This is a genomic window from Salinibacterium xinjiangense (genome assembly GCF_014645015.1).
GTDB classification, from domain to species: domain Bacteria; phylum Actinomycetota; class Actinomycetes; order Actinomycetales; family Microbacteriaceae; genus Rhodoglobus; species Rhodoglobus xinjiangensis.
In genome coordinates, this window is sequence record NZ_BMLC01000001.1 from 878,256 (window position 1) to 935,926 (window position 57,671).

The following is a 57,671-nucleotide window of genomic DNA, read 5'->3' on the forward strand; positions in this document are numbered from 1 at the left end:
GAGGAGTCCCGTGCCGTGGGCGGCCACGTCTCCCTCGCGCCAGCAGACACCCCGATCAGTGAGCTGATCGTGGAAGACCTGACATTCCCGGGCTTCGCGGGCGACCCGGTGCGCGGCTGGGTGACCCGCCCGCGCACTCCTGGTGCGCTGCCGACCGTCGTGGAGTTTCTCGGGTACGGCGGCGGCCGCGGCCTGGCTCACGAGCACCTCGCCTGGGCGGCGAGCGGATTCGTGCACATCCTCATGGACACCCGCGGGCAGGGCAGCGCGTGGGGTTCTGGCGGCGAGACCGCCGATCCGCACGGTTCCGGCGGTGCATTCCCGGGCGTCATGACTCGCGGCATCCTGGATCCAGCCGACTACTACTATCGCCGCCTGTTCACAGATGGGGTGCGGGCAGTGGATGCCGCCCGCGACCTGCCGTTCGTCGACGAATCGCGTATCGCGGTCACCGGTGGCAGCCAGGGCGGCGGGATCTCGCTCGCCGTGGCCGGGCTGCGCGACGACCTGTGGGGCGTGATGCCTGACGTCCCGTTTCTCAGTGACTTCCGCCGCGCGATAGCGGTGACCCCGAGCGCGCCATTCACCGAGATCACCCAGTACCTCGCTGTGCACCGCAACCGTGTCGGGCAGGTGCTCGACACGCTGTCCTACTTCGACGGGGTGAATTTTGCGCGCCGGGCAACGGCGCCCGCCCTGTTCTCGGTGGCACTGATGGACACGATCGTGATGCCGTCGACGGTGTTCGCGGCGTTCAATCACTACGCTGGTGTCGACCGCGAGATCGAGGTCTATCCCTACAACAACCACGAGGGCGGCCAGGGTCACCAGTGGCTGCGCCAGGCGCGCTGGCTCGCAGCGCGCTGACCCCTCGTCACTCATCACTGCCGTCGGCCGGCTAGCGACGGTCGTCATGGCTCCACCCGGTGAGGCGCACCCTCGCGCCCACAGGCCCTTCCACATAGGGGCCGAACGTCATGCCGACGAACCCTCCAGCCGTCTCTGTGCTCAGCGCACTGAGCGACACCCGGCCGAGCGTGACGGGCTCGCCCTTCCCGCTCGCGACATTCACGGTGATCTCGCCATCGGCCACCACCGCGGACAGGGTGAATGGGCCCGACGGAAGGGTCGCGGATCCGACCACGGTGTCGACCCCGTCGCGGCTGGCCAGCGAGACCCGCACCCCATCCGAGGTCGCGACGGCGGCCGCGCGCACCTGAGTCGAGTCGCTCTGTCTCAGCAACAGCCCGGCCGTGGCATCCTGCCCGTCCACGAGCTCGAGGGTGACAGCCACGGTGCTCTCGGTACTCGTGAGTCGTCTCAGCAGCGCCGCTGACACCGCACCTGAGCTCACCGATTCGCCCGTCGAGCGCAATTCGAGCGCCAGGTCCGTCTGCTCCGCGAACGTCGGAAAACCACGCACGCTGAGAAAGTCGGAGAGTTCGGGAACCCCGTCCGAGGCCCACCGTCCCGGCTGCTCCACCGGACTATCGAGTCGCCCCAGTCCAGGATTGATCACGGGCCAGCCTTCTTCCCATTCCACTGCCGCGAGATGGGTCTCACGCCCGAGGATGTGGTGGCCGTCAATCGGCCGGATGCCCAGCATCGCCATCCACCAGTCGTCGCCGTCGCCGTGCACCAGGTCGCCATGCCCGACGGCCTGAACATCGACGCCGTGGCCAAGGTGACGGTGGGTGAGCACCGGATTGCGCGGGCACGGCAGGAACGGACCGGTGAGGGAACGCGACCGGGCAACCATGACCGAATGCTCGAACGCCGTGCCGCCCTCGGCGGTCACCAGGTAGAACCAGCCGTCGCGTTCGTAGCGATGCGGGGCCTCAGCCCAGACCGCGCGGGCCATAGTGCGCGTCCAGATGACGGACTCCTCGCCCACCAGCATGCCGCGCTCCAGGTCGAGTTCGCGCATCCACACCTCTGTCTCTCCCTCAAAACCCTGCGGAACCACCTCGCGGCAGCCGATCCACCACGCCCGCCCCTCATGGAAGAACAGCGAAGGATCGATTCCCGGCGCATCCGGGAGCATCACCGGCGACGACCAGGGGCCGGCGATATCGGTCGCGGTCACGTAGAAGTTGCCGGTCACCTCGCCGGCATCCATGAGCGTGCACGCGATGTAGAACTTTCCGTCGTGATGACGGATGGTCGGGGCGAAGAGGCCGCGCGAATCCGGCACCGCACTGAAGTCGAACTGGCCCGGGTCATGGATGGCATGACCGACCAGCCGCCAGGTCACAAGGTCATCGCTGGCGTGGATCGGCAACCCCGGGAGGTATTCGAAGGTGGAGTTCACCAGGTAGTAGGTGCCGTCGACCCGGCAGATGCTCGGGTCAGGGTAGAGACCGGCCAGGATGGGGTTGGCGGGGCGCAACGAAACTCCTCAGGTCGAAAAGACAGGGTTTGCCAGACAGGCGCAGCTCAGACGCTGGATGCGACGTGCTCGACGCTCGCGGTCGCCAGCCGTTGATCTGCGGTAGTGAGCACGTACTCGGCGCCGCTGAAACGGAGCATCGCCTCGGTCTCCCTGGCCGCACACGACGGACCCACCCACAGCTCCACATCCCCCGGTTCGATGACACGCACACCCGAGGCTGCCGTCATCGCGAACCTGGCCGGCGGCACGACGAAGGTCATGCGCACACGCTCCCCCGGCGCCAGCGTCAGCCTCTGGTAGGCGAGCAGCTGGGCCACTGGCCGGGTCACGGAGGCGAAGAGATCGTGACCGTAGAGCTGCACGACATCCGTCGACGTACGATCGCCGGAGTTCGTCACCTCGACCGTCACCTCGACCGTATCGCCCGGCGCCACATCGCCACTCACGGTGAGATTCTCGTGCGTGAATGTGCTGTACCCGAGACCATGACCGAAGGCGAAGACGGGCGTGGTGTCCACACTGGTCACCTCGGATGGGCCGCCGAGAATCGGATGCAGATAGGTGTAGGGCTGGGCGCCGGCCGAGCGTGGCATCGACACCGGCAGCCTGCCTGACGGGGCCACACGACCGGAAATAATCGCCGCGAGTGCAGTGGCACCCTCCTCCCCTGGGAAGAACGATTGGATCACTGCCGCGGGAGCGCCGACGCCGATGGCCCAGTCGAGCACGTATGGCCGCCCGGTGAGCACCACCACGACCACCCTCGCTCCGGTAGCCACAACGGCGTCGACGAGTTCGCGCTGCACGCCCGGCAACTCCAGCGATTCGACGTCGTTGCCTTCACCGACGGTTCCGCGACCAAACAACCCGGCCCTGTCACCGACGACCACGACGGCCGTGCCCGCTGCGCGTGCCGCCTCGGCGGCTGCCGCGATGCCGGAGCGGTCGTCGCCCTCGACCTCGCACCCACGCGCGTACTCGAGTGCGGCATTCGGGAACTCCACACGCATAGCCTCGAGAATCGTGGGGATCTCGAAGCCCAGCTCGGTGCCGGGATGGTGGGCGAGAACATGGTTGGCGAAGGAATAGCAGCCCATGAGCGCATCGGTGGAGTCGGCATTCGGTCCGATCACGGCGATGGTTCCCGCCGCCGTCGCCGACAGCGGGAGCAGCCCGTCGTTGGTCAGCAGCACGGTGGATTCCTCGGCCAGCTGCCGAGCGACGGCCCGGTGTTCAGCGCTGTCGAGGTCGACAGCGCTGGGCGGCGACTCGAAGGTCTCATCGAGCAGGCCCAGCTCCTCCTTCTGCGACAGGACGCGCAGAACGGCACGATCCACGTCGACGAGGTCGGTCAACCCGTTCGCGATGCAGTCGGCGAGCTCGAGGAACGCGTCGCCGGTGGGGAGTTCGACGTCGATGCCTGCCGTGAGCGCGAGGCCTGCCGCTGCGGCACGGTCGACGGCGACAGCGTGCATGCTGTGCAGGAACACGACGGCGAAGTAGTCGGAGACGACGACGCCATCGAACCCCCAACGGGTCCGAAGGATGTCGGTCAGGTATCGAGGGGTGCCGCCGACGGGCTCGCCATCGATCTCGGCGTACGAGTTCATGACTGACCTGGCGCCGCCGTCACGGATCGCCATCTCGAACGGGGGCAGCAGAACGTCCTCCAGCTCACGCGGCCCCGCGTGCACCGGTGCGTGGTTGCGACCGGACTGCGAAGCCGAGTAGCCGACGAAGTGCTTGAGCGTGGCGTGCACGCCGGCCGACTGGAGGCCGCGAACATAGGAGGTGCCGATGGTTCCGACGAGGTAGGGGTCTTCGGCGATGCACTCATCCACTCGTCCCCAGCGTGCATCCCGAATCACATCGAGCACCGGCGCGAGGCCCTGGTGAATGCCCAGCGACCGCATCGACTCGCCGATCAGCCCGGCCATGCGCTCCACGAGTTCGGGGTCGAACGCTGCACCCCAGGCCAGCGGGGTCGGGAAGGTCGCCGCCTTCCATGCGGCCAGGCCGGTAAGGCATTCCTCGTGCACGATGGCAGGGATGCCCAGCCGCGAGTTCTCACGGAGCCTGCGCTGCTCTGCCCACAGCCAGCCCGCCCGCTCCACCGGGTCGACCGGTCTCGTGCCGTAGACCCGCGTGAGGTGCCCCATCCCATTGACGCTCGCGGCTTCGTAGCTGTTCGACGAGACCATCTCGCCCGCCATCGGGGCGACGACCTCATCACCCTGGTCGACCCAGTAGCCGACGAGTTGGGAGATTTTCTCCGCCAGAGTCATCTGGCTGTGAAGGTCACGTACCCGCTGTGAGACCGGGGGGAGTTCTGTTGCGATCACGAGTTCATCTCTCTATCTGAATTGCTGGCGACATGCGGCGACGCACCGGAGCCGAGCGGGCTCAGGTGGCGGTGGATCAGCCCTTGACGGCACCCGTGAGGCCGCCGACGATCTTGCGCTCGAAGAGGCTGAAGAACACGAGTGCCGGAATCATCGACAGCGACGTGAACGCCAGCACCCTCGCCGTATCGACCGAGTACTGCGACGCGAAGGATTGCACTCCGAGCGGGAGCGTGTAGATGGCTTCGTCGCTCAGGATGAACAGGGGTAGCAGGTAGCTGTTCCAACTGGCGATGAACGCGAGGATACCCACCGTGATCACCCCGGCCTTGGAGAGCGGGATGACCATGCGCCAGAAGAAGCCGATCCTGGAGCATCCATCGATGGATGCCGCCTCCTGCAGTTCGTTCGGAATCGCCTGCAGGAACGGCACCATGATGATGATCGTCACCGGCAGGGCGAACGCGATCTGCGGAATGATGACACCCCCGAGGGTGTTCATCAGCCCGAGGTTGCGCACGAGGATGTAGAGCGGGGTGATCGCGACTGTCATGGGGAACATGAGCCCGGCCGCGAAGACCGCATACATCGCACCGCGACCGCGGAAGTTGTACCGCGCCAGCGCGAAGCTCGCCATTAGGCCAAACACCACCACGAAGAAGGTCGTCACCGTCGCCGAGATCGCGGAGTTCCCGACCTGGCGCCAGAACACATTGCTCGCCAGTACGTCGATGTAGTTGCCGAACTGCCATGAGATGGGGAACCCGGATGGGTCGAGCGTGATCTCCGAGTTGGTGCGGAATCCGCCGAGGATGATGTACCCGACCGGGGTGAGGGTGAGCGCAATGAGAATCAGCGCCAGGAAGTAGATCGCGGGCCCGCCGAGCGACCGCTTGGTGTGGCGATCGGGCTTGACCAGGCCGGTCGAGGCTCTGGGTGTCAGTGTAGACATCAGGACTTTCCTCCCGTGATTGCTCCCGCTGTGTCCCGCCGCAGCAGGAACCGCTGGTAGAACAGGGCTACCGTCAGCGAGATGAGGAACATGACGACGGCCACAGCATTGCCATAGCCGTAACTTCCGGCGTTTCGGCCGTTCGCGACCATGTACGTCGCCATGGTCGACGTTCCCGCGATCGACGACACGTACTGGCCCCAGATGATGTACACGAGGTCGAACAACTGCAGCGATCCGATGATCGACAGGAACGCCCAGATCCGCACCGTCGGGCCGAGCAGCGGCAGCACGATCAGGCGCTGCACCTGCCAGAACGATGCACCGTCGATGGATGCCGCCTCCGACAGCTCCTCGGGAATCCCCTGCAGCCCCGCGAGGAACAGGATCACCGCGAAACCGACGTACTTCCAGGTGATGATCATGAGCAGCGACCAGATGGCGACGTCAGGATTGGACAGCCAGTCCTGCTGCAGTGACGCCAGCCCGAGCTTGTCGAGCAGGCCGTTGGCGGCGCCTCCGGACTGCAACATGAGACTCCAGCCGAGACCGACGACGACCTCGGAGATCACGTACGGCACGAAGATGAGCACCCGGATGACGGACTGGCCGCGCATCTTGCGGTTGAGCAGCAGCGCCAGTCCAATCGCGACGGGGCCCTGGATGACCAGCGACAGGATCGCGATCATCGCATTGTGCCTGAGCGCGTCGAGGAACGGGCCATCCTGGAGGATGGTCACGTAATTCTGAATGCCGACGAAGTCGGTGGCCGGGCCGTATCCCGCCCAGCTGAAGAAACCGTAGTACGCGGCAAGCACCACCGGGAAGATGACGAAGGCGACGAACACGATGAGTGCAGGCCCGGTGAGTGCCGCGATCTCGAGACGCATACGCCAGCCGACGCCTCGCGGTCGCCGCCGGCGAGGTGGAGCCGACACTGCCGTGTCAGCCCCACCCGCCGCGAGATCCACGGGCGGGTTCGGCGCTGTGCGCCGGTTCTCGCTTATGGATGTCATGTGTGAAATCCTCGCTATGACTTCTTGGCTGCGTCGTTCACTGCCGTGACAATGCCTTCGGCATCACCCTGGCCCGCAAGCAGGTTCACCACTGCGACGTTGAGCGCGTTTCCCACGTTCTGTCCGAACAGCGTGTCGAGCCAGACCGTGACATACGGAGCCTTGTTGTACGCGTCCAACAGCAGCACCAGGCCGGGGTCGGTCACAGCGCCCTGGGCGTCCTGGCTGGCAGGAATGGTCTGGAATGCTGCGGCGTACCCTTCCTGGTACTCCTTCTGGGAGATGAAGTTCAGGAAGTCCGGGCATGCGCTCGGGGCATCCACGAAGCAGGAGTAACCGTCGACCCCGCCCATCATCGCGCCTGCCTCACCCTCGCCGCCGGAGGTCTCCGGGAACGGGAACCAGCCGAGGTCGGGGAGAGGCTTCAGGTCAGGGGTGAGCGATGCAATCACTCCAGGGTTCCAGGCGCCCATGAGCTCCATCGATGCCTGGCGGTTCGCCAGCAGTCCGGCGGATGACCCGGCACCCTGCTGGGCGGAGGTGGTGAGGAACCCGTTATTGAACGGCTCGCTGTCGGAGAAGCTCTGCAGGTCTTCACCCGCCTTCAGGAAGCATGGGTCGTCAAACGTGCGGCTTGCGGATGCTTCGTTGAGCACATCCTGCGAGCAGGCGCGCAGGGCGAAGTTGTAATACCAGTGGGCTGCCGGCCACGCGTCCTTGGCACCGAGGGCGATCGGCTCGATTCCTGCCGTCCTCAGCTTCTCGTTTGCCGCCTCGAGCTCGGGGATGGTGGTCGGTGTATCGGTGATGCCGGCCTGGTCGAAGAGATCGGTGCTGTAGAAGATCCCCTCGGGAAGAACCGCAGTGGGCACTCCGTAGTTCTTTCCGTCGACCGCGAGCGCTGACAGCACGGCGTCGCCGAGTGCGGTCCTGGTGGCATCGGTGATCTTGTCGGTGAGATCCATGACCTGGCCGGCCGTCACCACGTCACCGAGCTTTCCGCCACCTCGCGCCATGAAGATGTCGGGTGCGTCACCCGAGTTGAGTGCGGTCTGCAGTTTGCCGTCCATCTCTTCGTTCTGGATGGCCTGCACCTTGATCGTGACGCCGGGGTTCTCGGCCTCGAATGCGGCGGCAGTGTCGTCCCAGTACTGCTTGCCATCACCGGTTGTCGAATTGTGCCAGAACGTCATCGCGACGGTGCCGTCATCGGGTGCTGCCGCGCCGCCGCTGCATCCGCTGAGGGCCAGCCCGCTGGCGACAAGCATCGCCGACGCCGTGCGCAGTTTCTTGGTGTTCATGGTGTTCCACCTTCTCTTCGTTGAGTCTCGTCTCGGCATCGAGACGGAGTGGGATGCACCGCCAGGGCGGGCATCGATGCGCTGTGCTCCTGACGCGGGGTGCGGCAGATGCCCCGATCGGGGACCGGATTTTGCCAGTGTTCCATCCGATCAAAAAGGTGTCAAACGTTTTCGAAAACGCTTTCGAAGCGATACGCTCGCCCCATTATGAACCGTCGACCCACCATCCACGATGTGGCCAGCGCGGCCGGCGTCTCGGTGGCCACGGTCTCGAAAGCCGTCAATGGGCGTTACGGTGTCGCCGAAGAAACTGTCGCCAGAGTGATGCTCGTCGTCAAGGAACTCGGCTACGCATCGAGCATCGTGGCCAGCAGTATGCGATCCCGTCGCACGGGCGTGATCGGGGTGCTCGTGGCAGACTTCGAGCCATTCAGTGCCGAGATCCTGAAGGGCGTCGGGGCTGAGCTTCGGGGCTCGGCCTGGGACCTTCTCGCCTACGCCGGCTCGCGCCAGGCCGAGGTCACGGGGTGGGAACGTCGCTCGCTCCAACGCCTGAGCGGAACCCTTATCGACGGGGCGATCATGGTCACCCCCACGGTCGTGAGTGCCTCGACCGAGATTCCCCTGGTGGCAATCGATCCCCACACCGGGCGGGCAGACCTGCCGACGGTCGAAGCAGACAGCTTCGGTGGGGCCCGCCAGGCCACACGGCACCTGATCGAACTCGGGCACACCCGCATCGGGTTCATCGGTGGACGCCCCGACCTGAGATCGGCAGCATTGCGTGATGCGGGATACCGTCGTGCTCTCTCGGACGCGGGCCTTCCCTTCGATCCGCGCCTCGTGCGGGAAGGCAATTACGAGCAGCAGTCCTCTCGCGAACCGGCGCAGTCCCTGCTGCGGAGTTCCCCGCGACCGACGGCGGTGTTTGCGGCGAACGACCTCTCCGGAATCGCGATTCTCGAGGCGGCCTCCGAACTCGGTCTCGACGTGCCGGGCGACCTCTCGGTCATCGGGTTCGACGACATTCCCGAGGCCGCGCGGGCGACTCCGCCGCTCACCACCATCCACCAGCCCATGCAGAGCCTCGGTGCGACGGCCGCACGGCTGGTGGTGGCACTCCTGGCGGGCGAGACTCCGGATTCCACCCACATTCTCATGCCGACCCGGCTGGTACTGCGGGCCACCACCGCATCACCTCGACGCTGATCGGACGGATTGACCGGAGCCGGTCTGCGCGATAGGTTGTGTCAAGCAACATTTTCGGTCCACTGCAAAGGAGCACCCGTGCCCATTCCCTCCCGCGACGACAAGTTCTCTTTCGGCCTCTGGACGATCGGATACAACGGAGCAGACCCATTCGGCGGGCCCACCCGCGCTCCCCTCGATGTCGTGCACGCCGTCGAGAAGCTCGCGGAACTCGGCGCATACGGCCTCACCTTCCACGATGACGACCTCTATGCGTTCGGGTCGACCGACGCCGAGCGCGACACGCAGATCGGCCGCCTCAAGCAGGCCCTCTCCGACACCGGCCTCATTGTGCCGATGGTCACCACCAACCTGTTCAGTGCCCCGGTCTTCAAAGACGGTGGATTCACCTCCAACGATCGCGGAGTGCGCCGCTACGCGATGCGCAAGGCCATGCGCCAGCTCGAACTCGGTGTGGAGCTGGGTGCGAAGACCTTCGTCATGTGGGGTGGACGCGAAGGCGCAGAATACGACGCAGCCAAAGACATCCGCAGCGCTCTCGAGCGTTACCGCGAAGCCCTCAATGTGTTCGGCGACTACGTGACCGATAAGGGATACGACATCCGGTTCGCCATCGAACCCAAACCGAACGAGCCCCGTGGTGACATCCTGCTGCCGACTGTCGGCCACGCCATGGCGTTCATCGAGACACTCGAGCGGCCCGAACTATTCGGGCTGAACCCGGAAGTCGGCCACGAGCAAATGGCCGGGCTCAATTTCGCTGCCGGAATCGCGCAGACCCTCTACCAGGGCAAGCTTTTCCACATCGACCTCAACGGCCAGCGCGGCATCAAGTACGACCAGGACCTGGTGTTCGGTCACGGCGACCTGCACAACGCGTTCGCCCTCGTCGACCTGCTGGAGAACGGTGGCCCGAACGGTGGGCCCTCCTACGACGGGCCGCGCCATTTCGACTACAAGCCGAGCCGCACCGAAGACGAGACCGGCGTCTGGGATTCCGCAGCGGCGAACATGAACACCTACCTGCTGCTGAAGGAGCGCGCGGCCGCGTTCCGCGCCGACCCCGAGGTTCAGGAGGCACTCTCCGCGGCACGCGTGCCTGAACTTGCTGTGCCGACCCTCTCCGTCGGCGAGAGTTACGACGATCTGCTGGCCGACCGCGCATCCTTCGAAGACTTCGACACCGATTCCTACTTCAACGGCAAGGGCTTCGGATTCGTGCGGCTGCAACAGCTGGCAACCGAGCACCTGATGGGTGCTCGCTGACCATGACACTCGTGGCGGGAGTCGACTCGTCCACGCAGAGCTGCAAGGTCGTGATCGTGGATGCCGCCACCGGCGTCACGGTGCGAACCGGCCGCGCGGCTCACCCAGCCGGGACCGAAGTCGATCCTGAGGCATGGTGGACCGCGCTGCAGCACGCGATCGCTGACGCTGGCGGTCTCGCCGACGTCGCCGCGATCTCCGTTGGCGGGCAGCAGCACGGCATGGTCGTACTGGATCACGGTGGTCGGGTCATCCGCCCTGCCCTGCTGTGGAACGACACCCGCTCAGCTCAGGCCGCCCGTGACCTGGCTGCCGAGGTACCGGACATCGTCGCTCGCACGGGCTCGATACCGGTCGCCAGTTTCACGAGCACGAAGCTGCGCTGGCTGCGAGACGCCGAGCCCGAGAACGCTGCCGCCGTCGCGGCGGTGGCCCTCCCCCACGACTGGCTCACCTGGCGCCTCAGGGGCTTCGGCCCGCAGAATCCGCGGCTCGATGCGCTGACGACCGATCGCTCGGATGCCAGCGGCACCGGCTATTTCGACCCCGTCTCGGGTGAGTACGATCGCGAGCTGCTCGAGCTCGCCATTGGAAATTCAGGAACCGTCGTACCGCGCGTGGTCGCACCTGGCGAGTCGGCCGGAGTGATCGCCGCATCTCCTGAATTTCCGACACCGGAGGGTGGGATCGTGGTCGGCGCGGGGGCCGGCGACAACGCCGGCGCGGCTCTCGGACTGGGTGCGCGGGATGGCGACGTGGTGGTGTCGATCGGCACGAGCGGCACGGTCTTCGCCGTCACCGCGACGCCCAGCCACGACGAGACCGGTACGGTCGCAGGCTTCGCCGATGCCAGTGGGCTGTTCCTGCCGCTCGTCGCGACGCTCAACGCCGCCCGGGTGCTCGACTCCATTGCAGCACTCCTCGGCGTGACCCACGACGAACTCGGCGCCCTGGCCCTCCAGGCCGAACCGGGTTCGGGCGGCCTCGTTCTGCAGCCCTACTTCGAGGGCGAACGAACGCCCAACCTGCCGGATGCCACGGCTACCCTCTTCGGGATGACCCTCGCTTCGACAACTCGACCCGACCTTGCCCGCTCGGCGATCGAGGGGCTGCTCTGCGGTCTCGCGGATGGGCTGGACGCGCTGCGCGCCCAGGGCGTGCAGGCGCACCGCATCCTGCTCATCGGCGGTGCCGCACAGAATCGCGCAGTCTCGGCGATCGCGGCCCAGGTATTCGAGGTACCGGTCGTGGTTCCGAGCCCTGGTGAGTACGTGGCACTCGGTGCGGCGGCCCAGGCCGCCTGGGCCCTTCAGGGCGAGCGCCCGGACTGGGAGCTGCCGATCGCGGCCGAGCCCGCGATCGACACCCGGCCGATCATCCGGCAGCAGTATTCCGCGCGTTAGGCCGAGTCGCGCCAGACGATCTCCGTGGGCAACAGCGTGCCGGTCTGCTCCGGCCGGGTTCCGTTGACCAGGTCGAGCAGGATCGAGGCCGCCTGGCGCCCCAGCAGATCGGCAGGCTGGCGAATCGTGGAGAGCAGCGGGTCGCACCGCTGGGCCCATTCGCTGTCGTCGAATCCGACGATCCCGACGTCGCCGGGGATGCTGCGGCCGGCCTGGCGCAGCACATCGATGGCCCCGGCAGCTATCGCATCTGACGCGGCGAACACCCCGTCGATGTCCGGCTCCCTGGCCAGCAGCTCCTTCATCCCCGCGACACCGGTCTCCCGGGAGTAGAGCGGGAAGTCGACGACAAGGCGTTCGTCGAAGCCATCACCGATCGCCGATCGGAAACCAGCCAGGCGATCCGCCCCGGAGTCGCGGTCGAGAGCAGCCGCGATCATCCCGATCCTGCGACGACCCGTATCGCGAAGCCGGGACGTGACATCGCGTGCCGCGGTGTAGTTGTCGATGCCGACGAACGGGATCTTCGGCACATCGGAGGGGTGCCCCACGGTCACCGCCGGCAGCCCGATCTGGCCGATGGCGAGTGCGATGGGGTCGTGCTCGCGGGCAGACACGATGATCACACCGTCGACGAACCCACCCCGGAGGAAGTCGGCGACTCTCGCCGAGTCCCGATCCGAACCGATGATGAGGCAGACCAACTGATAGTCGTCCTCCGACAACCGCTCGTTGGTCCCCAGAAGGATGGCGCCGATGTTGGGATCCTCGAGAAAGACCGAGTGCGGCTCGTGCACGATCAGTCCGACCGCGCGGGTGCGCTGGGACGCGAGATTGCGCGCCGCCATGTTGCGTACGTAACCCACCCTGGCGATGGCAAGCTCGATCGCCTCGCGTGCCGAGTCTGAGACGTAACGCTCACCGTTGAGCAGTCTGGATACGGTTCCGCGAGAGACCTTCGCCTCGTCAGCAACGTCGAAGATCGTTGCTCTCTTCGGGCGATCGTCACTCTGGCGCATGACCGCTATTTTAGCCGTGCTGGCACGGTTCACGGGCTCAACAACGGCCATAACGGTTGACACCACGAGCGGCGCCCAGCTACGATTTGGGAAGCCCGCTCCGTGAAGCGGGTTTATTTTGAGCCTGCTCTGTGCACGCTCACAGAAACTCTGGAGGAGGTTGCTGTGAAGCGACACGAGCCAGCCCGCGCTACCCAGGGCTGGCAACGCGGCGGAATCCTGTTCGGCTGCGACTACAACCCTGAGCAGTGGCCCGAAAGCGTCTGGAACGACGACGTCGCGCTGATGGTCCAGGCCGGAATCGACATCGTCGCGATCAACATCTTCGGCTGGGCGTCGATCGAACCACGGCCCGGCGAATACGACTTCGACTCGCTCGACGCGATCATCGCCCTGCTCCACGAGAACGGCATCCGGGTCAATCTCGGCACCGGTACCTCATCCCCACCGCCGTGGCTGTCGACGCAGCATCCGGAGATCCTGCCCGTCATGGCTGATGGCACCACTCGCTGGCCCGGGGGCCGACAGGCATGGTGCCCGAGCTCGCCCGTGTTCCGCGAACACGCGCTGCGGCTGGCTTCTGTCGTCGCCGAACGATACGGTGACCATCCTGCGGTTGCGCTCTGGCACGTCTCGAACGAGCTCGGGTGCCACAATGCCCTCTGCTACTGCGATGTCTCCGCGACATCGTTCCGACGATGGCTCGAGGCGCGCTATGCAACCATCGAACGCCTCAACGATGCCTGGGGTACCTCATTCTGGAGCCAGCGCTACTCGCGTTGGAGCGAGATCCTGCCGCCGCGAACGACAGTGTCTACGGTGAACCCCGGCCATCGACTGGACTTCGAGCGCTTCAGCTCGGAAGAGCTGCTGAGCTACTACCGTGACGAACTCGCCATCGTCCGCGCCGCCAGTTCGGTTCCGGTAACGACCAATTTCATGATCACTGCGCACATTCGCACGCAGGACTACTGGCGATGGGCACCGGAAGTCGACCTCATCGCCAACGACCACTACGTCGACTACCGTCTCGAGCATCCTGAGGCCGAGGTGTCGTTCTCCGCTGACCTGACTCGCGGACTCGCGGACGGAAACCCCTGGTTGCTCATGGAGACGTCCACGAGCGCCGTGAGCTGGCAGCCGTACAACATCGCCAAGGTGCCCGGTGAGCTGGCTCGCACCGTGGCCTCACATGTCGCCCGCGGCGCTGACGGCATCTGCTTCTTCCAGTGGCGGGCGTCCCGCCAGGGCGCGGAGAAATTCCATTCTGCTCTGCTCCCCCACGCCGGAACCGACTCCGGGATCTGGCGAGAGACGCTCGGAGTCAGCGCCATGCTCGACCAGCTCGCGCCCGTCAGTGGCAGTCGGGTCGACGCACGGGCAGCGATCATGTTCAGCTGGGAAGCATGGTGGGCAGTTGAGAACGACACACATCCTTCCCAGGACGTGAAGTACATGCCGGAGGCCCATCGGGCATATGCGGCTCTTCGAACCGCCGGGGTGACCGTCGACTTCGTTCCCCCGGGCGCAAACCTGTCCGGCTATTCGCTCGTGATCGTCCCCACGCTCTACTGCATCACTGACGTCGACGCACAAGCGTTGTCTGACTACGTGGCCGGTGGCGGCCACGTGATGGTGACGTTTTTCTCCGGACTGGCCGACGATGAACTCCGATTGCGAATGGATGTCACCCAGGCCACCCCGCCCGGCGCTTTCGCCGAACTCCTTGGCGCCTGGACCGAAGAGTTCTTTCCGCTCAATGCGGATGGCACGGTTGTGCTCAGCGACGGATCGACGGGGACGATATGGACGGAGATCGTGCGGGTGACCACAGCCACGGTCATGACGGAGTTCGCCGACGGGCAACTCCCGGGGCAACCGGCAGCGACCTCGAACGTGTTCGGCGAGGGGCGTGCCATCTACGTGGCGACGGCACTCGACGACGACTCATACGCTGAACTCATGGCGGGTGCCCTCACCGAAGCTGGCGTCGTGGGCCATGCGCTGGGACGGGATGTCGAGGTCGTCTCCCGCTCCAACGACACCGACCGTTTCGTGTTCGTGATCAATCACTCCGACCGCGAGGTGTCATTCACCGGGACAGGGACCGAGCTCACGACCGGCGAGCGGGTCGAGGGAACCGTCTTCGTCCCCGCTGGCGCGGTGAGGGTGCTGCGAGAGTCGATCCACTAAAGGCGGACAACCCGCAGCACGAGGGCCTGCTGGGCCTGGAGCGGCGGCCAGGCGAGACCTATTGAGCCGAGCACCAAGCCCGGGAGCGTCGTACCCCCTGCTGCCAGCCACGGTGGAATGCCGTGGAAATACTGCACCGTTGCCCCGAGGTCGAGAGGCTCGACGCGATAGTCGGCATGGGGGTCGAGCCCCGGCAGGATCAGGCCCGTGCTGACCGCGTCCCGAGGCGCCTCGAGGCACACTGCGGCGAAGATCGCCTCGCTGAGGTCGGCAGCTACGACTCCGTGCAGTTCGAGCGCCGCATCCGCGGAATCAGCCCGCACGACGGTGCCGGAGTGCAGCACGGCACGATGTTGCTTGTATGCGGCGATCCAGAGGGTCACAGACGCGAGCTCCTCCGGGCTCGACTTCGTGAGATCCCATTCGATTCCAGCGGATCCGAAGAATGCGGTTGCGAGTCGAAAGCCGAGGTCGGTCTGGCGACCGGTCGTGTGAGCGATGGTCGCGCCCAGGTGGCTGCCGATCACCCCGGGTGGCAGCACGATCGAGGTGTATCGCTGGATTCGCTGCCGCTCGACCGGATCGTTGGTATCGCTGGCCCACACACGGTCGGTGAATTGCAGAACTCCGAGATCGGTGCGCCCGCCGCCCGAGGAGCATGACTCGATCTCGAGGGAGGGATACCGGTCATTCAGTTCGGCCAGGAGTCGCCAGGTCGCGAGAGTCTGGCGGTGGGCAGAGCCGCCGAGAAGATCCCGATTCTGATCCCACTTCAGGTAGGCGATGTCATAACGGTCGAGCAGCGCGCAGAGTTGGGCGAGCACCGAGTCGTAAGCGTCGGGGTTGGCCAGGTCGAGCACGAACTGGTTGCGCCACGGTTGGGGTAGCCGGCGTGGAGAACCCGTGAGCACCCATTCGGGATGCGCGCGCGCCATCTCCGAATCCAGGCTCACCATTTCGGGCTCGACCCAGAGCCCGAAGTCCATCCCGAGCGAGTGGACGTGGTCGATGATCGGAGCCAGCCCCTGCGGCCATCGTTCGGGGTCGACAGTCCAGTCACCGAGGGCGCGAGTGGCATCAGTGCGACCCGTCATCCAGCCATCGTCGAGCACGAATCGTTCGACGCCAACCGATGCCGCAACCGAGGCCAGCGATCTCAACCGCTCGAGATCGTGGTCGAAATAGACCGCCTCCCAGGTGTTCAGGATGACCGGGCGCGGCCCGAGCGGCCGCCGACGGCGCGCCCACGCATGGAAGCGCTCGGATATCCCGTCGAGACCGACTGCCGACCAGGCCGCAAGCACCTGCGGTGACACGTAGGACTCCCCCGCAGCGAGGATGACCTCGCCGGGCGCGAGCAACTCGGCCGCGCCGAGCACGGCCTGTCCGGTCGGGTGGGACTCGGCATACAGGTCGTGGTCTCCGCTGAAGGCAAGATGCACCGCCCACACGTCACCTGCGCGGAATCCGAAGCCCGGTGTTCCTGCAGCGAGCAGCTCGGGGCTGTCATGACCGTTCCTGCCGTGACGCGTCTGCCGGCTCCAGCTCCCGTGAGCAAGCTCACGACGCTGGGGGCGACGCTCGAACGACCAGCGGCCCGTGACATCCAGCACTTCCCTGGCTCGCGGGGGTATCGGGAGCGTTGAGCCGAGCCTGCCCAGGGTGAATTCGGATTCACCGGTATTCGTCACGGTGGTGCGAGTCACGAGAAGACCCTCGGGAGACAGCACTATCTCGACCGTGGCCTCCAGACCCGCCGCCGAATCGGTGAGCACCGCGATGACGCTGCGGACATCGGGACGGTCGACGCGGGACAGGATGAACGATGGCTCGATGGTCTGCGAGGCCCGATGCCCCGAGAGCCCGGGCGTTCCGCTCCAGCCTTCACTGGCCACAGGCAACAGGCTCAGGCATGCCGGGCTGTCGATCGAGCTCGGCGGGATCGCGACGGTCTGGGCTGCGGCCAGGCCTGCGAGCTGCGTCGAGTCCAGGTCACCGAGATCCGCACCCCAGTGCACAAAAGAGGGTACCCCCGCCCCCCGGGCATCCAGCACGAGGCTGGTTCCCGGGGAGCGGAGGTAGATGATGGTGTTGATAGGGAGCTACTCCGCGACAGGGATGGACTGCGCCTTGAGGGCCGCGATCGTCTTCTCTGTGCCGGTCGCGAGCGCGTCAGCCAGCGTACCGCTGCCGCCCAGTGCTGCACCGAATCCGTCTGACACATCCGTATAGGTCTGTGTCATGGTCGGCCCCCATACGAAATTGGGGATGACCTGGGCCGAGGCCTCGGCGAACACGTCGTAGATCTTCTGTCCGCCATAGAACTCCTGCCCCGCGGTGAAGACCGGCAGGTTGGCGCCGTCCTTCGATGCCGGGTAGAGGCCTCCGAGCTCGTTCGCCATCTCGAGCGCGTCCGGGTCGGTGTTCAACCACAGGGCGAACTGTGCTGCCTCGTAGGGGTGCTTCGACCCCTTCAGCACCGCGCTCGACGAGCCACCCCAGTTTCCGGCAGCGTCGTCGCCGGCGTTCCACTGCGGCATCTGCGCCACGGCCCACTTGCCCGAGGTGTCAGGAGCACCGCTCTTGATGGTGCTGGCACCCCAGACCGCCGAGATCCAGGTCCACTGCTGGCCGGTGTTGAATGATGCATTCCACTCGTCTGAGAACGACGCGAGAGTCGAGACCTCACCTCGGTCGAGCAGCCCCTGCCAGTAGTCGGCCACTTCGAGCGATTCCGGGCTGGTCAGGTCGACAGTCCAGTCTTCGCCGTTGTTCTCGAACCACTGGCCGTTATTCTGCCAGACCATCCCCGCGAACCAGTTCACGTCGGTCTTGGGGAAGTTGGTGATGTATGAGCCGAGCGCCTTGATCTTTGCGGCGGCATCTGCATACTCTGCCCACGTTGTCGGAACCGGGATCCCCGCGGCCTCGAACAGGTCAGCCCGGTAATACATGGCCGTGGGGCCGGAGTCCTGCGGGATAGCGTAGACAGCGTTGTCTTCGCCGAAGGTCACCTGGCTCCAGGTCCAGTCGACGAACTGATCACCAGCCGCGAGGATATCGCCGCACCCCGCGATGTTCTCCAGGCCATCCTGCACGCGGAAGCTCGGGAGGGCGTCGTACTCGACCTGGCCAACATCTGGTGCGTTGCCAGCCTTGATCTGGTTGAAGAAGTTCTGGTACGTACCGGAGTTACCATTCGGGCCGGTCTGGAATTCGACCTGGATGTCGGGATTCTTCTCGTTCCAGAGGGCGACGACCTGGTCCATCCCGGGGACCCAGCTGGTGAAGGTGAGATCGACGGGGCCGTCTGACGGCTCACAACCGCCGGAGGCGGTATCCGGTGTAGCGCTCGCGCAGCCGGCAAGTGCCAGCGCCGAGACAACGGCCGCTGCCATAGCGACCGTTCGGAGGTTACGTTGCATGAGAGTTCCAATCGTGTGCTGTGTACACCATCCGAAGCCGGATCGTGAGTGATGGATAGCGATTTACTTAATGCTTCCCGCCGCGAGGCCGCCGCTCCAGAACCGTTGAAGACTCAGGAACGCGATGATGAGCGGGATGATCGACACGAATGCGCCGATGATGACGAACGACCGGAGTTCAGGATTCTGGCCGATCGCACTGTTCCAGGAGTACAGACCCAGGGTCACCGGAAACAGGCTGGGGTCCCGCAGCATGATGAGCGGCAGGAAGAAGTTGTTCCAGATGGCGACGAACTGGAAGAGGAAGATCGTGACGAGAGCCGGCGCCATCAATCGAGTCGCGACGGTGAAGAATGTGCGCACCTCATTCGAGCCGTCGAGTCGAGCTGCTTCCAGCAGTTCATCCGGCACGCTCGAAGCGGCATAGATCCGGGCGAGGTAGACACCGAAAGGGCTGACGATGCTGGGGAGGAAGACGGCCCAGAACGTGTTGGTGAGACCGACCTGGCTGAAGATGAGGAAGAGCGGCAGAGCGAGTGCCGTTGCCGGGACCAGAACGCCAGAGAGCACGAGGTTGAAGACAGCCTCCCGGCCACGGAATCCGTACTTGGCCAGTGCGTAGCCGCACATGGACGCGATGACGGTCCCGAGCAACGCACCGGCTCCTGCGTACAGCACGCTGTTGAGGATCCATTTCAGGAAGACGCCGTCGTTATATGCAAACAGGCCACTGATGTTGTCAATGAAGTTCGGTATCGCGTCCGGGGTGAATATCAGCGCTGGGGTCGTCGTGAACTGCCCTTGCGTCTTCGTGGACGACACGAGCAGCCACCAAATCGGGATGAGGAAATAGAGCGTGAAGACGCCCATGATGAGCATTGCCGCCGATCGAGACAGGATGGGTTCGCGCTGGGAACCCTTTGCCTTCGAGCTACGGGTCAGGCTCGGGGCGCTCATGCGAAGGCTCGTCTCTGCGTCACTTTGAGGAACACGAACGACAGTACGAACGTCGACAGGGCGAGCACGACGGAGAACGCCGCAGCAAGGCTGTAGTTCGGCACCGAGGCTGTCGTGTACACGGCGAGGTTCGGGGTGAAGGTCGAATTGATAGCGGTGCTGAAGCTGCGCAGCGTCTGCGGCTCAGCGAGCAACTGCAGGGTGCCGATGATCGAGAACACGGCGGTGAGGATAAGCGCCGGCGTGACCAGGGGGATCTTGATCTGCCAGGCGATGGCCCAGTTGCTGGCGCCATCGATTCTGGCGGCTTCATAGATCTCCGTCGGGATGGCGAGCAGTGCTGAATAGATGATCAGCATGTTGTAACCGACGTAGACCCAGGTCACGATGTTGGCGATCGACCACAGCACCAGGTCGGCTCCCAGGAACGGGATGTTCTGGGTCACGGCACTGAACGGCGAGAGCGACGGTGAATACAGGAAACCCCACATGATCGCCGCGATGACACCGGGCACAGCATACGGAGCGAAGAATGCGAGGCGGAAGAATTTCTTCCCCTTGAGCAACGGGGAGTCGAGCAGTAGCGCGAACAGGAGCGCCAGCCCGAGCATGACCGGCACCTGCACTGCGCCGAAGGCGAGCACCCTCAGCACCGAGGCCCAGAAATCGCTGGCCTGGAACACCGCGATGTACTGGGTGAATCCGCCGAAGACGGTGGTCGCAGGCCCGAAGGTTCCCACGCGTTCGACGGTGAGGAACGACTGGTAGATCGCATACCCGATCGGGATGACGTAGAAGAGGAGATACAGCAGGAGAAATGGCCCGATGAAGATCGTGAGGGCCTTGCGGTGGCTCAGCCTCTTCCGCGGTGCGGCGCTCACGCCCAACCCGTGGCGGGGGGCTCGTACTGAGGTCACCGTCATAGGAAATGCCCCGATCATCGTTGGTCTGGCGCAGTGGGCGAACCCGGTCCGGGCCCTGGAAGTGCTCGACTTGCCAGCGAATGGTGGTGCTAACGCAGTCTCTGTGAACGCTCCCATCTTATTCACATGGATTTCTGGCTGTCAACCGAATGGGGGGGTGCGGCGCGTCCACACTCGGAACCTTCGGTGCAGGACCACATGTTCGACCGCACGACAGGGACGACGAAGGCCGACCGGGGCGAACCCCGACCGGCCTTCGTTTTGAGAGAGAAGCTGCTACTTGGTGAGCGGCTCGAGGCTGTCGTTGCCCTTGTAGACCTCGGCAGCGGTGTCTTTGGTGACCACCAGAGGTGCCAGCAGGTACGACGGCACGACCTTGACTCCGTTGTCGTACGACTCCGTGTCGTTGACCTCGGGCGTGTCGCCCTTCTGCAGGTCCTGAACCATCACGATGGCCTGTGCAACGAGCGCACGAGTGTCCTTGTAGATGGTCATGTACTGTTCGCCAGCCATGATCGACTTGACGGACTCGACCTCTGAGTCCTGGCCCGTGATGACCGGGATCGGCTTTCCTGCAGCAACGACGCCTTCAATGATCGCGCGAGCGAGCGTGTCGTTGGGCGACAGGACGCCATCGAGGTCTGCCGACGCGTAGTTGCCCGCGAGCAGGGTGTCAATACGGCTGCGCGCATTCTGCGCCAACCATCCCTGGGTTGCGGTCTGCGCAACAGCGGTCTGGCCCGAGACGACCACGAGTGTTCCGTCATCAATCTTCGGCTGGAGCACGCTCATCGCACCATCGAAGAAGACTCCGGCGTTGTTGTCGTCGGGTGAACCTGAGAACAGTTCGATGTTGTACGACTTCTTGTCGGGGGACTTCGCTGCGAGTCCGTCGAGCAGCGCCTGGCCCTGCAGCTCGCCTACCTTGAAGTTGTCGAACGCGAGGTAGTAGTCGACAGCCTCGGTGTTCAGGATGAGGCGGTCGTACGCGATGACGGTCGCTCCGGCATCGTGGGCTGCCTCGACCTGTGACGACAGCTGAGCGCCATCCTTCGCGCCGATGATGATGACCTTGGCGCCGTTGGTGACCATCGAGCTGATCTGGTTCTGCTGTTCCGGAACGGTGTTGTTCGCGGGCGCGTACTGCACGTCCGGCTTGAACCCGGCTTCCGTCAGGCCATCGGTGAACAGCTGGCCGGCAAGCACCCAGTTCTCCGAGGTCTTGTCCGGCAGTGCTACTCCGATAGTGGAATCCGCTGCGAATCCGGCTGCTGCGCTCGCGCCGTCGGTGGCGACATCGCCACGGCTCGAGCAACCCGCGAGGGTCAATGCCGCGATGGCGGCGAAGGCCGTCGTCGCGATAACGAGTTTCTTCATTGCTAGTCTCTTTCCTGGTGCGTCTGTTAGGTCGGATTCCGGTAGTTCTCAGCCTTCGGGAGTGAGGTCCCTGGGCCGAGCGGATTCCTGGGCCCCACCCGTAGGGGTGGGAGTCTGTGTGCCCCGCGGGGCTGCGGGTACCGGCGTCTCGTCGAGAGCCGACCTGCGGCCTCGCGTGAGCAGCCCGATGATGGACGGCTTTCCCTGGCGCTTCGAGTACACGTCGATGCCCACGGCGAGAAGCAGCACGAGGCCCTTGATCATCTGCACACGGTCGGCGCCGACACTGAGAAGCTGAAGTCCGTTATTGAGGACGGCGATGACGAGGCCACCGATGATCGAGCCGGCGACGGTGCCGATGCCACCTGACACTGCGGCGCCACCGATGAACACGGCGGCAATCGCGTCCAGCTCCCAGCCGACGCCATCACCGGGACCGGATGCCACCGACCGGGCGATCCACAGCATTCCGGCGAGCGCGGCGATGATCGACATGTTCGCCATCACGAAGAAGTTGACCTTGCGGATGTTGACGCCAGAGAGCTCTGCCGCCCTCCAGTTGCCACCCACGGCATAGATGTGGCGACCGATGGTCGTGTTGTTCGTGAGGAACGAGTAGCCCAGCACGAGCACGCCGAGGATGACCCCCGCAACCGGGAAGCTCGTGCCGATGCGGCCCGATGCGAAGAGCAGCGTCGCGGCGACGACGACCGCCAGCACGACGACCACTTTGACGACGCTCACCCACAGCGGTGCCTGGTCTGCGCCCATCTTGGCCTGGTTCCGACGAAGGCGGCGCTCCTGCCAGATGATGGCGATGGCCACCAGGAGCCCCAGTATGAGGGTGGGGTTCGAGAAACCGAAATCCGGCCCGAAGTCGGGCAGGAATCCCCCACCGATGAACGCGAACTCGCGCGGGACCGGGATGGAGGTCGAGTTGCCGACGAACTGGTTGGCGCCGCGGAAGATGAGCATCCCGGCAAGAGTCACGATGAACGCGGGGACTCCGACGTAGGCGACCCACCACCCCTGCCATGCCCCGACGAGGGCACCGATGACGAGACCGACGATGATGCCGATGAAGACCGTGAGCAGCGAAGCGAGCCCATCGGGGAGCCCGGGGAAGCTGAGCCCCTTCATGACCTGCGCGACCACAATGCCGACGAAGGCCGCCACCGAGCCCACCGAGAGATCGATGTGGCCAGCGACAATGACCATCACCATCCCCACGGCGAGGATGAGCACGTAGGCATTTCCGTTGACGAGGTTGATGAGGTTCGTCGAGTCGAGAGTCTTGCCACCGGTGAGAATCTGGAACAGCGCGATGATGACGATCAGCGCGCCCAGAATGCCGAACTGTCGACCGCCGCCGCTGAACATCTTGCGAAGGTCTCGAATGCCCCCGGACTTCTCCGGCCTGGTTGTCACATCAGTCATAGCTTCGGGGCTTTCTTCTCGGTGGAGGTCATGCTCTTCATCAGCGTTTCCGGGTCGGCACGGTCGGCGGAGATCTCGCTCGTGATCGCACCCTCGAAGATCGTGTAGATCCTGTCTGAGACTCCCAGCAGCTCGGGCAGCTCAGACGAGATCATGATCACGCCCTTGCCCTGTGCCGCCAGCTCGCGGATGATTGCATAGATTTCGGTCTTAGCGCCCACGTCGATACCGCGGGTGGGCTCATCCAGGATCAGGATGTCGGGATCGGTAAACATCCACTTCGCCAACACCACCTTCTGCTGGTTTCCCCCGGAGAGTTTGTTGACGCCCTCGTAGACCGTCGGTGTCTTGATGCGCAGGCTCTTGCGGTACTTCTCAGAGACCTGGTACTCCGCGACCTCATCAACCACATCAGCTTTCGAGATCTTCGAGAGTTTGGCCGAGACGATCGATCGCTTGATGTCGTCGAGGAGGTTCAGGCCGAGAGCCTTACGGTCTTCGCTCACGTAGGCGATGCCGTTCTCGATAGCCTCGCCGACGTTACGGACGCGGATCTCTTTGCCATCCTTGATGAGGGTGCCTGAGAGGAAGTTGCCATACGACCTGCCGAAGATGCTCATCGCGAGCTCGGTGCGGCCAGCCCCCATGAGACCGGCGAAACCGACGACCTCACCACGCCGGACGGTGAAACTTGAGTTCTTGACGACCATGCGGTCGGCGGCCAGTGGATGCTGCACGTTCCAGTTCCTGACCTCGAAGAAGATCTCTCCGATGTGAGGATTGCGCTCGGGGAAGCGGTTGTCGAGCGTGCGACCGACCATCCCGCGGATGATGCGATCCTCATCGACACCATCGTCCCTGACGTTGAGAGTCTCGATGGTCCTGCCATCCCGGATGATGGTGATCTCATCCGAGATCGCCTCGATCTCGTTCAGCTTGTGCGAGATCATGATCGACGTGATTCCGCGGCCCTTGAGGCCGCGCAGAAGGTCGAGCAGATGCTGGGAATCCGACTCATTGAGTGCAGCAGTCGGTTCATCCAGGATCAGGAGCTTCACCGATTTGTGCAGGGCCTTGGCGATCTCGACCAACTGCTGCTTGCCGACGCCGATGTCTTTGATGAGGGTGTCCGGGTCATCCGAGAGGCCCACGCGAGCCAGCAGCTCTCGTGCCATGCTCTTTGCGGCGACCCAGTCGATCACGCCGCGCTTCGTCGGCTCGTTGCCGAGGAAGATGTTTTCGGTGATCGACAGCAGCGGGATGAGCGCGAGCTCCTGGTGGATGATGACGATGCCGGCGCTCTCGCTCTGGCGGATGTTGCTGAAGCGAACCTCGGCGCCTCCGTAGATGATGTCGCCGGTGTAGCTGCCGTAAGGATAGACGCCGGACAGGACCTTCATGAGGGTGGATTTGCCTGCGCCGTTCTCACCGCAGATCGCGTGGATCTCACCGGCCTTGACCGTGAGGGTGACATCGTCAAGCGCCTTCACACCGGGGAACTCCTTGGTGATGCCGCGCATCTCCAGGATGGTCGGCTCAGTGTTGCCTGCCAGTTCCACAGCTTGACCTCCGCGTCAGGGCCTCGCACGACCTATTAAGTGCATTGCGCCTACGAGAATCTAACCCCGCGCAGCCTTGGCGTCAAATAGTGAAGACAAGACACACCAAATCGTGATCTTCGCGCAATGTCACAGGGCCATTTGTTGTCTCATCCACCTATAACATCCGCTCAAACACGGCAAAAGGGTAGGATCTCGATGTGCAGAGTCGACACCCACCGCCGGGTTCCCAGACTTCACTACGCGAAGCCAATCGCGCTCGAATCGTCGAATCCCTCAAACGCCATGGACACCTGACCCAGGTGGAACTCGCCGGCGCGACGGGGCTGTCTGCCGCAACGATCTCCAATATCGTCAAAGAGTTGTCCGGCGCCGGCGTCGTCAACACCGCAGCCACCTCCCGCAGCGGCCGCCGCGCCGTCGAGGTCACCCTCGCACGGCGTCAGGGACTCGTCGCCGGACTGCACATCTCCAAACGACACCTTCGGGTAGCCATCTCGGACGTCGATCGTACGGTAGTTGCCGAAAACCACCTTCCATTGGCCGCGGACCACCGCCACGACCGCGAAATGGACCGTGCAGCCCTGCTCATCGGTGACATGGTTGAGGCGCTCGATGCCAGCCTGAGCGACGTACTCGTGCTCGGAATGGCACTGCCCCACCCCATCGACCCGGCCAGCGGCGTCATCTCAACCCCGGGACTAATGCGGGGGTGGGACGGCGTTGCGATCGCGGACTCGATGAGTGAGCGCATCCGGCTGCCCGTTTTCGTCGATACCGAGGCCAACCTCGGCGGCCTCGCCGAACTCAGATCCGGGGCCGCGAGAGGCTTCACCAGTGCCGTCTACATCAGGGTCGGCTACTCGATCGGCGGCAGCCTGCTCATAAATGGCTTCCCCTATAGGGGCGGATCGGGCCGTGCAGGCGAGGTCGGCCACGTCATGATCGACCCCCACGGCCCGCTGTGCGGCTGCGGTAATAGGGGGTGCCTCGAGGCGTTCGCCGGTGGACCCGCCCTGCTTGAACTGTTTCGGGGTGACCCCGGAATCCATCGCCTGCGAGACCTGCTGCTGCGTGCTGAGGCCGGCGATTCCGGCGCGCGGCGCGCTATCGCGGACGCCGGGCGTCACATCGGTGCTGCCGCAGCGACGGTCAGCACTCTCTTCGACCCGGAGCTCGTGGTGATCGGAGGCGAGATGGCTGAGGCTGGAGAACTGCTCCTCGCACCGTTGCGGCACGAGTTGGAGAGGGCGACGATCGGGGCGAATGCTCCCGAGGTTGTGACAGGAACCCTCGGTGACCGGGCTGCCGTACTCGGGTGCCTGGCAGCGGCAATCGATAACGTAGCCGCCGAGTGGAAGCCGCAACTACGATGACCAGCACGGAGTTCGACGGACCCAGCACAGTGAACGAGGCGCAGATTCGCACCGAGGAGAAACCGATGAGCCAGGCATCGCCTGCTGCAGTGACGCAGCCGACCATGCAGCCACTCGTCTCGATGAACGGCATCAGCAAGAACTTCGGAGCGATCCGTGCCCTGGCCAGCGTCGATCTCGAGGTGTATCCGGGCGAGGTCGTCGCGCTCGTGGGAGATAACGGTGCGGGGAAATCCACCCTGGTCAAGATTCTTGCCGGAGTATTCAAACCGGATGCTGGCAGCATCAGTCTCGGCGGTACGCCGGTGATCATCGGCAACACCGCCGAGGCCTACGAGCTCGGTATCGCCACGGTATTCCAGGACCTGGCGCTGTGCGACAACCTCGACGTCGTCAGCAACCTCTGGCTCGGCCGAGAACTGAACGTACGCGGCGTGCTCGATCATGTGGGAATGGAAACACGCTCGTGGGCGCTGCTTCGCGAACTCAGTGCGCGCATCCCGTCAGTGCGCGCGCGTGTCTCGACTCTGTCTGGCGGCCAACGGCAGACGGTGGCGATCGCCAGGTCACTCATCGGTGAGCCGACCATCGTCATCCTGGATGAGCCGACCGCCGCACTCGGAGTCGCTGCCGCCGCCGAGGTACTGAACCTCATCGAACGCCTGCGGGAGCGCGGTCTCGGCGTCATCGTGATCAGCCACAACATCACCGACGTTCAGGCCGTCTCTGATCGCATCATCGTGCTGCGGCTCGGGCGCAACAACGGGCACTTCCGCACCGACGACGTGACAAACGAGATAGTGATCTCGGCGATCACGGGCGCATCCGACTACTCCCGCTGACGAGCAGCGAACATGACGGATGCCCGGCCGCGAATCGCGACCGGGCATCCGAATGCTGTTGGGGTCAGCGACCACCCGAACGGCGCTTGTTGAACACGTCGAAAGCGACCGCGAACAACAGCACGAGCCCCTTCACCGCCTGCTGCCATTCGATGCCGATGCCCAGGATCGACATGCCGTTGTTCAGCACACCGATGATCAGGCCACCGATGATGGCGCCACCGATGGTGCCGACGCCGCCCTGAACTGCGGCTCCACCGATGAAGGCCGCCGAGATGGCTTCGAGCTCGAAACCGTCGCCAGCCTTGGGGCCTGCGAGGTTGAGTCGCGCCGTGAAGACCAGGCCGGCGAGCGCCGCGAGCACACCCATGTTCACGAAGATGTAGAAGTCGACCTGGCGGGTCTTGACGCCGCTCAGTTCTGCTGCGTGACGGTTTCCACCGATCGCGTAAATGTGGCGGCCGAAGACACTGCGGTTGGTGACGACGCCGTAGATCATCACGAGGACGGCGAGCACAATCAGCGTGACGGGGATGCCCTTGAACGTGGCGAGCGCATACGCGAAGGCTCCGACACCGATCGTCACGATGACGAGCTTGCCGACGAACCACCCGAGCGGCTCGACTTCTTGTCCGTAACTCTCCCGAGCACGACGGGTGCGCAGGCTCTGTATGACGAACGCGATGATCGTGATGGCGGCGACACCCATCGTCAACGGATCGACCGCGAACTCTCCGAACACGTTCGTCAGGAAGCCGTTACCGAGCGCGCGGTACTCCGCCGGGAAAGAACCGATGTTCGTGTTGCCGAGCACTACGAGCGCAAGCCCCCTGAATATGAGCATGCCGGCCAGGGTCACGATGAACGCCGGTATTCCGACGTACGCGATCCAGAATCCCTGCCAGGCCCCGACCAGCGCACCGATCACCAGGGATAGCAGGATGGCGGCCCACCAGGGCATACCGGCATCCCGGATCAACACACCGGATACGGCGCCGACGAAGGCCGCCACCGACCCGACCGACAGGTCGATATGGCCCGCGACGATCACCATCACCATGCCGATCGCGAGAATCAGGATGTACCCGTTCTGCACGATCAAGTTGGAGATATTCTGCGGGCGGAGCAGGATCCCGTTGGTCAGGAAGGAGAACAACACGACGACCGCGATGAGCGCCAGAAAGATGCCGTTCTTTCCAAGATCGGTGATGATGTGGCTCAGCGATGAGGCCAGGCGGGCGGGCGCTGGCCCCACGGCCTCGGCTGGTTTGGTGTTCGTGTCGGTCATGTTCGTACTCCTTCGGCGGGTTCTTGGTCCCGCTAGCGGGGTGATTCCATGGTCATGAGGGTGAGAACGGCTTCTGGCGTCGCCTCGGCGATCGGCAGTTCACCGGTGATCCGGCCTTCAGAGATGGCGTAGATGCGATCGCAGATCCCCAGGAGCTCTGGCAGCTCCGACGAGATGACGATGACGCCCTTACCCTCGGCCGCGAGTTTGTTGATGATCGTGTAGATCTCGTACTTGGCGCCGACGTCGATGCCACGGGTCGGTTCATCGAGGATGAGCACATCGGGATTCGAGTAGATCCACTTGCTCAACACGACCTTCTGCTGGTTACCGCCCGAAAGCTTTCCAGTCTTCGCCAGCACGGTCGGTGCCTTGATGTTCATGCTCTTGCGGTACTCGTTGGCGACCTTGAACTCTTCGTTGTCGTTGACCAAACCCAGATTCGAGAGCCGGTCCAGTGCCGCCATCGAAATGTTGCGTTTGATGTCTTCGATGAGGTTCAGGCCGTACTGCTTCCGATCCTCTGTGGCGTATGCCAGACCGTTCTTGATGGCCTCAGACACCGTGCGGGTCTGGATCTCCTGCCCACTCTTGAACACCTTGCCCGTGATGCGGCTACCGTAGCTTCGGCCGAACAGGCTCATGGCGAATTCGGTGCGACCAGCGCCCATGAGCCCGGCGATTCCGACGATCTCGCCGCGGTGCACGTTGAGGTTGACGTTGTCGACCATCACGCGGGTCGGATCCTGGGGGTGGTGTGCCGTCCAGTTCTCGACGCGCAGGATCTCTTCCCCGATGTGGGGAGTGTGATCGGGATACCGGTGTTCGAGGTCGCGCCCGACCATGTCCTTGATGATGCGCTCTTCTGTGACGTCCGACTTCCCGATCGTCTCTATCGTCTTGCCGTCACGGATGACCGTGACCGAGTCCGCGATCTTCTTAATCTCGTTCAGTTTGTGGCTGATGATGATCGACGTGATCCCCTGCTGCTTGAGGTGCAGGATCAGGTCGAGCAGGTGATCGGAGTCTTCATCGTTCAGGGCCGCGGTCGGCTCGTCGAGGATGAGCAGCTTCACGCGCTTGGAGAGGGCCTTAGCGATCTCGACGAGCTGCTGCTTGCCGACGCCGATGTCCATGATCCGAGTCGTGGGATTTTCGCGCAGGCCGACGCGCGCGAGCAGCTTAGCTGCCTCGTCGTTCGTCTTGTTCCAGTCGATCAAGCCCAGGGCGCCCCTGACCTCGTTATTGAGAAAGATGTTCTCGGCGATCGACAGGTAGGGGCTCAGCGCCAGCTCTTGGTGGATGATCACGATGCCGACAGCCTCGCTGTCACGAATGTCTTTGAACGAGACGACATCGTTCTCGAAGACGATGTCGCCCTCGTATGAACCGTGCGGGTAGACCCCGGACAGCACCTTCATCAGGGTGGATTTACCGGCGCCGTTCTCACCGCAGATGGCGTGGATCTCGCCACGACCGACCTCGAGGGTCACTTCCTGGAGGGCTTTTACGCCCGGGAACGTCTTGGTGATGGAACGCATTTCCAGGATGTTGGTCGTCACGGGCTTCCGGCTTCCTTGTCGAACGGCTTGAGGTGAGCGTAGTGGTTCGAAGTGCCGGTGGCGGGGATGTCCTCCCCGCCACCGGCGGTGGTGTTGCTGGTTCTCAGAGCTGGATTACAGGCCGAGCTCCGCGGCGGTCCAGTATCCGGTGTCGACGAGAGCTTCCGTGACGTTGTCCTTCGTGACCTGGATGGGCTCGAGGAGGTAGGACGGAACAACCTTGACCTTGTTGTCGTAGGTCTCGGTGTCGTTGATTTCCGGCTTGTCACCGTTCAGCACGGCGATAGCCATCCCAGCGGCGACCTTCGCGAGTTCGCGAGTGTCCTTGAAGATGGTCGCGTACTGCTCCCCCGCCAGGATTGCCTTGACCGAGTCGACCTCAGCGTCCTGGCCCGAGATGATCGGCCATTCTGCGCCGACCGAATATCCGGCGTCGGTGAGCGCGGAAATGATTCCACGCGAGATGCCGTCATACGGTGAGAGAACAGCGTTGACCTTGCTGCCATCCGAGTAGTTCGCCGTGAGGAGGTCCTCCATGCGGCTCTGTGCCTCGGCGCCGTCCCAGCGAAGGGTAGCGGCCTGCTCGATATCGGTCTGCGTCGACTTGACGACGAGCGTCTTGTCATCGATGTACGGCTGGAGGACATCCATCGCGCCATTGAAGAAGAAGAACGCGTTGTTGTCGTCGAGTGATCCAGCGAACAGTTCGATGTTGAACGGCCCGGCAGGAGCTCCGTCGATCGGGGTTCCATCGAGCTCGGTGAGGCCGAGCCCGTTGAGGACCGTCCACGCCTGCTGCTGGCCGACCAGGAAGTTGTCGAACGTGGCGTAGTAGTCGACGTTCGGCGAGTCCACGATCAGGCGGTCGTACGAGATCACGGGGATCTTGTCACCCGCTGCGGTCTCGAGCACGCTGGTGAGGGTGGTGCCGTCGATCGCGGCGATGATCAGGGCTTTCGCGCCCTTGGTGATCATGTTCTCGACCTGGCTGACCTGGGTGGGGATGTCGTCTTCTGCGTACTGCAGGTCGACGGTGAAGCCCTGGTCTTCCAGGGTCTTCTTGAGTGCGTTGCCGTCGGCGATCCAGCGCTCAGACGACTTCGTCGGCATAGCAACACCGATGAGGCCGCCGTCACCGCTTCCGGCGTCGCTGCCGCCACCGGCAGCCGGAGCGCAGGCCGCGAGGCCGACAACCATGGCAGCTGCAGAGACGAGAGCGAATGCAGTTCTCTTCTTCACTGTGATTCCTTTCGATTAATGGACGTCATTGTCTTTTCTGGTGCAATGCGCTCGATCTCGTCCATGAAGATCGAGCCTCTGGCCAGGACGGGTCCTGGGGAGTGTGAGGGGACGTTCACGCCATTGACCTCTGGGCGTCCTGTCCGTAGTCGTTCTGGTAGCGGTGGAAAAGTGCGTCGATCGCATCCTGCGGGATGGCGATGGTCTGGCCGCCGGCTCTCGCGAGCTGAACGGTCCGGGCCGCGTCTTCGACCATGACCGCGGCCTTGACGGCATCGCGCGGGCTGTGGCCGATGGTGAATGGGCCGTGATTTTGCATGAGCACGGCCCGCGAGCGGTGGCCCGTGAGGGTGTCCACTATGCCGTGCCCTATGGAGTCGTCACCGATGATCGCGAACGGCCCCACCGGGATCTCACCGCCGAACTCATCGGCCATGGCAGTGATAACACACGGGATCGCCTCGCCGCGAGCCGCCCATGCGGTCGCATACGGGGAATGGGTGTGAACGACGCCGCCGACATCCGGCATATTCCGATAGACGTATGCGTGAGCAGCCGTATCGCTCGAGGGCTCACGTTCGCTACCGGGAGTGTTGGCCACGATGACACCGTCGAGATCGCACACGATCATGTTCTCGGGGCTCAGGTCGTCGTAGGACACCCCGCTCGGCTTGATCACGAAGGCGTCGGCCCCGGGGACGCGGCCAGAGATATTGCCTCCGGTCCAGACCACAAGTCCGTTCCGAACCAGCTCGGCATGAAGTTGCGAAACCTCCTCGCGAGTCCTGGCGATAGCAACTTCGACCTCAGGCGGAAAGGCGCTCATGCCGCGACTCTCTCGTGCTCGCTGAGGTAGGGCATAAGACTCCGTTGTCGTGAGGATGGCAATCATGCGAACGGATGTGACCGTTTCGCATTACCTGACTGAGACTACACGCGAAACGGTCACATGTGTCAAGACGCCGAGATAACCGAATGGTCACGATCAGCGGGCAGGCGGCGCTGTCGAGCGACGAATGACGAGCTCCGGCATGATCTGGCCGTGAGTGGCGGTGCCTCCCTGCAGCTCTGTGAGGAGCAGCGACACCGCCCGTCGGCCGATCTCCGGAAAGTTCTGGCGAACCGTCGTCAGGGGTGGAAAGAAATGGGCGGCCTCGGGGATGTCGTCGAATCCCACCACACTCATATCCCCCGGAACGCTGAGGCCCGAATCCCAGCACGCGTGGATAAAGCCGAGAGCCATCTGGTCGTTGCCGGCGAACATCGCGGTGAAGTCTTTCAGGCGCAACAACTCCAGCCCTGCGTAATATCCGAAGTGCGCGCTCCAATCCCCCAGGATCGGTGCCCGAGTGCGCAGGTCTTTATCGTTGAGCGCCTCGAGATACCCCTGCATCCTGGCCTCGGCCTCGATCCAGTCCTGCGGACCCGAAATGTGCATGATCTCGGTGTGTCCTAGGTCGATCAGGTGTTGCGTGGCGAGGCGCCCTCCGGCGACCTGGTCGACCGACATGCTGCGATCGCCACCGAGGTCGGCGTTCTGCAGAGTGACATACGGAACCGTGATGTCGAGTTCGCGGATCGCTTCGAGCACCCGCACCTGGGGGGCGATCACCACGATCGCCTCCACGGCCTGCATCTGCAACTGGTCGAGTGCAGCCTTGATCGACGGGTACTCGTTCGATGCGATGCTCGTGATCGTGATGCGGTATCCAGCCTCACGCGCCGCGTGCTCGATTGCCGTCACACTCGTGGTCGGACCATAGTCAGCGTTCTGCGCGGTCAGCACACCGATCGTGCGGGACCGGCTGGTGACCAGCGCACGCGCGGCCTGGTTCGGCCGGTATCCAATCTCCTCGATGACATCGAGGACCCGCTGTTTCGTCGACTCGCGGATGCTCACGTGCTCGTTGAGCACTCGCGACACGGTCTGGTACGACACGCCGGCGAGGCGTGCCACATCACGGATGTTGGGCGCACGAACCTTCTCTGGTTCCACCTGACACGCTCCGCGCTCCGTTGTTTGTGTACGTTCACATTCCCGTCCTATTATGCACGCGCGGCAACGGGCACACGACGGTACTGGAGCGGGAAGCCCTACAACGCCTGGTTCAAGCGGTAATAGGCGGCGTTCCAGCGAACCTCTTTCTGAAACCCACGAATCGTCGTGTCCTCATCGATGACGAGCAGTTCGGTGGATGCCATGTCCGCAAAATCGCGGAACACCTCCACCCCCACCTGGGTCGACATAACGGTGTGGTGAGCCGCCCCGGCGGTGAGCCATGCCGCCGCTGACGTGGCGAAGTCGGGCGCAGGTTTCCAGACCGCGCGACCGACCGGGAGGTTGGGCAAAGGTGCATCCAGTGGCACGTTCTCGACAACATTGGCGACCAGACGGAACCTGTCGCGCATGTCACTCATAGCGACCACTACGGCAGGGCCCGAGTCGGCGGTGAAGACGAGTCGCACCGGGTCTTCCTTGCCACCGATACCCAGCGGGTGGATCTCGAGACTCGCGCGCTCACTCGAAAGTGACGGGCTCACCTCGAGCATGTGAGCCCCGAGGATCTTCTCCTCGCCAGGCGTCAGGTGATAGGTGTAATCCTCCATGAGGCTCGCCCCACCGGGCAGGCCCGCGCCCATCACGGATGCGACGCGCACCATGATCGCCGTCTTCCAGTCGCCCTCGGCACCGAAGCCGTAGCCGTCTGCCATGAGCCGCTGCACGGCCAGACCCGGCAGCTGCCGGAGAGCACCCAGGTCTTCGAAGCTCGTGGTGAACGCCGAGAAGCCGCCGGCCTCGAGAAACGAACGGAGGCCGAGTTCGATGGCAGCGCCGTAGCGAAGCGAGTCGTGACGTGCTCCGCCCTTGCGCAACTCCGCCACGACGTCGTACTGCTGCTCGTACTCTGCAACAAGTGTGTCGATGTCGGCCTCGGAGGCCGCATGAACGGCATCGGCGAGTTCGTTGACCCCCCAGGTGTTCACCTGCACGCCGAAGCGGATCTCCGCCTCGGTCTTGTCCCCTTCGGTTACGGCGACGAAACGCATGTTGTCGCCGAATCGCGCGAGCTTCATGTTCTGAGCAGCGTCCCAGCCTGCTGCCGCCCTGGTCCAGTCGGCGATCTGCACGACCACCGCCGGGTTGGAGGCGTGGCCGACCACGGTCTTTCTGGCGATGCTCATCCTGCTCAGGATGTAACCGTGCTCGCGGTCGCCGTGAGCCGCCTGGTTGAGGTTCATGAAGTCGAAGTCGATCTCGCCCCACGGCAGTGCTACATTCGCCTGCGTGTGCAGGTGCAGCAGCGGCTTCGTGAGTGAACTCAGCCCGTGGATCCACATCTTGGAGGGGCTGAAGGTGTGCATCCAGGTGATGACGCCGATCACCGAAGCGTCACTCGATGCGTCGATCATGGCACGGCGGATCGCGTCGCTGCTCTTGAGCACGGGCATCCACCTGATCGTCACCGGGATGCCGGCGGCAGCCCCGAGTGAGGCGGCGACCTCCTGCGATTGCTCGGCAACCTGGCGCAGAGTCTCCTCGCCGTAGAGATCCTGGCTGCCGGTGAGGAACCAGACGACCTTCGTCGACAGGTCGGGGATGATGCTCGTGCTCATGCGGTGTCCTTTGGTTACAGCGCCTGCGTGGCAGCGCGCTCGATGGCGAGTCCCGCGCGATAGCGGGTGAGATAGGAGGCGAAGCCGGCGACGTCATCCGGATCCGGCTCGGCAATGGTGACGCTCGCGCCGCGGAAGACCCGCGCCTCGAGGTAGTCGTCGAGTGGCAGTTCGGCGCCAGACGCGGCATAGGCGGCCAGGACCGCCATACCCCACGGGCCGCCTTCCGACGCCGTTTCCGCTACCGAGACCGGCGAGCCCAGGGCTGCAGCGAGGAAGCGCTGTGCGACTCCGGCAGTGCGGAACACGCCGCCGTGCGCAAACATGCGGTCGAGTTCGACGCCCTCGTCATCGAGCGCGGCCATGCCGATACTGAGCGTGGCGAAGACACCGTACAGCTGCGCTCGCATGAAGTTCGCGAGCGTGAAGCTGCTGTCGTTGGTGCGGACGACGAGCGGCCGACCCTCGTCGAGGTGCGCGATCGGTTCGCCGGCGAGCTGGTTGTATGCCAGCACACCACCGGCATCCGGCTCCCCCTCGAGTGCCTCGCGAAAGAGCGCGGCAAACGCGGTATCGGCGTCGACCGGGACGCCCGCAGCCTCGGCGAACCGTCGGAAGATCGACACCCAGGCGGCAAGCTCGCTCGCCCCATTGTTGCAATGCACCATGGCAACCGGATCGCCGGCCGGTGTCGTGACGACATCGAGTTCGTGGTGCACCTTCTGGAGTGGGCGTTCGAGCACGACCATCGCAAAGATGCTCGTGCCCGCACTCACGTTGCCCGCGCGAGGTGCCACGGAGTTGGTTGCGACCATGCCGGTTCCCGCGTCACCCTCCGGCGGGCACAGCAGCACGCCCGAGCGCAGCACGCCGGTGGGGTCGAGCAGAACGGCCCCGGCTGCGGTGAGTTCGCCGGCACGCCGGCCGGCCGCAAGAACCTCCGGAAGAAGACTGCCGACCCGCAACTGCGGTGCAACGCCTGCAACGAGCTCATCGAACGTCGCGAGCATCGCCGAATCGTAATCGCGAGTGGCGTCGTCGATGGGGAACATGCCAGACGCGTCACCCACGCCGAGAACGCGCTCTCCCGTGAGCTTCCAGTGCACGTAACCGGCCAGGGTCGTCACGAACCGCGTCTGCGCGATGTGCGGTTCGCCGTCGAGCACTGCCTGATAGAGGTGGGCAATCGACCAGCGCAGCGGGATGTTGACGCCGAAAGCGGTCGTCAGCGCGTCAGCCGCCTGCGTCGTCGAGGTATTGCGCCAGGTGCGGAACGGAACGAGCAGCTCACCCTCCGCGTCGAACGCGAGATAGCCATGCATCATCGCCGAGACACCGATGGCGCCGAACGTCTGTGGGCGCACACCGTACCGCGCCTCCGCATCGGCAGCGAGAGCCGAGTATGCCGCCTGGACTCCGGCCCAGACCTCCTCGAGCGAGTAGCTCCAGCGTCCGTCGACGAGCTGGTTCTCCCACTCGTGTTCGCCGACCGCCAGCACCACGGAGGGGTCTTCCCCGACGAGACAGGCCTTGATCCGCGTCGAGCCGAGCTCGATTCCGAGAGCCGTCTGGCCCGTGCTGATAGCTTCTGCGCTCATCGACGTTCGTCCGTTCCCTGGCCGTAGACATTCTGGTACCGGTCGAAAAGACTATCGATCGCCTCCTGCGGGATCGGGATGACCCCCCCGGCCTCGCGGGCGAGATGAACCGTGTGCGCGACATCCTCGACCATGACCGCTGCCTTGACCGCATCCTTCGCCGAGGTACCGATGGTGAAAGGGCCGTGGTTCCGCATGAGCACGGCGCGTGACCTGTGACCGGTCAGGGTCTCGACGATGCCTCGCCCGATCGAGTCGTCACCGATGATGGCGAATGGCCCGACGGGGATCGGTCCGCCGAACTCGTCGGCCATCGCGGTGATAACGCAGGGAATCTCTTCACCGCGAGCCGCCCATGCCGTCGCATACGTCGAGTGGGTGTGCACGACACCGCCGACGTGCGGCATATTCCGATACACGTAGGCGTGGGCCGCGGTGTCGCTCGATGGCGACCGCTCAGAGCCTGGGCTGCCGGCAACCACATTCCCGTCGAGGTCGCAGAGGATCATGTTCTCGGGGGCAAGGTCGTCGTAGGAGACCCCGGACGGCTTGATCACGAAGAGGTCGGCACCGGGCACACGGCCGGAGACGTTGCCCCCGGTCCACACGATCAGCCCGTACCTGACGAGTTCCGCGTGCAACTCCGCGACCTCTGCGCGCACTTCTACGATGGACGCCGCGACGTCGCGGCTGAAGCTATTCACGAGCGTTGATGTTACCGTTCACATCATCCGGAGGCAACCCACGCGAGTGCGGAAGAATCGCGAGACGCGGCGGTGCGGTGGATTGCCGCACCACGAGCTCAGGCTCTATGAGCGAGCGTTGCGGAACGTCGTCACTCTCGAGCTCGGCGAGCAGAGTGGCCACGCCCAGCGTTCCGAGCGCGCGAAAATCCTGGCGAACCGTCGTCAACGGCGGCAGGAGGTGCCTGGCATCCGGAACATCGTCGAAGCCGACCACGCTCACATCCTGGGGCACGCGGATGCCCCGCTCGGTGAACGCGTGGATGAGCCCAAGCGCCATCCGGTCATTGGCTGCGAAGACTGCGGTGAAATCCGGTTCGACAACGCTCCCGAAGGCGTAGCCCGAGTCTGAGGTCCAATCCCCCACCACTGGTTCGCGGGCACGCAGGCCGGCTCGCTCGAGGTGCTCTCGCCACGCACGTTCGCGGCCGCGGGCATCAAGCCAGTCCAGTGGGCCCGCGAGATGCAGCATCTCACGGTGGCCGAGATCGATGAGGTGCTGCGCGGCGAGCGCCGCGCCCATCCGCTGGTCGACAGACACGGTGAAGAAGTCGTCCTCGGGCTCGGCCTTGACCACGAGAGTGGGAATGCCGCTCGAGACTTCGCGCAGCAGGTCGATCGACGACGTGCGCGGCGTGATCAGGCACAGCGCGTCGATTCCGATGGCCATCAGGCTCACCAGCGCATCGTGGGCGGTGACCGCCCGATCGGCCGATACAGCGAAGGACGAGACCGTGTATCCGCGGTCGTGTGCCGCATCCTCGATGGCACGAAGGGTGCTCGCCGGGCCGAACTCGATAACGCTATCGACGACGACACCGATGCGGCTCGATTTGCGGCTGGCCAACGCCCGGGCCGCACTATTAGGCCGGTAATTGAGCTCACGCATCACCACGAGCACCCGCTCCCGCGTCGCCGGCGCGATGCTCGGATGGTCGTTGAGCACCCGAGACACCGTCATGTGGGAGACACCCGCCAGCGCCGCAACCTGGCGGATGTTCGCCCTGGGCCCGCCGGTCAGCGCAGTCATGCCCTGAAGCTTAGTCAGCCCACGAGCGCGAATGCTCGCACGGGAAATGTGCCGAAGCCTTCGAACGCGGGCGGGGCGGCCGTGAACCTCGCACCCGACGGTGGCAGCTCGCCCAGGTTGGTCAGGTGCTCGACCACATGGATGCCCGCCGCCAACAGCCCGGAGTGGGCAGGTCGCTCGCCGCCGGACTCGGTGTCGTCCACATTGAGCGAGTCGATTCCGACGAGCCGCGCACCCTGCTCGACGAGGTACTCGGTCGCGTCCGCGGCCAGGAACGGGGATCCGGTGGAATAGGCGGGGGTGGCGAAATAGCGGTCCCACCCGGTGTGCACGAGCACGGCGGCTCCCCGCACGTCACGGTCGAAGAACACGGCGGCCGGCACGCCGCGGATCGTGGCATCCTGCACATGGAAGACCTCGGCGCGCAGGTCGACGAGCGTGGCGAGGGCGAGGCCCGCGAGGTCTGTTCCCCCCTCATAGCGGTGGTACGGGCTGTCGAGGTAGGTGCCCGTGTTGCCGATCATCGTCACGATATCCATCGCGAACTGCGTGCCAGGGGCGTAGTGGGAGCGCGAATCCTCTCGCGTCAGGTGGGGGGTGACCACGGGCGCCGGGAGCCCCGGGTAGGTGATGAGCCCGTCGCGGATCGTGTGGCTCAGGTCGACGACCCGACGGGGGCCAGTCGACTGAGCCTGGTCGACGCGGCGAGAACCGCGGTGCTGTTCCTCAACGACGGAGAGACTGGTCACGAGCACACGGGCGACGAGGGCCAGACCGAGATGCTGCACTAACAGCCGGCCGACTTCGTCGGCGCTCGTCTCGCCACCGGCCAGGTCGAGCCGGAAGCTTTCGGTCCGAAGCGAACCGCCATTGATGAACTCCACGACGGCATCGAAATGTGCTCGGTATTCAGGCATGGTCACTCCCCCATCGAGGGACCACGTCGATCCACTCCCCTCACGATGCCAGCACTCGGCTCCGCGATCACAGGATAAACCGCCAGGGTCCGACTGATTGGCGCCAGCGTGGATCAGCCCGGGCTACGTCATTTAACCGAACCAGCAGTCAATCCGCTGACGATGTATTTCTGCAGGTAGAGGAACAGCGCCATGACTGGCAGTGCTGCCAGCACCGCGCCCGCAGCGAAGATGCTGTAGTTCTTCGAGAACTCGTCAGACACGAACTGGTAGAGCCCGACAGCAAGCGTCTGCTTCTCCGGCTCGATCAGCACGATGGAGGCGATCACGAATTCGTTCGTTGTGCCGATGAACGAGAGCAGCCCGACCACGGCGAGAATAGGCGCCACGAGTCGGAGGATGATCGAAAAGAAGATCCTCGCGTGACCCGCGCCATCGATCTTCGCGGCCTCGTCGATGGATGTCGGCACCGTATTGAAGAATCCGTACATCAGGTAGGTGTTCACGCCCAGGGCGCCGCCGAGATACACCATGATCAGGCCGATCTGGCTGTCGAGCCCGATCGCCGGGAAGATGTCACTGATGCCGTTGAGCAGCAGGAAGATCGCCACGACCGCCAGGAGTTGCGGGAACATCTGCACGAGCAGCACCGCCAGGAGGCCGACACGACGACCGACGAATCGCATGCGCGAAAAGGAATATGCCGCCATCGCACCGAGAAAAACCGTGCAGACGGAGGTCGTGATACCGATCACCAGAGTGTTGCCGTACCACGCGGCGTAGGGCTGCTGGGGCAGATCGAACAGCTCGATGTAGCTTCCGAAGTCGAAGATGCTGAACAACGCATTGGCGCTGATCAGGGTGCCGCTCGGGTTGAGGGAAGCGGATAACACGTACAGCAGTGGAAAGATCGCGAAGATCGACATGACGACTCCGACGCCGTGGCGCCATCCTGTCGCCCTGAACCAGCGGCCGAACCGGAAAGGCCGGCGCGTGCCTGTGGCAGTGGACGCGCCTGCGGCAGCAGTCGTAGCGCCGCTCATCAGTTCAACTCCTCAAGGGATTTTGTTGCCCGGAAACTCACTGCGGCGATGACTCCGACTAGCACGAAAATGATGATCGAGAAGGCGCTGGCCAGCCCGTAGTCACGCCCGGCTCCGACGAACGCCACCTTGTAGACCATCGAGATCAGGATGTCTGTTGCCCCGACATTGACGCCAGCCGACACGTCTCGCGGCCCTCCGTTGGTGAGCATGTAGATCAGGTTGAAGTTATTGAAGTTGAAAGCGAACGACGAGATCAGCAGCGGAGCTATCGACACCAGTAGCAGGGGCATCTTGATGAAGCGGAACACCGCCCACGGTGTGGCGCCATCCACGACGGCCGCCTCCTGCAACTCGTCGGGGATCGACTGCAGCGCACCGGTGCACACGAGGAACATGTACGGGAATCCCAGCCACAGGTTCACCAGGATGATGCTCACTTTCGCGAGCCACTCATTAGTGAGCCACGGGATGTCAGCTCCCCCGAAGAGCACCTGGTTCACGAATCCGAAGTCGCGGTTCAGCATCCCGGCCCAGACCAGTGCAGACAGGAATGCCGGAAAGGCATACGGCAGGATCATCATCACGCGGTAGACCCTGCGCCCGCGCATCCGCCGGTCATTGAACACCACGGCGAGAAACAGGCCGAGCAGGAACGTCGTCGCGACCGACAGGAAGGCGAAGGTGAAAGTCCACAGGGCGACGCTGAACAGCGGCCCTCGAATCGACTCGTCACCGAACGCACGGGCGAAGTTATCGAAACCGATCTCGATCTTCCACCCCGGCAGCAGCTCCTCACCGTTGTTGGCGGTGAAGGCGCCGACCCCGGTGTCCGAGTAGACGACCCCGGTTGTGCTGTTCGTCATCGTCGCGGCAGCTTCGTCGTATACCAGGTTCGACCGGTATACGAACGCGCTGCTTCCATCGGGGGTGCGCAGTGCGCCGTCGTTCGGATCGTCACTGATCTGCACGGTGAGTCCGGCGATGGCCTCCTGGGCGGCCACGATCTGTGAGAAGTTGAGGGTGTTGTATCCGGGGATACCGACGGCTACCTTTCCCTCGATGGTCGCGTTGTCGACCGGGCTGAGGGGGTTGTCTGCGTTGCCGATGCTGACATCGCCATCAGGGTCTGTCACCAGGAAGCTGTAGGTGCCGAGACTTTCGACGACGGTCAGACCGTAGGCCGGTGAGTCTTCGACCCGCTCCTGCGACGATCCGATGAGGGCGGCAGTCGCATCCTCTCTCGTGCTGTTATGGCCGGTTCCGTAGTTGGTGAAGGCGATGTAGGCGGTGTATCCGATGATGAAAACCTGGAACATCACGAGAAAGATCACCCCGGGCACCAGGTACTTTGCCGGCAGGAACCTCTTGCTGAAATAAACGACGTTCACGATCACGGTAACGACCACTATCGCCGCGAACACTATCCAGTCACGCTGGGCGAACACGATGAACAGCGCATAGAGGCTTATCGCATCGACTATTGCCAGGGCCGCAATCTTGACGATCAGCACCCTGACGCTCGTCGACGGCGCTGTCGGCGCCCGGGTCAGCCGCGGTGCTCGTGGTGTCGTGATGCTCATGCCATCCTGCTGTTCTCAGGCGATGGGCCCGGACGTTTCCCTCCGGGCCCATCGCGAACGTGAGTGCTAGATCGCGCCCTGAACGTCGGCGGCCATCTTCTGCCAGAGGCCTACAGGATCAGCCTGCCCGCCGATGATCGCAGCCTCAGTCACCCCCCAGAACTGCCACACCGAACCCATCTCAGGGATATTGGGCATGGGTACGGCCGTCGCTCCGACTTCGCCGAAGCCAGCGATGATCGGGTCGGCGCTTGCAGCCTCGAACGACGCGGTGAGCGCTGGAGCGCGCTTTCCCACCTCGTAGAGAGCCGTCTGCACTGACTCGGTCGCGATGTAGTTCGTCAGGAACTCGCTCGCCGCGAGCGTATTGGTGCTCTTGGCGCTCACGAAGAATCCCTGAACGCCGACGAACGGCTGGGCGGCGTTCGGCCCGGGGGCAGGAATCGGATCCACGGCGACATCGATACCGGCGGCCTGTGCATCCGCGACGTTCCACGGACCGGTGAGGAAGAACGGCGAGGCGCCAGCGTTGAATTTCTCCTTGGCCAGGTCACCCGTCAGCGAGATGTTGAGGTTCCCGACAGCACCTTCCTGGGCCAGCCAGGTGGCGAACTGGTCTCCACCGGCGTTACCGATGGTGAGCTCGCCAGCGTTGTAGCTGCCGTCGGCGTTAGTGCCGAAGACGGGAGCGCCGAACGACGTCTGGAAGGGATACAGGTGGTACGGATCGGACTCTGGCCCGACCTGCACGATGAACGGGAACTCGGTACCTGCGCTCTTTCCCATCGCAATCATGTCGTCGTAGGAGGTCGGAGCCGTCGGCGCCAGCGCGGTGTTGCGCAGCATGGCGATGTTCTCGATCGAATACGGAACTCCGTAGGTGACGCCGTCGAAGCTCATTGCCGTGACAGCAACGTCCTGGAAGTCGCTCGCCTTGTCACCGAGCTCAACAGGAGCGACGACACCGTTGGTGACGAAGTTGCCCAGCCAGTCGTGAGCACCGATGGTGATGTCAGGCCCTTTGCCCGTCGGGACTTGGGCGATGAACTGCTCCTGGATGTCCGCGAAGTCTTTCTGGACGAGTTTGACCTCGACACCGGACTCTTTCGTGAACTCGGCGGCGGCATCTTTCAGGACGGCTGCGCGGTCGGCGTCGACCCAGACCGTGAGGGATCCTGCTGACGATGTGCTGTCGCCGGGAGCCGGGGCAGAGCACGCGGTGAGGGCGAGGGCTGTCGTGAGCATGATTGCTCCGGCTGCCCATCGGCCACGTGAATGATGGATCATGGGGCGTTGCCTTCCTGTGTTGTCGATCGATCGGCCGGGGCCGATGATCGCCAGGATCACCCGGGGTGCTGCACCCGGGTAGGGCATTCATACGCCGAAAGGCCGTTCTTTCGAGGTTCTCGCGATGTGCAAGCGCTTACAACCATAGCCCCAAACGGGGGTAGACGTAATGATTTGTCAAAATATCGACGAATCCGCTTGGTGGTCTGCGGAAAAATCGCCATGACAACGACCGATCACGTTACCGAACTCGAGCTACTGGCGATCGAACTGCAGGAGGACGCGCTGCAGGAGGACGCGCTGCAGGAGGTTGCGTTACAGGCGGTCGAGCGACTGCAGCACGTCAGCAAGCAGGTCGTCGACATTCTCGATGCCCACGGAAAGTCGTACGACGTTGTCGGGCACCTCGAGCTCTGTGCCGCGCACCGACGCATGGGTCATCTCAGAGGGATAGCCGATGAGCGACTCCACTCCCCCGAGCGACTCCGCGAGCTGGAACAGTGTCGTCGACTCCGCGAACGTTCGGGCCGCGGCGGCTCCACCGCTGAGGGCGACGGACAGCATGCCGCCGAACGCACTCATCTGCTTCGCCGCGATGTCGTGGCCGGGGTGCGTTGCCAGCCCCGGGTAGTAGACGGCATCGAGCTTCGGATGCCCCACCAGGGCCTCGGCGATGGCCAGGGCGTTGCTCGAATGCCGCTCGGCGCGCACTGCCAGAGTCTTGATTCCCCTGACGGTGAGCCAGGCATCCATCGGGCTGGAGACCGCCCCGACGGCGAACTGCAGAAAACCCACCTTCTCGGCGACCGTGTCGTCGTTCATGACGAGAGCCCCGCCGAGCACATCGGAGTGCCCGCCGATGTACTTCGTGGTCGAGTGCACCACGACGTCGGCGCCGAGCGCGAGGGGCTGCTGCAGGTAGGGAGATGCGAAGGTGTTGTCGACGACGACCATCACGCCGTGCTCCTTCGCGATTGAAGCAAGGGCGGCGACGTCACTGATCTTCATGAGTGGATTGCTGGGTGTCTCGACCCAGAGAATCTTGGTGATGCCGGGGTTGATGGTGGCGCGAACCGCGTCCAGGTCACTCATGTCGACTGTCGATAGTGAGATACCCCACGGAACGTGCACGCGGTTGACGAGGCGGTGGGTGCCGCCGTAAACGTCGTTCCCCATCACGATGTGCGATCCGGGCGTGAGCACGGCCCGCAGCAGGGTGTCTTCTGCGGCGAGCCCGGAGGCGAAGCTGTAGGCGTGCTTACCGGCCTCGAGTGAGGCGAGGAGGGTCTGCAGCGAGTCACGGGTCGGGTTTCCCCCGCGCGCGTACTCGTAGCCTCCCCTGAAGCCACCGATCCCGTCCTGTACGAACGTCGACGTCATGTAGATCGGGGGTACGACGGCACCCGTCGTCGGGTCGAATTCCTGGCCGGCGTGGATGGCGCGGGTGGCGAAGGCGTAGTCGTAGTCGTCGTTCACAGTGTTCTTTCTGGGAATCAGGAGCTGAGGAAGTTCAGCAGGTCGTGTCGTGTCAGTACCGCGACGGGCTTGCCACCATCGGTGACCAGCAGCGCATCGGCGGCGGCAAGAGCCGCACGCGCGGAGCCGACAGATTCGTTCACACCGATCAAACCGAGAGGGGATCCGACGAATTCCCGAACCGCATCCGTCATCTGCACCCCACCGGTGAAGACCGCTTCCATGAGGGATCGCTCGTCGATGGCGCCGATCACTTCACCGATCACCACGGGCGGCTCAGCTGTCAACACCGGCATTTGCGAGACCTCGTACTTGGTCATGATCTCGATCGCGTCGCGGACGGTGTCCGTCGGATGCACGTGCACGAGATCGGGAAGCGCACCGGTCTTCGAGCGCACGATATCGCCGACGGTCTTCTCTTCGGTAACCGACGCGAACCCGTACGACCGCATCCACTTGTCATTGAAGATCTTGCCGAGGTAACCGCGCCCGCCATCGGGCAGCAGGATGACCATGACGTCGTCCGCGCTGAGCAGTCTGGCGGCCTTCAGGGCTGAGGCGACAGCCATTCCACTCGAGCCGCCTACGAGCAGTCCCTCTTCGCGCGCGAGCCTGCGGGTCATGTCGAACGATTCGGCATCAGAGGACGCGATGATCTCGTCGACGACACTCGGATCGTAAGCTTCGGGCCAGAAGTCTTCGCCGACGCCCTCCACGAGGTAGGGCCGCCCGGTTCCGCCCGAGTAGACCGAGCCCTCGGGGTCTGCGCCGATGATGTGCACTCCGCCGTTCGAGATCTCCTTGAGGTAGCGTCCGGCGCCACTGATGGTGCCACCGGTGCCCACACCGGCGACGAAGTGGGTCACCCTTCCCTCGGTGTCGCGCCAGACCTCGGGACCGGTGGTCTCGTAGTGGCTCAGCGGGCCGTTCGGGTTCGCGTATTGGTTCGGTTTGAAAGCGCCGGGGATCTCACGCGCGAGACGATCCGACACGGAGTAGTACGACTCCGGGCTATCGGGCGCAACAGCCGTCGGGGTCACGACGATCTCAGCCCCATAGGCCGTCAGCACGTTGCGCTTGTCCTCACCGACCTTGTCGGGTAGCACGAAGACGCAGTGGTATCCGCGCTGCTGGGCCACGAGTGCCAGCCCGACACCGGTATTGCCGCTGGTCGGTTCCACGATCGTCCCGCCGGGCTTCAGGAGGCCCTTCGCCTCAGCATCATCGATGATGCGGGTCGCGATACGGTCTTTGGACGAGCCACCCGGATTGAGGTACTCGATCTTGGCGAGAACCGTCGCCGCGATACCCTCGGTGACGCTGTTGAGGCGCACAAGCGGGGTGTTGCCGACGAGGTCGAGGATGCTGTTGGCGTACTTCATGGTGGGCACAATCTACCAGCGGGGGCATGGCATGTCGTCAGCGGGCAGGCGGTGAGACTGTCGATCATTCCCCGGCGGGCATTCACACCACCGCCACAGAAGCGAACTGTACGGTGGGACAACAAGATTACCGAGCCGACAGGATGCCGTGCCCGATCCATCGAAACCCCCAGTCAAGCAGCAGCGCGCGGCCCGAAGGGCTGACAAGGTCGCCGCGCTCCAGAAGCAGCTGGCGACCCGGCGGCGCAACCGGCGCATCGGCATCGGTGCCGCCATCGTCGCGGGGGTCGCCGTGCTCTCCCTCGCTATCGGCTTCATCGTGGTTGGCTCCACGCCACGGCCGAATCCCGACGATATCGACATCGCGGACGTCACCGAGTTCCCTGGTATTTCGGCCGTGCACGTCGGGCCCGAACCCGTCGACTACGAGGCGAAGTACGACATGAATCCTCCGGCTGGTGGCGATCATTTCGCGGCCTGGCTCAACTGCGGCGTCTACGACCAGCCCCAGCCCAGCGAGAATGCGGTTCACGCTCTCGAACACGGTGCCGTCTGGGTGACGTATGACCCTGAGGCGCTCGACGACTCCGAGGTCGAGTCGCTCCGCGGCGCCGTGCCGAGCACCTATTCGGTACTCTCCCCGTTCCCGGGCCTGCCAGCGCCCGTCGTGATCTCCGCGTGGGGGGTTCAGGTGCAACTCGACGGTGTCGACGACCCGCGGATGCAATCGTTCATCGAGAAGTACTGGAAATCGGCGTCCGCTCCCGAACCCGGCGCACCGTGCACCGGAGGTCTCGATGGTGCGGGACGCATCGCCTGAGCGGGGCGCACACACCGACCAGAGCCGAAGAACACGGCTCGCGATAGCAGCGGTGCTCACGGCGATCGGGCTGGTCGCGGCGTCCCTCGTCATCGGCAGGCTGAGCTCCCCGGTCGCCAGCGACCCTCTCGCCTCGAGCGCCGAGGCCGGTTTTTCTCGTGACATGCAGGTACACCACCAGCAGGCCGTCGAGATGGCCATGATCGTGCGTGACCAGACGAATGACCCCGAGGTAAGCCTTCTCGCCTACGACATCGCCACCTCACAGGCGCAGCAGTCAGGGCAAATGTTCGGCTGGCTTGCCGAGTGGAGGCTGTCGCAGGCAGCAACAGAACCGTCGATGACGTGGATGTCGCGCCCGGTGCCCGGCGTCTCCGGCCACGATCACGCGGCAGACTCCACCCACCGGCCGGGCTCCCCGATGCCCGGGCTCGCGACCCGCGAGCAGCTCCAGCAACTGTCGGCGAGCGAGGGAGTGGACGCAGAGCGACTGTTCCTCCAGCTGATGATCGCGCATCACCAGAGTGGTGTCGAGATGGCAGAGGCCATCGTGGAGCGCAGCTCTCATCGTGTCGTGCTGGATCTCGCCAGCAGCATCGTGCGGGCGCAGTCGAGCGAGATCGACCTGATGAAACGGATGCTCGCCGAACGACGCTAACCCAGCTGCTGTGCGTACAGCGACGAATACATTCCGCCGTTCGACAGAAGCTGTTCGTGGGTTCCGCTCTCGACTATTCTGCCTCCGACCACAACGAAGATCACGTCCGCCGAGATCACAGTAGACAACCTGTGCGCCACCGCGATGGTGGTGCGGCCCCTCGACGCTGCATCCAGCGCATCCTGGACCACCCGTTCCGAGATCGAGTCGAGCGCGCTTGTCGCCTCATCGAGGATCAGCACGGCCGGATCTTTCAGCAGCACTCGCGCGATCGCGATGCGCTGCTTCTCGCCACCGGAGAGCCGGTATCCGCGTTCCCCCACGACCGTGTCGTAGCCGTCAGGGAACGACATGATCGTGTCGTGGATGTTGGCGCCCTTCGCCGCGGTCTTGAGTTCGTCGAGCCCAGCCCCCGGCTTGGCGTACCTGAGGTTGTCGCCGATGGTCGCGTGGAACAGGTAGGTCTCCTGGCTTACGATCCCGATGTTGCGCACGAGCGAATCGGACTCGAGGTCGCGCACGTCGTCACCCGCGAACAGCACACGACCGCTCGTCACATCGTGAAGGCGCGGTATCAGGTAGGACACTGTCGTCTTGCCCGCTCCCGACGGCCCGACGAATGCGGCGAACTGCCCCGGCTCGATGACCAGCGAGACGCCCTTGAGGGTGGCAGGGGAATCCTCCGGCGCATCCGGGTAGCGAAACACCACGCCATCGAACTCGACCCTGCCGAGCTGGGCGGGGCGCACCTCGTGGGCATCCGGCTTGTTAGTGATGGCCGGTATGAGGTCGAGGTACTCGAAGATCCTCGCAAACAGCGCTGACGAGGTCTGCAGGTCGAGGGCGACCCTCAGCAGGCCGAGCAGCGGGAACATCAGGCGCGCCTGCACCGTCGTGAAGGCGACGATCGTGCCGGCCGTGACCTCCACTCCACCGCTGATGAGATATGCCGCGGCGACGTAGATGACCGCGGGGATGATCGACAGGAAGATGCTGACCATGGCAAAGAACCACTGGCCGCTCATCTGCTGGCTCACCTGCAGCCTGATCTGGTTTCGATTCTCGGCCTCGTACCGGCCCGTTTCGGCCTGCTGTTGGTTGAAGCTCTTCGCGAGCAGGATGCCGCTCACACTCAGCGCCTCCTGCGTGATCGCGGTCATATCGCTGAGCGACTCCTGGGTTTTCGTCGCGATGCGCGCGCGCACCTGCCCGACTCTACGTTGGGCTACGACCAGAATCGGCAGCAGGATGACCGCCACCACCGTGAGCTGCCAGCTCAGCACGAGCATGCTCACGAACGCCGCGACAACTGTGACCGTATTGCCGATGACGCTCGAGATGGTGTTGCTGAGCACGTTCGCGACGCCACCGACGTCGTTCTGGAGTCTCGACTGGATGACACCGGTCTTCGTGCGCGTGAAGAACGCAAGTTCCATGGCCTGCAGGTGGCCGAAGAGGCGGATTCGCAGCGCGCCCATCACGGTATTGCCGACGGAGGCAGTCAGCCAGGTCTGCCAGACGCCGAGGGCTGCCGCCGAGACCCACAGCACGACCATGGTCGACACGAGTTGGACCAGCACGGGAATGTTCGGGGTGCCGCTCGGCGGGAACAGCCCCTCGTCGAACGCCTGCTTGGTCAACAGTGGGGGCAGCACGCTGAGGCCAGCGCTGACAAGCACCAGGACGATCGTGATCGTGAGAGCCCTGCGGTGCGGGGCAAAAAGGCCGGCGATCCGTTTCAGCAGGTCGGGGACCTTCGGGGCCGACGCGTTGGCCGCTTTCTGCGCGGCTGCGTCGCCGCCGCCCATCATGCGACCGCTGCCGCGCGTTCCACTCATGCTCTAATTTTAGGTCGGTTAACGCATCGAGCCCGCCGGCTTCCCGGCGGGCTCGAGTGGCGTGCGAAGGGATCAGCCCTTCGTCGAACCGGCAAGCAGTCCGCGTACGAAGAACCGCTGCAGTGCGAAGAACACGATGAGCGGAACGATCATCGCGATGAAGGCGCCTGAGGTGAGCAGGTACCAGTCCTGTCCACGGTTTCCGGTGATCTCTCGCAGCACCTTGGTGATCGGGCCGACTGCACCATCCGCGAAGACCAATGCCACCAGCAGGTCGTTCCAGACCCAGAGGAACTGGAAGATTGCGAAGGATGCGATGGCTGGCATCGCGAGCGGCAGGACGATCCTGAAGAACGTCTGACCGTGCCCGGCACCGTCGACCCTCGCGGCCTCGATCAGCTCCTGCGGAATCTCCGAGATGAAGTTGTGCAAGAGAAAGATCGCCAGTGGCAGCGCGAAGATCGTGTGTGCGATCCAGACCTGGCCGTACGAGTTGCCACCGGCACCGAGACCCGCGAATATCTCGAAGTCACCGATGCTGAGCCCGCGAGCGAACAGGCTGAGCAGCGGCACGAGGGCCATCTGGATCGGCACCACCTGCAGGGCGAACACCCCGATGAACAGGATGTTGCGACCCTTGAACGGGATCCACGCGAAGGCATAGGCAGCCAGCGATGCGATCACGAGCGGGAACAGCGCGGCCGGCAGGGTGATCGCTATCGAGTTGATGAACGACTGCCCGAGGCTGACCGTGGTCGCCGATCCGTTGAGCACGGCATCGTAGTTTCCGAGGGTGAACCCCGGGTTGGTGAAGATGCTCCACCAGCCCGACGTGTTAATCAGTTCCGGTGGACGGAATGACGTGATCAGCAGGCCCAGCGTGGGTGTCGTCCACAGGATGGCGATGACGATCGCGGCAATGGTTGCGCCCTTGCTGGTGAGCCGGGCTTTCGACTTTCTCAGCGTGGAACGCTCGACGGCCCTCGCCCCACGACCGAGCTGGGTCTTTGTTTTCTGGTCGACGGGGAGGTCGATCGGGGCGACGGCGCTCATCGGATCTCCTTCTGCAGACGCATCTGCCTCACGTTGTAGATGATGATCGGCAGCACGAGCAGGAACAGGATGACGGCGAACGCAGAAGCCCTGCCCTCCTCGAGTTTCTGTGCGTACACCGCGTTAGCGAGCACGTTGGTTCCGTTGGCGCCACCCGTCATCGTCTGAACAATGTCGAATACCTTCAGCGATGCGATCGAGATGGTGGTCAGCACGACGATGAGGGAGCTCCGGATGCCAGGAACCGTCACGTTGACGAACCGCTCCCAGGCATTCGTGCCATCGAGTTGCGCTGCCTCCATCTGCTCGGCTGGCACGCCCTTGATAGCTGCGGAGAGCACGACCATCGCGAATCCGGTCTGCACCCAGATCAGGATGACCATCAGGAACAGGTTGTTCCATGGCGCCGCGTTGATGAAGTCGACGGGCTGGCCACTGAAGAACGTGATGATCCCGTTCAGGAGTCCGATTTGCGGCTGGTCTACCGAGTTGGCGTCGTAAACGAACTTCCAGATGATGCTGGCGCCCACGAAAGAGATGGCCATCGGCATGAAGACGAGCGCCTTCAGAACCTTCTCGCCCCTGGCCTTGTCGACGAACACGGCGTACGCGAGGCCGACGATCGTCGAGAATGCGGGAACGACGAGCACCCAGATGATCGTGTTGATGATCGCGACCCGGTTGGCCTCCTGGCCGAACACGAACACGAAGTTCTCCAGGCCGACGAACCTGCTGCCCCGGGCATTCATGAATGCCTTGAAGAAGGTAGCGACCGTCGGATAGAGCAGGCCGATAGTGAGGAGGAGGACAGCGGGGCTCAGGAATCCGATGAGCTGGAAGAGATAACCGGCTCCCTCTCGTGAACGGTAATCGAGGAGGAAGAACACCCCACCGAGCACCGCGGCGACGACAGCCGCCAGCGGGATCGAGCCGAGAACGAGGAAGACGGTGACCGGTGCGAGAACGCAGACCAACGCGCGGATGATCGTATAGCGACGACCCGAACGCGGCGCGATCTCGATGAAGAAGATGAGGATGCCGGCTACCAGGATGAAGGCCCCGATTACCAGGGGAATCTGGGCGAACGGGTTGAGGCCGGCGAGCCATTTCAGGAACCCTGACATAGACGTCCTTTCGAGTGCACCAGTGAACTCGCGCTTGTATTTTGAGACTAGGGGTAAGTGAGAGCCGGCGGAAGAGGTCTCCGCCGGCCCTCGGTCATGCTGTTCTAGCCGGTATTACTGAGATGGCCAGACTACTCAGACGGCCAGGTGGCCTCGATGTTGTCGAGCACCTCGTCCGTCGACTTACCGTTGATCCAGTCGACCATGCCGGTCCAGAACGAACCAGCACCGACGACGCCGGGCATGAGGTCAGAACCGTCGAACCTGAACGTGGTGGCGGGGTCCTGGAGAACCTTGATCGCCTCCTGCAGGATCGGGCTTGACGCGCTGGCAGGGTCGAGACCCTTGTTTGCGCTGATTACGCCACCGAGTGCGACGCGGCTGTTGGCCCATTCGGGGCTGGAGAGGTATTCCTGCACCTTGACAGTGTCCGTGTCATTCGAGAAGGCGGCGACGATCTCGCCACCACCCGTGACGGCGCTTCCGCCTGCTTCGACTGACGGGGTGATGAACGCCCAGATGTCAGCGTCGGGACCGACCGTGGCATTGCCGTTGGCGGGATCCTGGATGAATCCGTCATAGAACGATGCCTGGTGGTGGAGTGCGCACGAACCGTCGCCGAGGGCGCGGGCCGGGTCACCGAACGGAGTGGTGTTGATCGACTTGACGTCGCCAAATCCCGCGTTCACGTAGTCAGGGTTCAGCAGGATCTCGCCCACCGAGTCGAATGCCGACTTGATGGCGGGGTCGTTGAACGGGATCTCGTGTGCGACCCACTGGTCGTAGACATCCGGTCCGGCTTCGCGCAGCACGAGGTCTTCGACCCAGTCGGTGCCGGGCCAGCCCGTTGCCGCGTCAGAACCGAATCCGACACACCACGGTGCGGTCTTGGTCTTTCCCTGGATCGTTTTGGTCAGGTCGAGAAGCTCCTGGTACGTGGTGGGGACTTCAACCCCCCACTCCTTGAACTGAGCAGGTGAGTACCAGACGAATCCCTTGACGCTGGCCATGAGAGGTGCGCCGTACAGGGTGTCTCCGGTGCTGGCGTATCCTGCCCAGTCTTCGCCCCAGAACTCGGAGACATTGGATGCAACGCCCTCGGGCGCCGGCTGCACCAAGTCGCGCGACGCAAGGTCACCCAGAAGACCGGGCTGCGGGAAGATGGCGAGGTCGGGAGCCGTGCCGCCCTGGGCGCGGGTTCCGATCTGAGCTTCGAATTCCTTCGAGCCTTCGTACTGGATGTCGATGCCGCTCTCTTTTTCCCAGGCGGCCCAGGACTTGTTGAGGAGATCTGCCTCGGTGTCCTGGATGGTGCCGTAGATCGTGACGACGCCATCGGCATCGCCTGCATCTCCTGGGCCTGGGCCTGCGCTCGAGCCTGAGCCTGAGCCTGTGTCGCTGGAGCAGCCCGCCAGTGCGAGCCCTGCTACTGCGAGTATGGCGAACGGTGCTGTGAATCTACGCTGCACGATGAAACTCATACTTCCTCCTCGTTGAGGGTGGATCGCGAGGGCCAGTGGTGGCCCCGCGGGGGGTGATTGCAAAACAGAACTGCCCCGAACGGGAACCGGTTCCACAGCACAAACTAGGTGAAGTTCGAGATCAATGCAAGCGCTTGGCACGAACTGGCGTCTAACGATTCGGCCACACCCCCGTAATTCGGTGGGAGCGCTCTCACAACGATTTGATCACACTCTCCCCTGCGGTGTGGAACCGGTTCCACAATCATCACCGCCCAACTAGGCTTTGGCCGTCCTGTCATCGGCGAAGGGAACATGATGAGCGCACTCAGCGATGTCGCCCGCCTCGCCGAAGTATCCAAGGCCACGGTATCCCGCGCCCTGAGCGGCAATGGTTACGTCTCGATCGAAACGCGAAACCGCGTCGTCGCCGCCGCCGCCGCCATCGGATACGTTGTGTCGTCGAACGCATCGAGCCTGGTGACCGGGCACACGAAGAACGTCGGTGTGGTCATCCCGTTCATCAATCGCTGGTTTTTTGGAGAGGTACTCGAAGGGATCGAGACTGCTCTCATCGCCGCCGGCTACGACCTCACCCTCTACCGGCTCAGTGCGGACGATGCCGCGCGACGCCGTGTGTTCGAGTATTTCCTTGTGCGCAAACGGGTGGATGCGGTCATCGCGGTTGGAATCGAGCTCACCCGCACCGAAGTCGACCTGCTGCGCTCCCTCGGCAAACCGATTGTCGGCATCGGAGGTGCAGTGGAAGGAATGGCCACTCTCAGCATCGACGATGTCGCAGCTGCCGAGCTGATCACCGAGTTGCTGATCGGTCTCGGGCACACGCGCATCATGCACGTGGGGGGAAGCCAACAGAAACAAGTCGATTTTCGGGTGCACTCGCAGAGGTTGAAGGGGTTCACACAGGCAATGCGATCGGCGGGGCTCCGCTACGACGATGAATCGTTCAGACCCACAGATATTTCGATCGAGGGCGGCTATACCGCTGGACTCTCGATCCTCGCCGACCCCCGGTCGCGCCCGAGCGCAATAGTTGCGGGGGCCGACGAGGTCGCGATCGGTATCATCATCGCCGCCCGCCAACTGGGCATCCAGGTGCCGGCCCAGCTCTCTGTAGTGGGTATCGACGGACACGACCTCGCCCCGATGTTCGGGCTCACGACCCTGGCGCAGCATCCGAAATCACAGGGAACAATGGCCGTGAGGCTACTGCTCGACGAGCTCACCGACCTCACCGAGCCCCTGGATCGGCCAGCGTCGAACTGGAATACATTCCCCGTCAGCCTCGAGGTCCGACAGAGCACCACGGCTCCTCCACTGCCGTGACCGGCTGGGCTGCCCCGCAAGCCTGTGTGCGGACAATGGAAGCCCGGCCCGCAACCGATGAAGATCGCAGGCCGAGCTTCCCGGGGTCACTCGGCCCGCGTCCCCGAACGACGCAGAGCAAAGATGAGCCCCGCGGGAACGAACCCGCGCTTGAGGAACCCGAACCCACCAAGCGCGATCGGTTCGCGCCCGAGCACCATGGACGCTGGCGCCACCGAGGCAGCCACACGGCCACCATGACGTCGGGCGATCGGGTGGTTCGGTAGCGACTGAGCGGTAAATTCATGCATTCGAATATGCACTTTCGGGTACGCACTGCTGCGGATGTTTACTCGTGTCGTACTGCGGTGCTAGCCAGAGGGTAAGGCTGTCCAGTCCCGTGGGGTTGCGTGCGGGTGTCGAGCGAACATCTTTCGGGGGTGTCCCACGTTCGGGGGATGCCGGGACAGTGCTCATTATGGGGCGACCCGCGACCGGACGCAACTGCAGCGGACACATCCGAAATCCCTTCCGTTCCGAAGGAGCACTCAAGCAGCCATAACCGAACCCGATCGGTCCGTCATCAGTGCCCTGCAGCCTCCAGCCATCGAGATGTCAGTCGACGACCTCGGACGCGCCTTCGGGCGGGTGACCGGGGATGTGACGACCATGCTTTTGAAACGCTCCGGTGTTGCTGGCCAGCGCTTGTGGCCGAGCACGGGCCGAGGGTGCGGGCCATCCTCGATCGACTTCCCGCCGGCGTCGGGGATGCCGATCCCTGGCTCGTCGCGGCCTATGGCCCGAGTTTTCGTTCGATCGGGTCCACAAGCAGATCGGCAGTGATGGCGAATTTCACCACGGCACATTCACTGATCACGGATGTCTCAACCGCAGCGGTGCGCAGCGGCATCGGCGTGCACCGCTCAGCCGCAGATTCGCGGGCAGGGCAAAGTCACGGATTCCGAGGCACTCTTTCCGGTCGTCGCAACCGCCACGACTGGAAGCGAACGGAAGCCCCTGGGGCTCTATTCGCGAGCCACCATCTCGATCTTCAGTGAACGATACGCCGAGAGGCTCGACCTTATGAGGCTCTCACGTCGGGTTACGCCACCCGGGCTCCCCGGGTGGCGTCGTGACGATCTCCGAGGGCCTGAGGGCGAGATTCCTCCTGCGTCGGGGAAAGCGCAGCCGGCCCGGGGCGTCCCCCCGGCTCTCCAGCCCACACAGCATCACGCGAACTGCCCCGGCCGGTTCATCGCCCACCTGCGATTCGCCCGCGGCGACATGCAGCGCGCGTTCGAAGGCCCCTGCGACTGCGACGCCCCGGGAGACGCGCACTCCAGTCGCACACTTATCGACGTGTCCCTCATCGAGGCCGCGGAAACGCACCGACTCTCCGATGCTTCGATGCTTCGATGCTTCGATCTCGGATATCTCCTTCCACCGCGCTGACCTGACCAGCTGCGCGTTAACGAAACAACGGCGCCGCTCCCCGAAAGGAACGACGCCGTCGTGTGAAACCGAAGTTACTTGAGGGTAACCGTGGCGCCAGCCTCTTCGAGCTGAGCCTTTGCCTTCTCGGCGGTCTCCTTGTTGACACCTTCGAGCACGGGGCCCGGAGCGCCATCAACGACTGCCTTCGCTTCACCGAGGCCGAGGCTGGTGAGAGCGCGCACCTCCTTGATGACCTGGATCTTCTTCTCGCCGACAGCCTCGAGGATGACGTCGAAGGAATCCTTCTCCTCAACCTCTTCGACTACTGCCGCGGCGCCACCGGCGGCCGCAGCGGCGACGGGTGCGGCGGCGGTGACCTCGAAGGTCTCCTCGAACTTCTTGACGAACTCGCTGAGCTCAATGAGCGTGAGCTCCTTGAACGCCTCGATCAGCTCTTCGCTGGTCAGTTTTGCCATGATGTGTCTCCTTGTTTTCGTAAATTACGGTCGGCGCAGAGCGCGACTGTGCTTGTTTGTCGCGCCTACTGAGCGGACGACTGCTTCTCGCGCAGCGCCTCGACCGTGCGAACGGCCTTGGCGAGCGGAGCGTTGAACAGGTAAGCGGCACCGAACAGCGAAGCCTTGGCGGCTCCGGCAAACTTCGCGAGGAGCACCTCCCTGGTTTCAAGATCGGCAAGCTTGGTGACCTCTGCGGCGCTGAGGGCGTTACCGTCGAAGTAACCACCCTTCACAACCAGCAGCGGGTTTGCCTTGGCAAAGTCACGCAGTGTCTTCGCGACGGTGACCGGGTCACCGTGTACGAAAGCGATCGCGGAGGGCCCGACAAGCTCCTCGTCAAATGACGAGATTCCTGCCGCGTTTGCCGCGATCTTTGTCAGCGTGTTCTTCACCACGGCGTATGTTGCGTGCTCACTCATAGATGTGCGCAGCGTTTTGAGCTGGGCAACAGTGAGTCCGCGATACTCGGTGAGCAGGACAGCGGTCGAGTTGCGGAACTTCTCCGTCAACTCGGCGACTGATGCTTCCTTGTTCGCCATGGTGCTCCCTAAATTGTGGATTGGACTGCCGCAGACCTGCGCATGTGGACGTAAGCGCTGCACACCGGACAATAAAAAAAGCCCCGGCCTGCTGCAGGTCCACTCTGGAGTGGAACGCAGGGCACGGAGCTGAGAATCAAACTGGCTGAAAAGACCGGCTCGAGAAACTTCTTCATACGCCTGCGCTGGCTGTCGCTTTCACGACACTTCGGTCATCCTGTGCTTTCACACACGATGACCACCTGCGGTCTTTGGCTCCCGTAAGACTAAGCGAATCCGTGCCCGCGCGCAAACCGGCCGCTGGGCCGCCTAGACGTGGTCTCGCCAGCTGTGCTGGGGCACGAAACCGAGCACGCGGCGAGCCTTCTCGCTGGGGGCGAGGGAACCAGTGCCCTCGACGGAGGCTCGGAACTCCACCGCCGGAAACACCTCGGCCATCAGCTCGGCGCTGGGGCGCGACATCACGGTGTCTGCGGCAAAGATGTTGAAGACGTCGAAACCCGGGCGCGAGGCCTCCAGCGACAACCTGATCGCCTCTGCACCGTCACGTGCGTCGATGTAGCCCCACAGGTTCCACGACCGCAGTGTCGCGTCCGCATCGAAGGCGGGGAACGCAGCGTAGTCGGGCACGGTCATGACGTTGGAGAATCTCAGCGCCGTGATGCTCAATTCCGGATCCCAGCGCACAAGCTTTTGCGCGAGCTCCTCCTCGAGGTGCTTGACCACTGAATATGTGGATTCAGGACGGCTCTCATACTCCTCATCAAGCGGCACGTAGGGTGGCGGTGATTCGAACGGGATACCGAGCAGCGTCTCGCTCGAGGCATAGACGATGGTGCTGATACCGACCCGGCGGGCAGCCTGGAAGACGTTGAATGTCGAGTTCATGTTGTTGTGGAACGTGGCGCTGTCAGACCTGAGCCCTCCCGCGGGAATCGCCGCCAGGTGAACGACGGCGTCAAGGCCCTCATGCCGGTTGTCGATGCTGCTGAGCGCATCCACCGTCTGCCCGTAATCGGTGAAATCAACGACAGTGAACGCCTCGCGATCAGGGCCGACGACGTCGAGCACCGTGACCTCATGCCCTGCGTCGCGCAGCGCCTGCACCGTCACTCGGCCGAGCTTGCCATTGCCTCCGGTGACCGCGAC

Annotated in this window: 47 protein-coding genes (2 of these 47 cut by a window edge); 10 read left to right on the forward strand and 37 right to left on the reverse strand. The window is 63.9% G+C overall.

Features of this window, described 5'->3' with window-relative positions:
• Positions 1-867, forward strand: partial view of an acetylxylan esterase gene (locus IEW81_RS04125; RefSeq protein WP_097060324.1) — the 3' portion only. 96 nt of this gene lie to the left of the window's left edge; the window shows 867 of its 963 coding nt (coding positions 97-963); the start codon falls outside the window, past its left edge; the stop codon is at positions 865-867.
• Between the two features lie 31 nt (positions 868-898).
• Here IEW81_RS04125 and IEW81_RS04130 read toward each other — a convergent pair whose 3' ends face one another.
• The 5 genes from IEW81_RS04130 to IEW81_RS04150 form a co-directional block, all read right to left on the reverse strand.
• On the reverse strand, positions 899-2,389 hold the full coding sequence (locus tag IEW81_RS04130) for a glycoside hydrolase family 43 protein (protein ID WP_097060323.1): 1,491 nt from the start codon (positions 2,387-2,389) through the stop codon (positions 899-901).
• Between the two features lie 47 nt (positions 2,390-2,436).
• The gene (locus IEW81_RS04135) at positions 2,437-4,731 is read right to left on the reverse strand and encodes a beta-xylosidase/alpha-l-arabinosidase (protein ID WP_486666681.1); all 2,295 of its coding nucleotides are present in this window, start codon (positions 4,729-4,731) and stop codon (positions 2,437-2,439) included.
• A 79-nt stretch (positions 4,732-4,810) separates the two neighbouring features.
• A complete protein-coding gene (locus IEW81_RS04140; protein ID WP_097060321.1) occupies positions 4,811-5,686 on the reverse strand; it encodes a carbohydrate ABC transporter permease in 876 nt (291 codons plus the stop codon).
• Positions 5,686-6,702 carry a carbohydrate ABC transporter permease gene (locus tag IEW81_RS04145; RefSeq protein ID WP_097060320.1) on the reverse strand — a complete coding sequence of 339 codons (1,017 nt, stop codon included), beginning with the start codon at positions 6,700-6,702 and terminating at the stop codon, positions 5,686-5,688. Before IEW81_RS04145 ends, IEW81_RS04140 begins: the two co-directional genes overlap by 1 nt.
• A 14-nt stretch (positions 6,703-6,716) precedes the next feature.
• Positions 6,717-8,003 (reverse strand): ABC transporter substrate-binding protein, encoded by a 1,287-nt coding sequence (locus IEW81_RS04150; RefSeq protein ID WP_097060319.1) that lies wholly within the window; start codon positions 8,001-8,003, stop codon positions 6,717-6,719.
• Positions 8,004-8,210: 207 nt separating this feature from the next.
• Here IEW81_RS04150 and IEW81_RS04155 point away from each other — a divergent pair, with 207 nt between their 5' ends.
• From IEW81_RS04155 to xylB, 3 genes are all read left to right on the forward strand, one after another.
• Positions 8,211-9,212, forward strand: a complete 1,002-nt coding sequence (locus tag IEW81_RS04155; RefSeq protein ID WP_097060318.1) for a LacI family DNA-binding transcriptional regulator — start codon at positions 8,211-8,213, stop codon at positions 9,210-9,212.
• 78 nt (positions 9,213-9,290) lie between these two features.
• A complete protein-coding gene (gene xylA, locus IEW81_RS04160; RefSeq protein WP_097060317.1) occupies positions 9,291-10,478 on the forward strand; it encodes a xylose isomerase in 1,188 nt (395 codons plus the stop codon).
• Between the two features lie 2 nt (positions 10,479-10,480).
• Positions 10,481-11,881 (forward strand): xylulokinase, encoded by a 1,401-nt coding sequence (gene xylB, locus IEW81_RS04165; protein ID WP_097060316.1) that lies wholly within the window; start codon positions 10,481-10,483, stop codon positions 11,879-11,881.
• Here the strand turns inward: xylB and IEW81_RS04170 are convergent.
• Positions 11,878-12,900, reverse strand: coding sequence for a LacI family DNA-binding transcriptional regulator (locus IEW81_RS04170; protein WP_097060417.1), 1,023 nt, complete (start codon positions 12,898-12,900; stop codon positions 11,878-11,880). The genes xylB and IEW81_RS04170 overlap by 4 nt on opposite strands.
• A gap of 165 nt (positions 12,901-13,065) precedes the next feature.
• On the opposite strand from IEW81_RS04170, the gene IEW81_RS04175 reads away from it, so the two are divergent.
• The gene (locus IEW81_RS04175) at positions 13,066-15,093 is read left to right on the forward strand and encodes a beta-galactosidase (protein ID WP_229671231.1); all 2,028 of its coding nucleotides are present in this window, start codon (positions 13,066-13,068) and stop codon (positions 15,091-15,093) included.
• Here the strand turns inward: IEW81_RS04175 and IEW81_RS04180 are convergent.
• The 7 genes from IEW81_RS04180 to mmsA (IEW81_RS04210) form a co-directional block, all read right to left on the reverse strand.
• Entirely contained in the window at positions 15,090-17,111 is a 2,022-nt protein-coding gene (locus IEW81_RS04180; RefSeq protein ID WP_229671232.1) for an alpha-galactosidase, read from the reverse strand. The two genes, IEW81_RS04175 and IEW81_RS04180, sit on opposite strands and share 4 nt — an antisense overlap.
• A gap of 84 nt (positions 17,112-17,195) precedes the next feature.
• A complete protein-coding gene (locus tag IEW81_RS04185) occupies positions 17,196-18,518 on the reverse strand; it encodes an ABC transporter substrate-binding protein (protein ID WP_097060314.1) in 1,323 nt (440 codons plus the stop codon).
• 63 nt (positions 18,519-18,581) lie between these two features.
• A complete protein-coding gene (locus IEW81_RS04190; protein ID WP_179691806.1) occupies positions 18,582-19,475 on the reverse strand; it encodes a carbohydrate ABC transporter permease in 894 nt (297 codons plus the stop codon).
• Complete coding sequence (locus IEW81_RS04195) at positions 19,472-20,398, reverse strand: carbohydrate ABC transporter permease (RefSeq protein WP_097060313.1); 927 nt, start codon at positions 20,396-20,398, stop codon at positions 19,472-19,474. The genes IEW81_RS04190 and IEW81_RS04195 overlap by 4 nt, the downstream gene beginning before the upstream one ends.
• Positions 20,399-20,674: 276 nt before the next feature.
• Positions 20,675-21,775, reverse strand: a complete 1,101-nt coding sequence (locus IEW81_RS04200; RefSeq protein WP_097060312.1) for a substrate-binding domain-containing protein — start codon at positions 21,773-21,775, stop codon at positions 20,675-20,677.
• A 48-nt stretch (positions 21,776-21,823) separates the two neighbouring features.
• Positions 21,824-23,212 carry an ABC transporter permease subunit gene (locus tag IEW81_RS04205; protein WP_097060311.1) on the reverse strand — a complete coding sequence of 463 codons (1,389 nt, stop codon included), beginning with the start codon at positions 23,210-23,212 and terminating at the stop codon, positions 21,824-21,826.
• Positions 23,209-24,732, reverse strand: coding sequence for a multiple monosaccharide ABC transporter ATP-binding protein (mmsA, locus tag IEW81_RS04210; protein WP_097060415.1), 1,524 nt, complete (start codon positions 24,730-24,732; stop codon positions 23,209-23,211). Before mmsA (IEW81_RS04210) ends, IEW81_RS04205 begins: the two co-directional genes overlap by 4 nt.
• Positions 24,733-24,971: 239 nt before the next feature.
• Here mmsA (IEW81_RS04210) and IEW81_RS04215 point away from each other — a divergent pair, with 239 nt between their 5' ends.
• Together IEW81_RS04215 and IEW81_RS04220 are read left to right on the forward strand one after the other, a co-directional pair.
• A complete protein-coding gene (locus tag IEW81_RS04215; protein WP_097060310.1) occupies positions 24,972-26,147 on the forward strand; it encodes an ROK family transcriptional regulator in 1,176 nt (391 codons plus the stop codon).
• 65 nt (positions 26,148-26,212) lie between these two features.
• Positions 26,213-26,989 carry an ATP-binding cassette domain-containing protein gene (locus IEW81_RS04220; protein ID WP_179691805.1) on the forward strand — a complete coding sequence of 259 codons (777 nt, stop codon included), beginning with the start codon at positions 26,213-26,215 and terminating at the stop codon, positions 26,987-26,989.
• A gap of 64 nt (positions 26,990-27,053) precedes the next feature.
• On the opposite strand, the gene mmsB is transcribed toward IEW81_RS04220, so the two are convergent.
• The 15 genes from mmsB to IEW81_RS04295 form a co-directional block, all read right to left on the reverse strand.
• Positions 27,054-28,277 (reverse strand): multiple monosaccharide ABC transporter permease, encoded by a 1,224-nt coding sequence (mmsB, locus tag IEW81_RS04225; RefSeq protein WP_097060309.1) that lies wholly within the window; start codon positions 28,275-28,277, stop codon positions 27,054-27,056.
• A 32-nt stretch (positions 28,278-28,309) separates the two neighbouring features.
• The gene (gene mmsA / locus IEW81_RS04230) at positions 28,310-29,839 is read right to left on the reverse strand and encodes a multiple monosaccharide ABC transporter ATP-binding protein (protein WP_097060308.1); all 1,530 of its coding nucleotides are present in this window, start codon (positions 29,837-29,839) and stop codon (positions 28,310-28,312) included.
• Between the two features lie 114 nt (positions 29,840-29,953).
• A complete protein-coding gene (gene chvE, locus IEW81_RS04235; RefSeq protein ID WP_097060413.1) occupies positions 29,954-31,036 on the reverse strand; it encodes a multiple monosaccharide ABC transporter substrate-binding protein in 1,083 nt (360 codons plus the stop codon).
• 157 nt (positions 31,037-31,193) lie between these two features.
• A complete protein-coding gene (locus IEW81_RS04240; RefSeq protein WP_097060307.1) occupies positions 31,194-31,904 on the reverse strand; it encodes an L-ribulose-5-phosphate 4-epimerase in 711 nt (236 codons plus the stop codon).
• A 159-nt stretch (positions 31,905-32,063) separates the two neighbouring features.
• On the reverse strand, positions 32,064-33,074 hold the full coding sequence (locus tag IEW81_RS04245) for a LacI family DNA-binding transcriptional regulator (RefSeq protein ID WP_097060306.1): 1,011 nt from the start codon (positions 33,072-33,074) through the stop codon (positions 32,064-32,066).
• 98 nt (positions 33,075-33,172) lie between these two features.
• Entirely contained in the window at positions 33,173-34,693 is a 1,521-nt protein-coding gene (gene araA, locus IEW81_RS04250; protein ID WP_097060305.1) for an L-arabinose isomerase, read from the reverse strand.
• A 14-nt stretch (positions 34,694-34,707) separates the two neighbouring features.
• Positions 34,708-36,291, reverse strand: coding sequence for a xylulokinase (locus tag IEW81_RS04255; RefSeq protein ID WP_097060304.1), 1,584 nt, complete (start codon positions 36,289-36,291; stop codon positions 34,708-34,710).
• Positions 36,288-36,995: an L-ribulose-5-phosphate 4-epimerase gene (locus IEW81_RS04260; RefSeq protein ID WP_097060303.1), complete on the reverse strand. Its 708-nt coding sequence runs from the start codon at positions 36,993-36,995 to the stop codon at positions 36,288-36,290. The genes IEW81_RS04255 and IEW81_RS04260 overlap by 4 nt, the downstream gene beginning before the upstream one ends.
• Entirely contained in the window at positions 36,988-38,064 is a 1,077-nt protein-coding gene (locus IEW81_RS04265) for a LacI family DNA-binding transcriptional regulator (protein WP_097060302.1), read from the reverse strand. Before IEW81_RS04265 ends, IEW81_RS04260 begins: the two co-directional genes overlap by 8 nt.
• A gap of 14 nt (positions 38,065-38,078) precedes the next feature.
• Positions 38,079-38,981, reverse strand: a complete 903-nt coding sequence (locus tag IEW81_RS04270) for a cyclase family protein (RefSeq protein ID WP_097060412.1) — start codon at positions 38,979-38,981, stop codon at positions 38,079-38,081.
• A 128-nt stretch (positions 38,982-39,109) separates the two neighbouring features.
• Entirely contained in the window at positions 39,110-40,024 is a 915-nt protein-coding gene (locus tag IEW81_RS04275) for a sugar ABC transporter permease (RefSeq protein WP_097060301.1), read from the reverse strand.
• Positions 40,024-41,607, reverse strand: coding sequence for an ABC transporter permease subunit (locus tag IEW81_RS04280; protein ID WP_097060300.1), 1,584 nt, complete (start codon positions 41,605-41,607; stop codon positions 40,024-40,026). The genes IEW81_RS04275 and IEW81_RS04280 overlap by 1 nt, the downstream gene beginning before the upstream one ends.
• A 66-nt stretch (positions 41,608-41,673) precedes the next feature.
• Complete coding sequence (locus tag IEW81_RS04285) at positions 41,674-42,894, reverse strand: sugar ABC transporter substrate-binding protein (protein WP_097060411.1); 1,221 nt, start codon at positions 42,892-42,894, stop codon at positions 41,674-41,676.
• Between the two features lie 315 nt (positions 42,895-43,209).
• A complete protein-coding gene (locus IEW81_RS04290; RefSeq protein WP_097060299.1) occupies positions 43,210-44,370 on the reverse strand; it encodes a cystathionine gamma-synthase in 1,161 nt (386 codons plus the stop codon).
• A gap of 17 nt (positions 44,371-44,387) precedes the next feature.
• The gene (locus IEW81_RS04295) at positions 44,388-45,752 is read right to left on the reverse strand and encodes a cystathionine beta-synthase (protein WP_097060298.1); all 1,365 of its coding nucleotides are present in this window, start codon (positions 45,750-45,752) and stop codon (positions 44,388-44,390) included.
• A gap of 148 nt (positions 45,753-45,900) precedes the next feature.
• Here IEW81_RS04295 and IEW81_RS04300 point away from each other — a divergent pair, with 148 nt between their 5' ends.
• The gene (locus tag IEW81_RS04300; RefSeq protein ID WP_097060297.1) at positions 45,901-46,572 is read left to right on the forward strand and encodes a thioredoxin-like domain-containing protein; all 672 of its coding nucleotides are present in this window, start codon (positions 45,901-45,903) and stop codon (positions 46,570-46,572) included.
• Entirely contained in the window at positions 46,550-47,230 is a 681-nt protein-coding gene (locus IEW81_RS04305) for a DUF305 domain-containing protein (RefSeq protein ID WP_097060296.1), read from the forward strand. The genes IEW81_RS04300 and IEW81_RS04305 overlap by 23 nt, the downstream gene beginning before the upstream one ends.
• Here IEW81_RS04305 and IEW81_RS04310 read toward each other — a convergent pair.
• The 4 genes from IEW81_RS04310 to IEW81_RS04325 all read right to left on the reverse strand — a co-directional run bounded on the left by IEW81_RS04310 (position 47,227) and on the right by IEW81_RS04325 (position 52,726).
• Positions 47,227-49,068, reverse strand: a complete 1,842-nt coding sequence (locus IEW81_RS04310; protein ID WP_218839988.1) for an ABC transporter ATP-binding protein — start codon at positions 49,066-49,068, stop codon at positions 47,227-47,229. The two genes, IEW81_RS04305 and IEW81_RS04310, sit on opposite strands and share 4 nt — an antisense overlap.
• 72 nt (positions 49,069-49,140) lie before the next feature.
• Complete coding sequence (locus IEW81_RS04315) at positions 49,141-50,121, reverse strand: carbohydrate ABC transporter permease (RefSeq protein WP_097060295.1); 981 nt, start codon at positions 50,119-50,121, stop codon at positions 49,141-49,143.
• On the reverse strand, positions 50,118-51,245 hold the full coding sequence (locus tag IEW81_RS04320; protein ID WP_097060294.1) for a carbohydrate ABC transporter permease: 1,128 nt from the start codon (positions 51,243-51,245) through the stop codon (positions 50,118-50,120). The genes IEW81_RS04315 and IEW81_RS04320 overlap by 4 nt, the downstream gene beginning before the upstream one ends.
• A gap of 131 nt (positions 51,246-51,376) precedes the next feature.
• The gene (locus tag IEW81_RS04325; protein WP_097060293.1) at positions 51,377-52,726 is read right to left on the reverse strand and encodes an ABC transporter substrate-binding protein; all 1,350 of its coding nucleotides are present in this window, start codon (positions 52,724-52,726) and stop codon (positions 51,377-51,379) included.
• 297 nt (positions 52,727-53,023) lie between these two features.
• Here IEW81_RS04325 and IEW81_RS04330 point away from each other — a divergent pair, with 297 nt between their 5' ends.
• Positions 53,024-54,052 (forward strand): LacI family DNA-binding transcriptional regulator, encoded by a 1,029-nt coding sequence (locus IEW81_RS04330; RefSeq protein ID WP_097060409.1) that lies wholly within the window; start codon positions 53,024-53,026, stop codon positions 54,050-54,052.
• 86 nt (positions 54,053-54,138) lie between these two features.
• On the opposite strand, the gene IEW81_RS04335 is transcribed toward IEW81_RS04330, so the two are convergent.
• From IEW81_RS04335 to IEW81_RS04350, 5 genes are all read right to left on the reverse strand, one after another.
• A complete protein-coding gene (locus IEW81_RS04335; protein ID WP_188732660.1) occupies positions 54,139-54,342 on the reverse strand; it encodes a hypothetical protein in 204 nt (67 codons plus the stop codon).
• A gap of 781 nt (positions 54,343-55,123) precedes the next feature.
• Positions 55,124-55,420, reverse strand: coding sequence for a hypothetical protein (locus tag IEW81_RS14445; RefSeq protein ID WP_229671235.1), 297 nt, complete (start codon positions 55,418-55,420; stop codon positions 55,124-55,126).
• A 137-nt stretch (positions 55,421-55,557) separates the two neighbouring features.
• Positions 55,558-55,941: a 50S ribosomal protein L7/L12 gene (rplL, locus tag IEW81_RS04340; protein WP_097060291.1), complete on the reverse strand. Its 384-nt coding sequence runs from the start codon at positions 55,939-55,941 to the stop codon at positions 55,558-55,560.
• A gap of 65 nt (positions 55,942-56,006) precedes the next feature.
• Positions 56,007-56,522, reverse strand: a complete 516-nt coding sequence (gene rplJ / locus IEW81_RS04345) for a 50S ribosomal protein L10 (protein ID WP_097060290.1) — start codon at positions 56,520-56,522, stop codon at positions 56,007-56,009.
• 309 nt (positions 56,523-56,831) lie between these two features.
• On the reverse strand, positions 56,832-57,671 hold the 3' portion of the coding sequence (locus tag IEW81_RS04350; protein ID WP_097060289.1) for an NAD-dependent epimerase/dehydratase family protein. It continues 6 nt past the right edge of the window; only the last 840 of its 846 coding nucleotides appear in the window; its start codon lies off the right edge, out of view; its stop codon occupies positions 56,832-56,834.

What these genes read in the sequence shown, in the direction of transcription:
- IEW81_RS04275 (WP_097060301.1), bottom strand. Translation starts at nt 40,024, where the DNA reads ATGAGCGGCGCTACGACTGCTGCCGCAGGCGCGTCCACTGCCACAGGC.
- IEW81_RS04240 (WP_097060307.1), bottom strand. Translation starts at nt 31,904, where the DNA reads ATGAGCGCCTTTCCGCCTGAGGTCGAAGTTGCTATCGCCAGGACTCGC.
- IEW81_RS04140 (WP_097060321.1), bottom strand. Translation starts at nt 5,686, where the DNA reads ATGTCTACACTGACACCCAGAGCCTCGACCGGCCTGGTCAAGCCCGAT.
- IEW81_RS04330 (WP_097060409.1), top strand. Translation starts at nt 53,024, where the DNA reads ATGAGCGCACTCAGCGATGTCGCCCGCCTCGCCGAAGTATCCAAGGCC.
- rplJ (WP_097060290.1), bottom strand. Translation starts at nt 56,522, where the DNA reads ATGGCGAACAAGGAAGCATCAGTCGCCGAGTTGACGGAGAAGTTCCGC.
- IEW81_RS04205 (WP_097060311.1), bottom strand. Translation starts at nt 23,212, where the DNA reads ATGACTGATGTGACAACCAGGCCGGAGAAGTCCGGGGGCATTCGAGAC.
- IEW81_RS04170 (WP_097060417.1), bottom strand. Translation starts at nt 12,900, where the DNA reads ATGCGCCAGAGTGACGATCGCCCGAAGAGAGCAACGATCTTCGACGTT.
- IEW81_RS04195 (WP_097060313.1), bottom strand. Translation starts at nt 20,398, where the DNA reads ATGACGGTGACCTCAGTACGAGCCCCCCGCCACGGGTTGGGCGTGAGC.
- IEW81_RS04220 (WP_179691805.1), top strand. Translation starts at nt 26,213, where the DNA reads ATGAGCCAGGCATCGCCTGCTGCAGTGACGCAGCCGACCATGCAGCCA.
- IEW81_RS04325 (WP_097060293.1), bottom strand. Translation starts at nt 52,726, where the DNA reads ATGAGTTTCATCGTGCAGCGTAGATTCACAGCACCGTTCGCCATACTC.
- IEW81_RS04155 (WP_097060318.1), top strand. Translation starts at nt 8,211, where the DNA reads ATGAACCGTCGACCCACCATCCACGATGTGGCCAGCGCGGCCGGCGTC.
- IEW81_RS04335 (WP_188732660.1), bottom strand. Translation starts at nt 54,342, where the DNA reads ATGCATGAATTTACCGCTCAGTCGCTACCGAACCACCCGATCGCCCGA.
- IEW81_RS04185 (WP_097060314.1), bottom strand. Translation starts at nt 18,518, where the DNA reads ATGCAACGTAACCTCCGAACGGTCGCTATGGCAGCGGCCGTTGTCTCG.
- IEW81_RS04320 (WP_097060294.1), bottom strand. Translation starts at nt 51,245, where the DNA reads ATGTCAGGGTTCCTGAAATGGCTCGCCGGCCTCAACCCGTTCGCCCAG.
- mmsB (WP_097060309.1), bottom strand. Translation starts at nt 28,277, where the DNA reads ATGACCGACACGAACACCAAACCAGCCGAGGCCGTGGGGCCAGCGCCC.
- chvE (WP_097060413.1), bottom strand. Translation starts at nt 31,036, where the DNA reads ATGGTTGTCGGCCTCGCGGCCTGCGCTCCGGCTGCCGGTGGCGGCAGC.
- IEW81_RS04285 (WP_097060411.1), bottom strand. Translation starts at nt 42,894, where the DNA reads ATGATCCATCATTCACGTGGCCGATGGGCAGCCGGAGCAATCATGCTC.
- IEW81_RS04280 (WP_097060300.1), bottom strand. Translation starts at nt 41,607, where the DNA reads ATGAGCATCACGACACCACGAGCACCGCGGCTGACCCGGGCGCCGACA.
- araA (WP_097060305.1), bottom strand. Translation starts at nt 34,693, where the DNA reads ATGAGCACGAGCATCATCCCCGACCTGTCGACGAAGGTCGTCTGGTTC.
- IEW81_RS04200 (WP_097060312.1), bottom strand. Translation starts at nt 21,775, where the DNA reads ATGAAGAAACTCGTTATCGCGACGACGGCCTTCGCCGCCATCGCGGCA.
- rplL (WP_097060291.1), bottom strand. Translation starts at nt 55,941, where the DNA reads ATGGCAAAACTGACCAGCGAAGAGCTGATCGAGGCGTTCAAGGAGCTC.
- IEW81_RS04265 (WP_097060302.1), bottom strand. Translation starts at nt 38,064, where the DNA reads ATGACTGCGCTGACCGGCGGGCCCAGGGCGAACATCCGCCAGGTTGCG.
- IEW81_RS04145 (WP_097060320.1), bottom strand. Translation starts at nt 6,702, where the DNA reads ATGACATCCATAAGCGAGAACCGGCGCACAGCGCCGAACCCGCCCGTG.
- IEW81_RS04150 (WP_097060319.1), bottom strand. Translation starts at nt 8,003, where the DNA reads ATGAACACCAAGAAACTGCGCACGGCGTCGGCGATGCTTGTCGCCAGC.
- IEW81_RS04315 (WP_097060295.1), bottom strand. Translation starts at nt 50,121, where the DNA reads ATGAGCGCCGTCGCCCCGATCGACCTCCCCGTCGACCAGAAAACAAAG.
- IEW81_RS04310 (WP_218839988.1), bottom strand. Translation starts at nt 49,068, where the DNA reads ATGAGTGGAACGCGCGGCAGCGGTCGCATGATGGGCGGCGGCGACGCA.
- IEW81_RS04270 (WP_097060412.1), bottom strand. Translation starts at nt 38,981, where the DNA reads ATGCCTGAATACCGAGCACATTTCGATGCCGTCGTGGAGTTCATCAAT.
- IEW81_RS04190 (WP_179691806.1), bottom strand. Translation starts at nt 19,475, where the DNA reads ATGAGCGCCCCGAGCCTGACCCGTAGCTCGAAGGCAAAGGGTTCCCAG.
- mmsA (WP_097060415.1), bottom strand. Translation starts at nt 24,732, where the DNA reads ATGCGCGGCATCACCAAGGAGTTCCCCGGTGTGAAGGCGCTTGACGAT.
- xylB (WP_097060316.1), top strand. Translation starts at nt 10,481, where the DNA reads ATGACACTCGTGGCGGGAGTCGACTCGTCCACGCAGAGCTGCAAGGTC.
- IEW81_RS04295 (WP_097060298.1), bottom strand. Translation starts at nt 45,752, where the DNA reads ATGAAGTACGCCAACAGCATCCTCGACCTCGTCGGCAACACCCCGCTT.
- IEW81_RS04305 (WP_097060296.1), top strand. Translation starts at nt 46,550, where the DNA reads ATGGTGCGGGACGCATCGCCTGAGCGGGGCGCACACACCGACCAGAGC.
- IEW81_RS04255 (WP_097060304.1), bottom strand. Translation starts at nt 36,291, where the DNA reads ATGAGCGCAGAAGCTATCAGCACGGGCCAGACGGCTCTCGGAATCGAG.